This window comes from Acinetobacter psychrotolerans (assembly GCF_048552595.1).
Taxonomy (GTDB): domain Bacteria; phylum Pseudomonadota; class Gammaproteobacteria; order Pseudomonadales; family Moraxellaceae; genus Acinetobacter.
In genome coordinates this window covers 1-57,671 of record NZ_JBIMDK010000008.1, presented here as the reverse complement: position 1 = coordinate 57,671, position 57,671 = coordinate 1, and the positions used below count along the sequence as shown (strand labels likewise).

At 37.3% G+C, this 57,671-nt stretch carries 57 protein-coding genes; 25 read left to right on the top strand and 32 right to left on the bottom strand.

Translation table 11 applies throughout. The annotated features are described in order from the left end of the window. Positions 1–145: 145 nt before the first annotated feature. Positions 146–304 (bottom strand): DUF1328 domain-containing protein, encoded by a 159-nt coding sequence (locus tag ACG94X_RS09190; RefSeq protein ID WP_004825834.1) that lies wholly within the window; start codon positions 302–304, stop codon positions 146–148. A gap of 188 nt (positions 305–492) precedes the next feature. Between ACG94X_RS09190 and ACG94X_RS09185 the strand changes: the two genes are divergently transcribed. The 4 genes from ACG94X_RS09185 (at position 493) to ACG94X_RS09170 (ending at position 6,568) form a co-directional block, all read left to right on the top strand. Then, positions 493–945 carry a YcgN family cysteine cluster protein gene (locus tag ACG94X_RS09185; protein ID WP_419383426.1) on the top strand — a complete coding sequence of 151 codons (453 nt, stop codon included), beginning with the start codon at positions 493–495 and terminating at the stop codon, positions 943–945. A 430-nt stretch (positions 946–1,375) separates the two neighbouring features. Next, the gene (locus ACG94X_RS09180; protein ID WP_419383425.1) at positions 1,376–2,650 is read left to right on the top strand and encodes a replication-associated recombination protein A; all 1,275 of its coding nucleotides are present in this window, start codon (positions 1,376–1,378) and stop codon (positions 2,648–2,650) included. 148 nt (positions 2,651–2,798) lie between these two features. Further along, a complete protein-coding gene (locus ACG94X_RS09175) occupies positions 2,799–5,147 on the top strand; it encodes a glycerophosphodiester phosphodiesterase family protein (RefSeq protein WP_419383424.1) in 2,349 nt (782 codons plus the stop codon). A 542-nt stretch (positions 5,148–5,689) separates the two neighbouring features. After that, positions 5,690–6,568 carry an ATP-grasp fold amidoligase family protein gene (locus ACG94X_RS09170; protein ID WP_419383423.1) on the top strand — a complete coding sequence of 293 codons (879 nt, stop codon included), beginning with the start codon at positions 5,690–5,692 and terminating at the stop codon, positions 6,566–6,568. Positions 6,569–6,792: 224 nt separating this feature from the next. Here ACG94X_RS09170 and purC read toward each other — a convergent pair whose 3' ends face one another. Genes purC through dapA form a run of 3 tightly spaced genes read right to left on the bottom strand, consistent with a single transcriptional unit; the run spans position 6,793 to position 9,071 of the window. Then, complete coding sequence (purC, locus tag ACG94X_RS09165; RefSeq protein WP_419383422.1) at positions 6,793–7,512, bottom strand: phosphoribosylaminoimidazolesuccinocarboxamide synthase; 720 nt, start codon at positions 7,510–7,512, stop codon at positions 6,793–6,795. Positions 7,513–7,549: 37 nt separating this feature from the next. Continuing rightward, positions 7,550–8,158, bottom strand: coding sequence for a lipoprotein-34 precursor (NlpB) (locus ACG94X_RS09160; protein WP_419383421.1), 609 nt, complete (start codon positions 8,156–8,158; stop codon positions 7,550–7,552). Positions 8,159–8,174: 16 nt separating this feature from the next. Then, on the bottom strand, positions 8,175–9,071 hold the full coding sequence (gene dapA, locus ACG94X_RS09155) for a 4-hydroxy-tetrahydrodipicolinate synthase (protein WP_419383420.1): 897 nt from the start codon (positions 9,069–9,071) through the stop codon (positions 8,175–8,177). A 354-nt stretch (positions 9,072–9,425) separates the two neighbouring features. On the opposite strand from dapA, the gene pncA reads away from it, so the two are divergent. After that, the gene (gene pncA / locus ACG94X_RS09150) at positions 9,426–10,079 is read left to right on the top strand and encodes a bifunctional nicotinamidase/pyrazinamidase (RefSeq protein WP_419383419.1); all 654 of its coding nucleotides are present in this window, start codon (positions 9,426–9,428) and stop codon (positions 10,077–10,079) included. An 86-nt stretch (positions 10,080–10,165) separates the two neighbouring features. Beyond that, positions 10,166–11,119, top strand: a complete 954-nt coding sequence (locus tag ACG94X_RS09145; protein ID WP_419383418.1) for a bile acid:sodium symporter family protein — start codon at positions 10,166–10,168, stop codon at positions 11,117–11,119. Positions 11,120–11,170: 51 nt separating this feature from the next. Here the strand turns inward: ACG94X_RS09145 and ACG94X_RS09140 are convergent, their stop codons facing one another. After that, positions 11,171–11,635, bottom strand: coding sequence for a 2-thiouracil desulfurase family protein (locus tag ACG94X_RS09140; RefSeq protein ID WP_419383417.1), 465 nt, complete (start codon positions 11,633–11,635; stop codon positions 11,171–11,173). 130 nt (positions 11,636–11,765) lie between these two features. Here ACG94X_RS09140 and ACG94X_RS09135 point away from each other — a divergent pair, with 130 nt between their 5' ends. Further along, the gene (locus ACG94X_RS09135; RefSeq protein WP_419383416.1) at positions 11,766–12,035 is read left to right on the top strand and encodes a DUF4031 domain-containing protein; all 270 of its coding nucleotides are present in this window, start codon (positions 11,766–11,768) and stop codon (positions 12,033–12,035) included. Positions 12,036–12,165: 130 nt separating this feature from the next. Here the strand turns inward: ACG94X_RS09135 and glmS are convergent, their stop codons facing one another. The 8 genes from glmS to ACG94X_RS09095 form a co-directional block, all read right to left on the bottom strand. After that, positions 12,166–14,004, bottom strand: coding sequence for a glutamine--fructose-6-phosphate transaminase (isomerizing) (glmS, locus tag ACG94X_RS09130; RefSeq protein WP_419383415.1), 1,839 nt, complete (start codon positions 14,002–14,004; stop codon positions 12,166–12,168). Between the two features lie 12 nt (positions 14,005–14,016). Next, entirely contained in the window at positions 14,017–15,381 is a 1,365-nt protein-coding gene (gene glmU / locus ACG94X_RS09125; RefSeq protein ID WP_419383414.1) for a bifunctional UDP-N-acetylglucosamine diphosphorylase/glucosamine-1-phosphate N-acetyltransferase GlmU, read from the bottom strand. 20 nt (positions 15,382–15,401) lie between these two features. Next, complete coding sequence (locus tag ACG94X_RS09120; RefSeq protein WP_419383413.1) at positions 15,402–15,923, bottom strand: phosphatidylglycerophosphatase A family protein; 522 nt, start codon at positions 15,921–15,923, stop codon at positions 15,402–15,404. Then, positions 15,901–16,818, bottom strand: a complete 918-nt coding sequence (gene thiL / locus ACG94X_RS09115) for a thiamine-phosphate kinase (RefSeq protein ID WP_419383412.1) — start codon at positions 16,816–16,818, stop codon at positions 15,901–15,903. The genes ACG94X_RS09120 and thiL overlap by 23 nt, the downstream gene beginning before the upstream one ends. A gap of 17 nt (positions 16,819–16,835) precedes the next feature. Further along, the gene (nusB, locus tag ACG94X_RS09110; RefSeq protein WP_419383411.1) at positions 16,836–17,285 is read right to left on the bottom strand and encodes a transcription antitermination factor NusB; all 450 of its coding nucleotides are present in this window, start codon (positions 17,283–17,285) and stop codon (positions 16,836–16,838) included. 3 nt (positions 17,286–17,288) lie between these two features. Beyond that, on the bottom strand, positions 17,289–17,759 hold the full coding sequence (gene ribH, locus ACG94X_RS09105) for a 6,7-dimethyl-8-ribityllumazine synthase (RefSeq protein ID WP_419383410.1): 471 nt from the start codon (positions 17,757–17,759) through the stop codon (positions 17,289–17,291). 100 nt (positions 17,760–17,859) lie between these two features. Continuing rightward, positions 17,860–18,981 carry a bifunctional 3,4-dihydroxy-2-butanone-4-phosphate synthase/GTP cyclohydrolase II gene (gene ribBA, locus ACG94X_RS09100; RefSeq protein WP_419383409.1) on the bottom strand — a complete coding sequence of 374 codons (1,122 nt, stop codon included), beginning with the start codon at positions 18,979–18,981 and terminating at the stop codon, positions 17,860–17,862. Positions 18,982–19,271: 290 nt separating this feature from the next. Next, a complete protein-coding gene (locus tag ACG94X_RS09095; protein WP_419383408.1) occupies positions 19,272–20,594 on the bottom strand; it encodes a hypothetical protein in 1,323 nt (440 codons plus the stop codon). Positions 20,595–20,650: 56 nt separating this feature from the next. Here ACG94X_RS09095 and serB point away from each other — a divergent pair, with 56 nt between their 5' ends. The 3 genes from serB to ACG94X_RS09080 all read left to right on the top strand — a co-directional run bounded on the left by serB (position 20,651) and on the right by ACG94X_RS09080 (position 23,316). After that, positions 20,651–21,871 carry a phosphoserine phosphatase SerB gene (gene serB, locus ACG94X_RS09090; protein WP_419383407.1) on the top strand — a complete coding sequence of 407 codons (1,221 nt, stop codon included), beginning with the start codon at positions 20,651–20,653 and terminating at the stop codon, positions 21,869–21,871. A gap of 453 nt (positions 21,872–22,324) precedes the next feature. Further along, positions 22,325–22,639, top strand: coding sequence for a ciprofloxacin tolerance protein AciT (aciT, locus tag ACG94X_RS09085; protein WP_419383406.1), 315 nt, complete (start codon positions 22,325–22,327; stop codon positions 22,637–22,639). A 197-nt stretch (positions 22,640–22,836) separates the two neighbouring features. After that, complete coding sequence (locus ACG94X_RS09080) at positions 22,837–23,316, top strand: SCP-2 sterol transfer family protein (protein ID WP_419383405.1); 480 nt, start codon at positions 22,837–22,839, stop codon at positions 23,314–23,316. A 96-nt stretch (positions 23,317–23,412) separates the two neighbouring features. On the opposite strand, the gene dtd is transcribed toward ACG94X_RS09080, so the two are convergent. Next, positions 23,413–23,853: a D-aminoacyl-tRNA deacylase gene (gene dtd / locus ACG94X_RS09075; RefSeq protein ID WP_419383404.1), complete on the bottom strand. Its 441-nt coding sequence runs from the start codon at positions 23,851–23,853 to the stop codon at positions 23,413–23,415. Positions 23,854–24,238: 385 nt separating this feature from the next. On the opposite strand from dtd, the gene ACG94X_RS09070 reads away from it, so the two are divergent. Then, positions 24,239–24,430: a ribbon-helix-helix protein gene (locus tag ACG94X_RS09070; RefSeq protein WP_419383403.1), complete on the top strand. Its 192-nt coding sequence runs from the start codon at positions 24,239–24,241 to the stop codon at positions 24,428–24,430. 163 nt (positions 24,431–24,593) lie between these two features. Here ACG94X_RS09070 and ACG94X_RS09065 read toward each other — a convergent pair whose 3' ends face one another. Next, the gene (locus ACG94X_RS09065; RefSeq protein ID WP_419383402.1) at positions 24,594–24,950 is read right to left on the bottom strand and encodes a roadblock/LC7 domain-containing protein; all 357 of its coding nucleotides are present in this window, start codon (positions 24,948–24,950) and stop codon (positions 24,594–24,596) included. Between the two features lie 304 nt (positions 24,951–25,254). Between ACG94X_RS09065 and pncB the strand changes: the two genes are divergently transcribed. From pncB to asd, 3 genes are all read left to right on the top strand, one after another. Then, a complete protein-coding gene (gene pncB, locus ACG94X_RS09060; protein ID WP_419383401.1) occupies positions 25,255–26,463 on the top strand; it encodes a nicotinate phosphoribosyltransferase in 1,209 nt (402 codons plus the stop codon). Between the two features lie 110 nt (positions 26,464–26,573). Next, the gene (locus ACG94X_RS09055; protein ID WP_419383400.1) at positions 26,574–27,422 is read left to right on the top strand and encodes a sulfurtransferase; all 849 of its coding nucleotides are present in this window, start codon (positions 26,574–26,576) and stop codon (positions 27,420–27,422) included. Next, entirely contained in the window at positions 27,419–28,270 is an 852-nt protein-coding gene (gene asd / locus ACG94X_RS09050; RefSeq protein WP_419383399.1) for an archaetidylserine decarboxylase, read from the top strand. Before ACG94X_RS09055 ends, asd begins: the two co-directional genes overlap by 4 nt. A gap of 227 nt (positions 28,271–28,497) precedes the next feature. Here asd and phoR read toward each other — a convergent pair whose 3' ends face one another. From phoR to ACG94X_RS09035, 3 genes are all read right to left on the bottom strand, one after another. Continuing rightward, complete coding sequence (gene phoR, locus ACG94X_RS09045; protein WP_419383398.1) at positions 28,498–29,856, bottom strand: phosphate regulon sensor histidine kinase PhoR; 1,359 nt, start codon at positions 29,854–29,856, stop codon at positions 28,498–28,500. Between the two features lie 27 nt (positions 29,857–29,883). After that, the gene (gene phoB / locus ACG94X_RS09040) at positions 29,884–30,594 is read right to left on the bottom strand and encodes a phosphate regulon transcriptional regulator PhoB (protein ID WP_419383397.1); all 711 of its coding nucleotides are present in this window, start codon (positions 30,592–30,594) and stop codon (positions 29,884–29,886) included. 263 nt (positions 30,595–30,857) lie between these two features. Beyond that, the gene (locus ACG94X_RS09035) at positions 30,858–31,532 is read right to left on the bottom strand and encodes a TetR/AcrR family transcriptional regulator (protein WP_419383396.1); all 675 of its coding nucleotides are present in this window, start codon (positions 31,530–31,532) and stop codon (positions 30,858–30,860) included. Positions 31,533–31,746: 214 nt separating this feature from the next. On the opposite strand from ACG94X_RS09035, the gene ACG94X_RS09030 reads away from it, so the two are divergent. After that, on the top strand, positions 31,747–32,592 hold the full coding sequence (locus tag ACG94X_RS09030) for an SDR family NAD(P)-dependent oxidoreductase (RefSeq protein WP_419383395.1): 846 nt from the start codon (positions 31,747–31,749) through the stop codon (positions 32,590–32,592). Positions 32,593–32,743: 151 nt separating this feature from the next. On the opposite strand, the gene ACG94X_RS09025 is transcribed toward ACG94X_RS09030, so the two are convergent. Both ACG94X_RS09025 and ACG94X_RS09020 read right to left on the bottom strand, forming a co-directional pair. Then, the gene (locus ACG94X_RS09025; protein WP_419383394.1) at positions 32,744–34,111 is read right to left on the bottom strand and encodes an MATE family efflux transporter; all 1,368 of its coding nucleotides are present in this window, start codon (positions 34,109–34,111) and stop codon (positions 32,744–32,746) included. Positions 34,112–34,251: 140 nt separating this feature from the next. Continuing rightward, the gene (locus ACG94X_RS09020; RefSeq protein ID WP_419383393.1) at positions 34,252–35,406 is read right to left on the bottom strand and encodes a methionine aminotransferase; all 1,155 of its coding nucleotides are present in this window, start codon (positions 35,404–35,406) and stop codon (positions 34,252–34,254) included. Positions 35,407–35,594: 188 nt separating this feature from the next. On the opposite strand from ACG94X_RS09020, the gene ACG94X_RS09015 reads away from it, so the two are divergent. Further along, positions 35,595–35,783, top strand: coding sequence for a heavy-metal-associated domain-containing protein (locus tag ACG94X_RS09015; RefSeq protein ID WP_419383392.1), 189 nt, complete (start codon positions 35,595–35,597; stop codon positions 35,781–35,783). 154 nt (positions 35,784–35,937) lie between these two features. On the opposite strand, the gene cueR is transcribed toward ACG94X_RS09015, so the two are convergent. From cueR to ACG94X_RS08995, 4 genes are all read right to left on the bottom strand, one after another. After that, positions 35,938–36,396 carry a Cu(I)-responsive transcriptional regulator gene (cueR, locus tag ACG94X_RS09010; RefSeq protein WP_419383391.1) on the bottom strand — a complete coding sequence of 153 codons (459 nt, stop codon included), beginning with the start codon at positions 36,394–36,396 and terminating at the stop codon, positions 35,938–35,940. Between the two features lie 17 nt (positions 36,397–36,413). After that, a complete protein-coding gene (locus tag ACG94X_RS09005) occupies positions 36,414–38,894 on the bottom strand; it encodes a heavy metal translocating P-type ATPase (protein ID WP_419383390.1) in 2,481 nt (826 codons plus the stop codon). A 295-nt stretch (positions 38,895–39,189) separates the two neighbouring features. After that, a complete protein-coding gene (locus ACG94X_RS09000) occupies positions 39,190–40,497 on the bottom strand; it encodes a DUF445 domain-containing protein (RefSeq protein ID WP_419383389.1) in 1,308 nt (435 codons plus the stop codon). A 19-nt stretch (positions 40,498–40,516) separates the two neighbouring features. After that, a complete protein-coding gene (locus ACG94X_RS08995) occupies positions 40,517–41,083 on the bottom strand; it encodes a CC0125/CC1285 family lipoprotein (RefSeq protein WP_419383388.1) in 567 nt (188 codons plus the stop codon). A gap of 226 nt (positions 41,084–41,309) precedes the next feature. On the opposite strand from ACG94X_RS08995, the gene ACG94X_RS08990 reads away from it, so the two are divergent. Next, positions 41,310–41,837, top strand: a complete 528-nt coding sequence (locus ACG94X_RS08990; protein ID WP_419383387.1) for a dihydrofolate reductase family protein — start codon at positions 41,310–41,312, stop codon at positions 41,835–41,837. Positions 41,838–41,921: 84 nt separating this feature from the next. On the opposite strand, the gene ACG94X_RS08985 is transcribed toward ACG94X_RS08990, so the two are convergent. After that, positions 41,922–42,461 carry a DUF924 family protein gene (locus ACG94X_RS08985; protein ID WP_419383386.1) on the bottom strand — a complete coding sequence of 180 codons (540 nt, stop codon included), beginning with the start codon at positions 42,459–42,461 and terminating at the stop codon, positions 41,922–41,924. Between the two features lie 208 nt (positions 42,462–42,669). On the opposite strand from ACG94X_RS08985, the gene gshA reads away from it, so the two are divergent. Both gshA and ACG94X_RS08975 read left to right on the top strand, forming a co-directional pair. Next, positions 42,670–44,247 (top strand): glutamate--cysteine ligase, encoded by a 1,578-nt coding sequence (gene gshA, locus ACG94X_RS08980; RefSeq protein WP_419383385.1) that lies wholly within the window; start codon positions 42,670–42,672, stop codon positions 44,245–44,247. Positions 44,248–44,275: 28 nt separating this feature from the next. Then, complete coding sequence (locus ACG94X_RS08975; RefSeq protein ID WP_419383384.1) at positions 44,276–44,770, top strand: disulfide bond formation protein B; 495 nt, start codon at positions 44,276–44,278, stop codon at positions 44,768–44,770. A 356-nt stretch (positions 44,771–45,126) separates the two neighbouring features. On the opposite strand, the gene ACG94X_RS08970 is transcribed toward ACG94X_RS08975, so the two are convergent. Further along, positions 45,127–46,458, bottom strand: a complete 1,332-nt coding sequence (locus ACG94X_RS08970) for a PGAP1-like alpha/beta domain-containing protein (RefSeq protein WP_419383383.1) — start codon at positions 46,456–46,458, stop codon at positions 45,127–45,129. Between the two features lie 242 nt (positions 46,459–46,700). Here ACG94X_RS08970 and ACG94X_RS08965 point away from each other — a divergent pair, with 242 nt between their 5' ends. Further along, entirely contained in the window at positions 46,701–47,285 is a 585-nt protein-coding gene (locus tag ACG94X_RS08965) for a YqiA/YcfP family alpha/beta fold hydrolase (RefSeq protein WP_419383382.1), read from the top strand. 16 nt (positions 47,286–47,301) lie between these two features. Continuing rightward, on the top strand, positions 47,302–49,182 hold the full coding sequence (gene parE / locus ACG94X_RS08960) for a DNA topoisomerase IV subunit B (RefSeq protein WP_419383381.1): 1,881 nt from the start codon (positions 47,302–47,304) through the stop codon (positions 49,180–49,182). 37 nt (positions 49,183–49,219) lie between these two features. Here the strand turns inward: parE and ACG94X_RS08955 are convergent, their stop codons facing one another. The 4 genes from ACG94X_RS08955 to ACG94X_RS08940 all read right to left on the bottom strand — a co-directional run bounded on the left by ACG94X_RS08955 (position 49,220) and on the right by ACG94X_RS08940 (position 52,345). After that, complete coding sequence (locus ACG94X_RS08955) at positions 49,220–49,918, bottom strand: phospholipase D family protein (protein WP_419383380.1); 699 nt, start codon at positions 49,916–49,918, stop codon at positions 49,220–49,222. A 302-nt stretch (positions 49,919–50,220) separates the two neighbouring features. Next, complete coding sequence (locus tag ACG94X_RS08950; protein ID WP_419383379.1) at positions 50,221–50,961, bottom strand: hypothetical protein; 741 nt, start codon at positions 50,959–50,961, stop codon at positions 50,221–50,223. Between the two features lie 22 nt (positions 50,962–50,983). Beyond that, a complete protein-coding gene (locus ACG94X_RS08945; RefSeq protein WP_419383378.1) occupies positions 50,984–51,502 on the bottom strand; it encodes a GNAT family N-acetyltransferase in 519 nt (172 codons plus the stop codon). Between the two features lie 111 nt (positions 51,503–51,613). Further along, positions 51,614–52,345, bottom strand: a complete 732-nt coding sequence (locus ACG94X_RS08940; protein ID WP_419383377.1) for an outer membrane protein OmpK — start codon at positions 52,343–52,345, stop codon at positions 51,614–51,616. A 554-nt stretch (positions 52,346–52,899) separates the two neighbouring features. On the opposite strand from ACG94X_RS08940, the gene ACG94X_RS08935 reads away from it, so the two are divergent. The 4 genes from ACG94X_RS08935 to ACG94X_RS08920 all read left to right on the top strand — a co-directional run bounded on the left by ACG94X_RS08935 (position 52,900) and on the right by ACG94X_RS08920 (position 55,647). Next, complete coding sequence (locus ACG94X_RS08935) at positions 52,900–53,250, top strand: HPF/RaiA family ribosome-associated protein (RefSeq protein WP_419383376.1); 351 nt, start codon at positions 52,900–52,902, stop codon at positions 53,248–53,250. 230 nt (positions 53,251–53,480) lie between these two features. Continuing rightward, on the top strand, positions 53,481–54,023 hold the full coding sequence (locus ACG94X_RS08930) for an ankyrin repeat domain-containing protein (RefSeq protein ID WP_419383375.1): 543 nt from the start codon (positions 53,481–53,483) through the stop codon (positions 54,021–54,023). Positions 54,024–54,038: 15 nt separating this feature from the next. After that, entirely contained in the window at positions 54,039–54,806 is a 768-nt protein-coding gene (locus ACG94X_RS08925) for a transporter (RefSeq protein ID WP_419383374.1), read from the top strand. 163 nt (positions 54,807–54,969) lie between these two features. Next, a complete protein-coding gene (locus tag ACG94X_RS08920; RefSeq protein WP_419383373.1) occupies positions 54,970–55,647 on the top strand; it encodes a glutathione S-transferase family protein in 678 nt (225 codons plus the stop codon). Positions 55,648–55,667: 20 nt separating this feature from the next. Here the strand turns inward: ACG94X_RS08920 and ACG94X_RS08915 are convergent, their stop codons facing one another. Both ACG94X_RS08915 and ACG94X_RS08910 read right to left on the bottom strand, forming a co-directional pair. Then, positions 55,668–56,780 carry a GGDEF domain-containing protein gene (locus ACG94X_RS08915; protein ID WP_419383372.1) on the bottom strand — a complete coding sequence of 371 codons (1,113 nt, stop codon included), beginning with the start codon at positions 56,778–56,780 and terminating at the stop codon, positions 55,668–55,670. 247 nt (positions 56,781–57,027) lie between these two features. Next, a complete protein-coding gene (locus ACG94X_RS08910; RefSeq protein ID WP_419383371.1) occupies positions 57,028–57,609 on the bottom strand; it encodes a GGDEF domain-containing protein in 582 nt (193 codons plus the stop codon). Between the last annotated feature and the right edge of the window lie 62 nt (positions 57,610–57,671).

Genomic DNA, 57,671 nt, shown 5'->3' with positions numbered 1-57,671 from the left:
CTATAACTCAAAGTTTTAAAAGCTTATAAAATAAGGTCAGTTCTAACTTTAATGATTGTTTAGATCCAAAATAAAACCATAAAAAAGAGAAGGTGATTTAACCTTCTCTTTGATAAATGAACACAATTAAAATTGATTAGAAAGTTTAAACCTTTCCTCTAGAAATAAATCCGACGATTGCTAAGATGACGGCTACAACAAGTAAAATTACTGCAAAGTCCTTAGACATGCCAGCAACACCACCGAAACCAAATAAACTCGCAACCAATGCAATCACTGCAAATATAATCGCCCAACGAAACATCGCTGTTCTCCCTATTGTGAAGTATTGTGGTTTCATTATAAGAGAGGCATTTCATCTAACATGTGAATTTCTGTAGAGAAACTGTGATTGTTCTTATGAAGCGTAACCAGATTGTGTCCAATTACCGAGTGATTAAAGACTTTTGAAACTGATATAATTATGGCTTAACAGTTGCAGAATATTTTGCTATGGATGATTCATTGCGACCTGAATTTTGGAAAAACTATGCTTTACAAGAGCTTAGTCAAGCAGAATGGGAAGCCTTATGTGATGGTTGTGGTTTGTGTTGCTTGGTTAAACTTGAGGATGATGAAACCTCAGAAGTTGCCTATACCAAAGTGTCTTGTAAATTACTTGATTGTGAAACAGCACAGTGCTCGGACTATCCAAATCGTTTGCAGCATGTACCTGATTGTATTCAATTAACGGCTGAAAAATTAGATAATATTCATTGGTTACCTTCGAGTTGTGCATATCGTCGGGTGAATGAGGGTAAGAATTTACCGGCATGGCATTATTTGCTTACCGGTTCTCGGGATAATGTCATTAAAGCCCGAAAGTCAGCAGCAGGACGTTGTATTTCTGAAGTTGAAGTCGATGAAGAACAGATTGAAGACTATATTGTCCGATGGGTTAGATAATCGTGTTGAATTATTTTACTCATTATTATTGGTGTGATTGGAAATCATATTGATTTAAAGTTCTGCCTGTAATATTAGACTTTTTGCATAAGTTAAAAAAATCAGATATTTACAATTAAAGACGTTGTAAAACGAATATTAGTCGTTCCTTTTCCCTTTAGGAGAAGGTTAGGATGAGGGGGATTTATCAAAAATCCTCTCCCTAACCCTCTCCTTTAAAAGGAGAGGGAACTCCAATGTAAATCAAAATTAATGAAAAGGTACTTTAGCAAGAGATCTATTGATTCCTGATCCGTATTTAAATTATGGGTAAATATTTCAGACTCCGTCTTTGGATATTTTAAACAACCGATTATTTTAAAATTGAATCTGCCCTATTTTTAATTTTCCATAGTAGACTAGCACTAGAAATCAACGATTAAAAAGAAGCATGTCAGACACTCAAATTCCACTTCCAGAACGCCTTCGTCCACGTGATTTGTCTGAAATTATTGGGCAAGATCATTTGTTGGGGCAAAATGCACCTTTACGTCAAATGATTGATCAAGGGCATTTACCTTCAATCATTTTTTGGGGGCCACCGGGCGTTGGAAAAACCACGATTGCTTTGCTTCTTGCACAAGCGGTAGATCGTACTTTCGTGAGTTTGTCTGCTTTAAATACTGGGGTTAAAGAGCTGCGTGAGATCATTGCTGAAAGTGGTGATTTACTTGTACCTGTGGTTTTTATTGACGAAATTCATCGTTTTAATAAGTCTCAACAAGATGCATTATTAAATGCAGTCGAAAAAGGTAAAATTACTTTAATTGGTGCGACCACTGAAAATCCATCTTTTGAAGTTAATAGCGCTTTATTGTCACGTTGCCAAGTGTATACCTTGCATGCTTTGAGCAATGAAGCGATTGAAGATTTAATTCGCCGTGCTATCCGGCAAGATCAATTTTTAATAGACCGTCATATTCAGATTGAAGAATTTGATGCATTAGTACAATTTTCCGCTGGTGATGCACGTAAAGCTCTAAATTTAATAGATTTAATAGCAAGTACTTTCGAACCTGATGTTGAAAATATTGTTACCAATGCAATTGTGGTCAAGGTTGCGCAGCAAAATATTGCTCGTTATGACAAAGCAGGTGAACAACACTACGATTTGGTTTCAGCTTTTATTAAATCCATCCGAGGAAGTGACCCCGATGCGACTTTGTATTGGATGGCACGCATGCTGAAAGGCGGGGAAGATCCTGTTTTTATCGCACGTCGTATGTTGATCGCAGCGTCGGAAGATATAGGCAACTCAAATCCAAATGCCTTGTTACTTGCAGGTGAATGTTTCCGTTCAGTGCAAGCTGTGGGAATGCCTGAATGTCGGATTATTCTTGGACAATGCGCTGTCTATTTAGCCACCAGTGCGAAAAGTAATAGTACTTATTTAGCGATCAATAAAGCATTAGAACTTGCGGACAAAACTTCAAATTTACCTGTGCCACTTCATTTAAGAAATGCACCAACTAAATTAATGAAAGAACAAGGTTATGGTGTGGATTATCTCTATCCACATAATTATCCTGAACATTTTGTACTTCAAGAATATTTACCACCAGAGCTGAAAAATACTAAACTCTATGAGTCTGCTCGTAATAAACGTGAAGTCGAAGGAGAGCGTTTACAACAACGTCGTTGGCAACAGGATCAGCAACAACAATAATTAAATTTAAGCAGATTTGTTTTAAAGTCAGTCTAAATTGAACATTCTAAGTTATCGAATAGTTTAGGGTATGTGTGAAATTTAGACGAGACTTTTAATATTTGAACACTATATTTTTGAATTACTCAGTGAATCATCAAGAAAAACTATGAAAATATCTGCTTTATCATTTGCTATTTTAATGTGTTTACCGACCATTGCTACTGCCGAAATATCGACAAAAATAACAACTTTAGAAGACACTCGAAAAAACTCAGCACAGTTAAAACTGCTTTATCAGCAAAATTTTAATCAGCAAAAAACCATTCCTCAAGGTTGGCGTATTCCTGGCAATAATGCAGGCAATGTCTATGTGGAAAATGGGGTATTAAACATTGATGGGCGTGCGAATTCTTTGCACACTACCTCAATTTTATTACCCAAAGATTTAGAAAAGCAGCATAACTATCGTATTGATATCGATTTTAGTTTAGATCAGCCTGTCAATGATTCACGTTGGGGCAGCGTCATTTATGATGTGACGGAATCTCAAGGGGTTATTCCAAGTAGCTATTATCAATTTACGATGCGTGCAGACACCACAGCTAAAAATGGTACGGAATTTGGTCGTCGTAAAACCAATGGTCAATGGGATGTAATTGAAAGCAAAGCATTTGGTGAAAAGATAAAACCAAATCAATGGTATAAAGCCAGTATTGTTGTGTCTGAGCAGCGAGTACAACATTATCTAAATGATCAGCTCATGCAAGATGTTGAACTTGATCAACTTTCGGCTAAAGGTGGCATAGGATTATCTGCCGCAGGTGTGATTTTAAAAGTTAAAAATATTCAAGTTTCAGCGCAAGTGGCGAGTTTGCCAAATTTGCAAAATAAGGTCACTCAAGTACACGAAATTCAAAGCAATGTGGGTTTAGCACCCACCATTATCCAAAAAATAGAAAATGCTCAGTCTTCACTCAATTCTGCCAATCAGCTTTATTATCAATTAGATGCTCAATTAAATTTACTTGACCAAAATGGACAAAGCATTACGACTTTGCAGCAATATTTAGCCAATCCGCAGCGTAATACTATTCCTGTATTAGAGGTAAAAACCCCAAAATCGCTTGAAGCATTGAAATCATTGGCTAAGAGACAAGATATTACTGATATTACGTTATTGTCTAAAAGTGATGATTTACTCAAAACAGCGCATCAACTTATCCCTACAGTTCGAACAGCTTTAGATCTAAGTGACGAAAAATTAAAAGATAATAATAAAAGCCTTTCAGACATTATGCGTCGTACCAATCAAGCGTATGCAAGAATTTTGGTACTTCCTTCAAGCTTTGCCAATAAATCAAGTGTGAGCTTTATTCAACGTCATTTGATGACAGTGTGGATGCAGAGTGATACAACACAGCCACAAGAAGCTGCTACAATTTTAACCTCTGGTGTAAATGGTGTGATTGCAACGCAAAGTACACTTTTTAGCAGTGTGCTGAAGCAATTTCCAAAAAATACCCTATTGCGTAAACCTTTTATTATTGCACATCGTGGCGTACCAAGTTTAGAAGATGAAAATACATTAGAGAGTGCTAAACATGCGGTTGCCTTGGGTGCTGATATTGTTGAAAATGATATATATCTGACGAGAGATCAACAACTTGTAGTCATGCATGATGCAACTGTTGACAGAACAACACGTTCAGTAGGGAAAATTGAGGAGATGAGCCTTGCTCAAGTTCAGCAACTCAAATCCAAAAATAAAGCCTATAAAATTCCAATGCTCACAGATTATTTTACAGTATTTAAGAATAATCCAAATTTTGTTTTGATGATTGAGATGAAAAGTGCCAATTCGCAATTGGTCACCAAAATGCAGGAAGAAATTAAAAGATATCAAGTTGAAAATCAGGTCGTGACCACATCATTTAATACCGACCAAGTGACCCGAGCTCAGCAGCAATTGACTGAAATTCCAAGAGGATTATTGGTTGGTGCGATGCCCAATAGTCGTAATAGTTTGGCGAATGCGAAAAAAATTAATACGGATGCACAGCGATATAACGCTACATACAATCCCGCATATAGAGCTGATTTAATTGATATTTTAGAAATAACTAAACATCGTGGAATTAGTTTTTGGCCTTGGGCATTGAATGATGATGTTTTTAAAAAATTATATCTTGCAGGAACATACGGTATAACTACTAATTCTGTGCAACTTTATTCAAAATATATTGTCGATATCCAAGTACCTCAAAAAATTCAAGTTACATTGGATCAACCTGTAGACATTGAGGCACAGCTTACTCAGCAAGATGGGTTTAAGCTTAATAATGTGGTGAGCCAATTTATTGTGTTATCAGGTTCTCCAAAGCATGAATTTAAAAATGGGCAATTGAGTTTTTCTGAAAAAGGGACAGCTTATGTTCTAGCTGGTTATAAATATCAGATAGATACACAGAACTTTTATCAAGTATTCTCATCACCAATAAAAGTTGTCGTGAAATAAAATGATTGATGAGGATGTCTGCGAAATGGCACATCCATACTTTTAAAAATGAAGATAAAAAGAGAGTAAGAGTGAAAGGATATTTAAAATACGGCTTCATCTAAGCTATTTTTATGGTTGTAAAATATATAATGAGAAAGTTACCACATTAATTAATTATAAATTCATATTTAAAATAATTTTTATCATAATGTGATATTTATCTATTTTATCTGATGAGTGCTAGAGCAGTTCATTAGAGTTAAAATGTTATTTAAAGAAGAATATAGTTTAATTATTTTTAATATTTGATTAAGTTGGGAGTGTAATTATTATGCTTAATGATATATAGAATTTTATTACTATATGATAATTGTTAAGTATTTAAAGTGTAAAACTAAATTAATTTAATGGTAAATATTGCATTGGCAATTTGTATAAAATTATTTATATTGTTGTATTTTTAACCATGTGTAAATTATATTTAAACTGTAAAAAAATTAATGTATGATATCGCCGATATTATAATTACCACCGTCTTAATATAATCTGAATTTTTAATTATGCTTGAATCGCTTATATATAATGCAAAAGTTTTTAGAACAAAATTTGTTTCGGATAAAAATTATTTAACCAAGAGATTTATTAATAAACTTGGATATATACCTAACTTTGATCAACCGAAAAGTTTTAATGAGAAAGTTACTGCTCGGATGATTTTTGAAAGAAATTCATTGCATACTGCTTTAGCAGACAAACTTGCGGTCCGTGAATTGATTTCTGAAAAAATTGGTCATCAGCATTTAGTGCCAAATATTGGCATATATAAAAAATTCAATGAGATAAATTTTAATAAGCTGCCAGAAAAATTTGTTTTAAAATGCAATCATGATAGCGGTAGCACCATGATTTGTAAGAATAAGCAGCTTTTTGATCTCAAAAAGGCAGAACTTAAAATCAATAGCCATTTAAGAGAGAATAATTATTTTAAAAAAAGAGAGTGGCATTATAAAAATATTTCCCCGCTCATTTTAGTTGAGCAATATGTAGAATTATTTTTTGACAGCACTAATAATTTTACCATTACGACAAGCCGAGTGCATTGTTTTGAAGGTCAACCGACCTATTTAGAAGTCGATGTTCAGGATGATAAAAGTATAGACTATTCTAATATTTATGATACATCTTGGGTGTTACAACCATTTACGGTAGATCTTAAAAAGAATACACCTGCAATTTTAGCGACACCAAAGAAATTGCAAGAAATGATTAAGCTGTCAGAAAAACTTTGTTTTAAGCAAGGTTATAGTCGGATCGATTTTTTATTTACGCAAGATGATGTTTATTTTAGTGAAATTACGCTCACACCAAATGCAGGGCGCATGGTAATTACACCGAGCGAGTGGGACGACAAATTAGGGTCATTATGGCTTACTTATTAACTATTTTGGACTTTATATTATTTAAGGCATAGATACTTTTGATCAGAGTTTTAAAGATATATATCCCCTTTAGATTGATAGGAAGGTCATTCTCTATTGGAACTCTTTTTAAAAAAAGTAGATGCTAATTTGAAGGATATCGTGCCAAAAACTTAACGCATTGAAAATTTTAAAATAAAAAACCGAGCTAAAAAGCTCGGTTTTTTAAGAACAGGATCTATAAATTAGATGCCTGAAAGATCTACGCCAATACGTGATGCAACTTCTTCATAAGCTTCAACAACACCGCCTAAACCTTGACGGAAACGGTCTTTGTCGAGTTTTTTCTTGGTGTTTTTATCCCATAAACGGCAACCGTCTGGAGAGAATTCATCACCTAAAACAATACGGTCATGGAACACACCAAATTCAAGTTTAAAGTCAACCAGTAACATATCGCCTTGGTCGAATAAATCTTTAAGAATGACGTTCACTTTTTGAGTGAGTTCTTTCATGTCAGCCAATTGTTCAGCTGTTGCCCAACCTAAGGCGATTGCTTGAGATTCGTTCACCATAGGATCGCCTAAAGCGTCATCTTTGAAGAACAATTCAAAAGTAGCAGGGGTAAGCTCTAGGCCTTCTTCCACGCCTAAACGACGGCATAATGAACCTGCAGCGTAGTTACGCATTACACATTCAACAGGAATCATTTGTAATTTTTTCACTAAAACTTCAGTTGGAGAAAGAAGTTTTTCAAAGTGAGTTTCGATACCAGCCGCAGCCAATTTTTCCATGATAAAGGCGTTAAAAAGGTTATTCACCTTACCTTTACGATCTAGTTGCTCTATTTTTTCACCGTTAAATGCAGAAGCATCATCACGGAAAACTAGAATTAGATGGTCGGCGCTATCTGTTTCATAAACGGATTTTGCTTTACCAGTATAGAGCAAGGTTTGTTTTAACATGGGGGAACCTTTTGCAAGTAAAAATTGCCTAGAACGACTAGGCTGGCCAGTTTTGGTAAATCTGGGATAACAATTCTGCAGCTTTTTCTTTGTCTGCAAAAGTGTTGTCAGCATTGAACAGCGCAAGTGTATTGCTTGTTCCTACTGATGTTAGTCTTAAAATATAGGTTTGATTTTCGATCTTCACAGTCGTTTCATACGCTTTTTTGCTTTGACTACTCGTCTTGTAGTTTAAGCTGCTGAGTGTGGCACCTGTGTATTGCCAAATTGTAGCAGAATTTCCATCAATTTTGATTAATGGATTACCATTTCCATCGGTTAAAAGTTGTGGACGCCCAACACTTTCATTCAATGTAGTCGCTTGATCTGAAGAAACCGTAATTTTAGCTTGTTCAGGGCGAGGCATCTCAAAACGATTGCCACGCTTATTATCAAAATTCGGTGCATTTTGTATTGCAAGCTGTTCGACAATAGGTGCTGGATACAACGGCGTTGCAGGTCTAACGGTCGCACCTTCAGGATATTTAAGTGGTTCTACTGTGGTCGTATTTTTATAGTCTAAAGAACCATTACTGATTCCAAGGGTACTACAACCTGCCAAACTTAAAGCTGAAAGGGCAAGAGTTAAACCTAAACGTAATTGCATAATACTAAGCTCTTATTTAAATGATACCCGCTGCTTTGAGTTCTTCGCGCAGTGGAGTACGGTATTGTTCTGCAAGTGGCGTTAACGGTAAACGAATACCTGTACCAATTAATTGCATTTCATGAAGCGCCCATTTGACTGGAATTGGGTTCGATTCACAAAATAGAATATTGTTTAATTTTGCAACTTGGTCATCTTTGTCTTTTGCAGTTGCAACATCTTTTACCAATGCAGCAGCACAAAGTTCGCTCATGATTTTGGGTGCGATATTGGCAGTCACAGAAATATTACCATGTGCGCCTAATTGGATCAGTTCACTTGCTGTTGCATCATCACCCGAGTAAACCACCATCGATTTGCCATTTAAGCCATCAATTAGTTGTTTACCACGAGGGATATCTCCAGTCGCATCTTTGATACCAACAATATTTGGGATATCAGCCAAACGAATGGCAGTTGTATTATCCATATCTACACCTGTACGGCCAGGTACATTGTAGAGAATAATAGGTAAATCAACAGCTTCAGCAATCGCTTTATAGTGTTGATATAAACCTTCTTGGGTCGGTTTGTTATAATAAGGTGTCACTAAAAGTGCGGCATCTGCACCGAGTTCTTTAGCTTCTTTGGTGAGCTCAATCGCTTCGTGAGTAGAGTTTGCACCCGTTCCAGCAATAATTGGAATACGTTTGTTGGCTACACGAATAATTTCTTTAATCACTTGGGTGTGCTCTGCCATGCTGAGCGTAGAAGCTTCGCCTGTTGTACCCACAGCAACAATACTATTTGTGCCTTGTTCTATATGCCACTCAACGAGCTTCTCTAGACCCTTCCAATCTACGCTGCCATCTTCGAACATAGGGGTGACGATTGCGACAATTGAGCCTTGAATGATCTGTGCTTGCTGAGTCATTTTGAAAAAATATCCTATTTTTCCATCTACATTTTACCTTGTGCAAAATGATTTGTAGACGGTTGCAGTATTTTGATTTGAGCGAGGAACAATCATTTTAAAGATTGCATAATGCTTATGCAAATTATGACTGATTCAGCGATTGAGAACAATACGATTTGTTCAAAGCTGAAGAAAACTTTATAAAAAGAAACAAATACATTTTCATCTTTTACAATATTCTCGGTTGAATTAGGTTTACTATTTGTAAAAATGGATGAATAACGATATTTATTGTATTTTGAGTCATATATGATTTTTATATCTATGGCTAAAATATTCACAAATAACTAGTTTTTTTAAGAGAATAGGGAAATGGTATTATCTGAAAGTAGTGTTTTAATTGTAGTTGATGTGCAAAATGGATTTACAACAGGTGGCAATTTAGCCGTTACGAATGCTGAGCAGATTATCCCCAGTATCAATCGACTAGCACAGAATTTTGATAATATTGTCCTGACCCAAGACTGGCATCCTGAAAACCATATTTCTTTCGCCGAGAATCATACCAATAAAAAAGCTTATGACACGATTCAACTTGATTATGGTTCGCAAGTTTTATGGCCTACGCATTGTGTACAGGGTACGCAAGACGCTGAATTTCATCCAGATTTAAATATTCCAAAAGCACAACTGATTATTCGCAAAGGTTTCCATTCTCATATTGATAGTTATTCTGCATTTATGGAAGCTGACCATAAAACATCAACAGGATTAGCAGGTTACTTGAAAGAACGTAATATTGACTCTGTATATATTGTGGGGATTGCGACAGATTTTTGTGTGGCTTGGACTGCAATGGATGCCGCAAAATTAGGTTTTAAAACGTTTGTTATTTCAGATGCGACCAAAGCCATTGATTTGCAAGGTTCACTACAACATGCGTGGCAGGAAATGCTGGCTGTTGGTGTCAAACGAGTGGTTATGAAGAGTATTTTGCATGCAACTTCTGATGAAAAGTCATCATAAAATGTGAAAAAGACACTCATACGATAAACGTTTTACTAAGATAAGCCTGATGTATGACAATAGAAATATGTGTTTAGGTGGGAATGATGTCTGGAATTTTACGTTTTAGTCAATTTGTGCAAAAAACCTTTGCGTTGTGGGTCGTAGTTTTTGCTTTTATTGCACTGTGTTTTCCAACCGCTTTTGTCTGGATGAAAGCCTATATTCCATGGGTTTTGGGTATTATTATGCTTGGAATGGGCATGACCATGACCGTGGATGATTTTAAAGGTGTTTTACAAAGCCCAAAAGCTGTATTTATTGGTGTAGTTGCTCAGTTTTTAATTATGCCCAGTTTAGCCTATGTGTTGTGTCAGGTTTTTCAATTACCTGCTGAAATTGCTGTAGGTGTGTTACTTGTAGGCTGTTGCCCAGGTGGTACGGCTTCTAATGTTATTGCTTATATGGCAAAAGCCAATACAGCCTTGTCAGTTGCGTGTACCTCCGTTTCGACCTTTCTAGCCCCTATTCTTACTCCTGCAATTTTCTACATCTTGGCAAGCCAATGGATTCCGATTGATGCAGGTTCTATGTTCATCGATATTTTAAAAGTGGTGATTTTTCCGATCATTCTAGGTGTTTTGCTTAGAAGCCTATTTAAGCAAAAAACTGAACAATATATTCAGGTTATGCCGTTGATTTCCGTGATTGCGATAGTGGTGATTGTGGCTGCCATTATTGCTGCCAGTAAGGCATCAATTTTACAGTCAGGTTTACTGATTCTAGGTGTGGTGATTCTGCATAATGGTTTAGGCTTTTTATTGGGTTACTGGGCAAGTCGTCTGTTTAATTTATCTTATCCTGACTGTAAAGCTGTAGCGATTGAAGTTGGCATGCAAAATTCAGGTTTAGGTGTGACCTTGGCTGCAATCCATTTTGCTGCATCCCCTGTGACCGCTGTTCCGAGTGCGATTTTTAGCTTATGGCATAATATTTCAGGACCTGCTTTGGCGACCTATTGGGCAGCGAAGGCGGAGAGAAAGTCTGAAAATTCAGCGTGATTTTCCTCAAAATCAGTTTTATTAAGATCATTACCATCAATAATGACAGACTTAATCCATAAGCTTCTGTAAAAATTCATGTTCAGTTATGACTTGAAAACCATGCTGTTCGAGTAATGTTGCAGTTACTCCTTTGCCTTGTATTTTATGTCCTGTGAAGGTTCCATCATAAATCATCTGTGAACCACAAGATGGGCTATTAGCTTTCAAAATGATATGTGTGACCTGATGTTGTTGCGCGAGTTTTAGGGTTTTTTCTGCCCCTAAAATAAATGCCTGCGTGACATCATCGCCCTGTATGTTTATCACTTGTGCTGTACCTTTTAATACGGCAGTACCATCGCCATTTATGATTTCAGCAGGATGTCGTGGCGTGGATAATCCACCCGAAACTTCAGGGCAAATCACGATAGCCTGTTGGGTATCGACTAAATATTTAAGTTTGTGTTGCAGACAATTTTTAGCATCATAACGGACATTTTCACCGACTAAACAGGCACTGATTAGGTATTTCATCGTTGGCTTCGCTATAGTTTTAGACAGCTAAAAGGTTTACCTACAGAATACATTGTCGAGATAAAATTCAGGAATATTATTTAAGTATGTTGTCACTCAAATGTGATGAAAGAATAGGGTATAGGGATTTATGGCAATTTATGTAGATCGAGCAAGAGTGTTATTTAAAGATAGAGTGTGGTGCCACATGATGGCAGACAGTCTTGATGAGTTACATCATTTTGCACAGCTGATGAAAATTGATGCCCGTTTATTTCATCGCACAGCGTCTTATCCGCATTATGACATTACAATGGAAATGCGTGAACGCGTCATTGCCTGTGGTGCTGTTGATGCCGATCGTAGAACGATTATCCTATGTGGAAAAAAACTAAAACAGCAATTAAAACAATCCATGTGATTTTTTGGGATGGGTAAACAAAAATAGCCAACTCTGCGGTCGGCTATTTTTTGATTAGGTTTGATTATATGATTTCACTAGGTATATCTTTATTACTCTCATACATTATTCAATTCACATAAACTATTGATTATTCAACAGTTACAGATTTTGCTAAATTACGTGGCTGATCGACATCTGTACCACGAAGTACCGCAACATGGTAAGACAGCAATTGTACTGGCACACTGTAAACAATCGGTGCAAGCCATGAATTTACAGTCGGTACATTTACCACGTGTTGACGATCTTTGTTTTTAATGCCGCTATTTTCATCAGCAAAAACAAACAGTTCTCCGCCACGAGCCTGAACTTCTTCCATGTTAGATTTTAGTTTATCGAGCATGTCATCATGTGGTGCAAGAATCACCACAGGCATGTCATTGTCTACCAGTGCCAATGGACCATGCTTTAATTCACCAGCAGCATAACCTTCCGCATGGATGTATGAAATTTCTTTTAATTTCAAAGCACCTTCTAATGCGATTGGGAATTCTGTACCACGACCTAAGAATAAACAGTGTTGTTTTTCTTTAAACAAAGTCGATAAGCGTAGGATTTCCGTATCATTCTGCAAGGTATCGAGAATGACTTTCGGGGTATGCCAAAGTGCAGTAATAATTTCATTACCCTGATCTGCATTTAGGCTTTGTTTCACCTGCCCAATTTTCAGAATTAACAGCATTAAAGCTGCCAACTGAGTAGTAAAGGCTTTGGTAGATGCTACACCAATTTCAGGACCTGCAAGTGTCAATAAATGGTGATCGGTTTCACGTACCATTGATGATGTTGCTACATTACAGATGGTCATGGTGGTAATGTTCAGACCTTTCGCTTTGGCACGTTTTTGTGTATCACGCAGTGCAGCTAAGGTGTCTGCTGTTTCACCAGACTGTGATATGCAGACATAAAGGGTATTATTCACAATGACTGGCGAGCGATAACGGAATTCACTCGCAATTTCTACCTGACAAGGAACGTCAATCAGTTGCTCAAACCAGTATTTTGCGATCATTCCTGCATGGTAACTTGTACCGCATGCAAGAATTTGAACTTGTTGAATATTGTTGAAATCAACTTCAGCATTTTTTAGGAAATCATCACGCAGAGCATTACCATTCAATGCTTGTGAAATGGTCTGTTGAATTGCCTCAGGCTGCTCATAGATTTCTTTGAGCATATAGTGCTTATATTCGCCTTTAGATACATTGCTAACCGTTGCATCTAGCTCTTTGATTGGACGTTCAACGAGTTGACCATTTACAAATACCTCAATACTGTCACGTTTTAGACGTGCAATATCACCTTCTTCAAGGTACATAAAACGGTTGGTTACAGGTAATAAAGCCAATTGGTCAGAGCTGATGAAGTTTTCACCAATACCTACACCAATCACCAATGGAGAACCTTCACGTACTGCAATTAATTCATCTGGATGATCTGTATGTACGATTCCAAGTGCATAAGCACCTTTTAACTGAGGAACAACTTGTTCAACTGCTTTCAGTAATTCAGGTGTATATTTCAGCGCTTCATGTACCAAATGCGCAACCACTTCTGTATCGGTCTGAGATGTAAATACATAGCCCAAAGCTTCAAGATCGTCTTTTAATTCTTGATAATTTTCGATGATACCGTTATGGACAACTGCAACCGTTCCAGAAATATGTGGATGAGCATTATTTTCAGTTGGTTTACCATGCGTTGCCCAACGCGTGTGGGCAATACCCAATGAACCTAAAATATTGGATTCATTGACAGCTTGCTCGAGATTAGCGACTTTACCAACTCGACGTTCACGTAAAATCTGACCTTGATCAACCAATGCTACGCCCGCAGAATCATAACCACGATACTCAAGACGCTTTAAACCTTCGATTAAAATATTTGTAATGCTACGTTCAGCAACGCCACCAACAATTCCGCACATCTTTATATCCTCTTATTTCGTGACCTTTTGGGGACGTTGATAATTTTCTTTAGTAATTTGTTTTGCACGTTCAAATGCCAGTGCATTTTCAGGTACATCATGCGTGATAACAGAGCCTGCACCTGTTGTTGCACCATTGCCAATACGGACAGGAGCAACTAGTGAATTATTGGTACCGACAAAGGCATGGTCACCAATAATGGTTTTGTGCTTATTGGCACCATCATAGTTACAGGTAATCGTTCCTGCACCAATATTTGAACCTGCACCAATTTCAGCATCACCTAAATAAGCAAAATGATTGGCTTTCGATGCATGACCAATAGCAGTATTTTTCACTTCTACAAAGTTGCCAATGTGGACTTCATCTGCCAGTTTTGCACCTGGACGTAGCCGTGCGAAAGGACCAATCTGTACATCTGCCCCAACAACTGCATTGTCAAAAATGCTATAAGGCTGAACTTTAGTACCTGAAGCAATAGTGGTATTTTTGATGATACAACCTGCACCAATTTCAATATTGTCACCGAAAGTACAGTTACCTTCGATAATGACATTAATGTCGATTTGCACATCAGTACCAACGGTTAATGCACCACGTAAGTCAAAACGTGATGGATCAATCAGGTGTACGCCTTGCTGCATTAATTTTTTTGCTTGATGAGACTGAAATTCACGTTCTAAAGCTGCAAGTTGAATACGATCATTTACGCCTTCAACTTCAAATGCTAGTTCAGGCTGAATGGATGCGATTTCCATCCCATCCGCCAGTGCCATAGCAACAATATCCGTCAGGTAATATTCACCTTGAGCATTGTCATTACTGAGTTTAGGTAACCACTCATGTAATTTGGCATTGCTAACGCAGTAAATACCCGTGTTGATTTCTTTAATCTGATGTTGTTCTTTAGAAGCATCTTTATGTTCTACAATGGCTTGGATTTTATCGTCTTTACGAACGATACGACCATAGCCTGTAGAATCTTCAAGGGTTAATGTCACTAAACCAATGCCAGTGTTAGTAGAAGCATCGAGAAGACGTTGCAAGGTACTTTGCTGTACACAAGGTACATCACCAGATAAAATTAAGGAAATACCATCTATAGGTAATACAGGTAAGGTCACTTTAACAGCATGACCTGTACCCAGTTGTTCAGTTTGTTCAACCCATTCTATATTTTCATGGCTAAATGCTTTTTTGACTAAATTGCCGCCATGCCCAAAAATGGTAATAATATTTTCCGCTTGTAATTGTTTTGCTGTTTCAATCACATGACCAAGTAAAGGACGTCCAGCTAAAGGTTGAAGAACCTTTGGTAAACTGGAACGCATACGTGTTCCTTTACCTGCAGCAAGAATGATCACAGTCGTTGACATAACACACCCTACAGTTTGGCTTAAGCCATATTAAAATATAAATAAATCAGTATACAAATTGCTGCCCAAACGCCTGCAATGATGTCATCAAACATGATGCCAAAACCGCCATCGATTTTTTGATCAATGACACGAATGGGCCACGGTTTCCAAATATCAAATAAACGAAAGAGGACAAATCCAGCCAATAGCCAAATCCAGTTCATTTGTCCAAAATAAATTAACGGTAAAAATGTGATGGATTGTCCTGCAAACTCATCCCAAACAATGCGTCCATCATCATGTACATGAATAATGTCAGCAGTTTTTCCACAAATCCAAATTCCAACCAATGACATGATGAATATGGCAAAAAGAGAGCCATAAAAGCCAATTGCAAGCCAAATGGGAACAAATAATAGTGCAAATGCAGAACCAAAAGTACCTGGTGCTTTAGGTGCAAGACCTGAGCCGAAGCCAACACCGCAGAACACAATAAAGCGTTCAGACCATGTCATATTTTTAAAGACAATAGGAGGTTTATGCAAAGTGTTGATACCCATTTAGCTGAAGAGGATGATCTAAGCCATCTTTTTCAAAAGTCAGTTCGCATTGCTGCGTAATTTTCCCAATGATTGTCGTTTTTACATTGGGTTGTAATTGTAAAAAATCTTGGTAGTTTTGCATGGATATTGTAAAGCACAACTCATAATCATCACCACCTGCCAAGGCGTATTCCCACTGTTTTTGGTCAGATAATACTTTGAGTGCATTATCGATAGGGAGGCGTGAAAGATCTATTTTTGCACCTACATTGGACGCTTTTAAAATATGCCCTAAATCTTGGGCTAAGCCATCTGAAACATCAATCATACTTGAGGCTAAGCCTTTCAGTATTGTACCGAGTTCGCAGCGCGGTGTTGGATAATCTAAACGTTGTTGTAATGGATGTCCTAAATGCTGTAATCCATAAGCAGCATCACCAATAGTACCACTTACCACAACAAGATCATTGACCTGAGCGCCTGAACGGAGAACAGATTTTCCTGTTTCAATCCAGCCGAGTGCTGTGACACTGAGTGTTAAATGTGGGCTTTGCGTGGTGTCACCACCAATTAAACGGACTCCAAATTGATCGCAACAATCATACAAACCCTGACTAAAGCCTTTTAGCCAGTCATGATCGATTTGGGGTAAGCTCAATGCGAGAAGAATACTGTGCGGTTTTGCACCCATTGCGGCAATATCAGATAAATTGACGGCAACAGATTTCCAGCCAATGGCATGCGCAGTAGTATCGAGGGGGAAATGTCGTCCAGCGACTAAGGTGTCGGCACAAATCACCAATTGATGATGGGGTGGAGGGGTGAGCAGGGCTGAGTCATCTCCAACACCTAAATCGACATCTGCTTGATGCGGACGATTGAAATAGGTATCAATGATAGAAAACTCAGCCATATTAAAAGCAACTCAGCTTATTTAGCTTGTTGTTTTTCTGCATCACGCAGGGTAGTGGATAGACGATCTAATACACCGTTGATGTATTTATGACTGTCTGTACCACCGAAGTGTTTCGCGAGCTCAATTGCTTCATCAAGTACAACACGATATGGAACTTCAAGATGATCTTTTAGTTCATAAGCGCCTAGACGTAATGTTGCAAGTTCAACACCATCCAGTGCCTTAAGCTCACGATCAAGTACTGGAACGAGTAAAGCATCCAATGCTTCATGATTTGCAATCACTTGAGTGAGCAGTTCATGGTAATAGCCGAGATCCACTTTATGCATGGCATTTTCAGCACGAGTACGTGCTTCGATTTCATGCACCGGGTTGTGGCTCATTTGCCATTCATAAATCCCTTGTACTGCAAAACGACGTGCTTTACGTTTTGCTGCATAAGTAGCTTGGAGTGTTTGCGACATGCTTTAAATTGCCTTTAACAGGTTAACCATTTCAATTGCAGTAAGGGCAGCTTCGCCGCCTTTATTACCTGCTTTTGTACCAGAGCGTTCAATCGCCTGTTCAATACTATCCGTAGTCAATACACCGTTGATTACAGGTAAGCCAGTATCTAAACCAACTACACCTAAACCTTTGGCACATTCACCTGCAACGAAGTCGAAATGTGGTGTACTACCACGAATCACTGCGCCAAGTGCAATAACTGCATCGAAATTGCCTGAGTTTGCTAGTTTTTTAGCAACCACAGGAAGTTCCCATGCGCCTGGTGCATGAACGACAGTGATATTATCGTCGCTAACACCATGGCGATGCAATGTATCAATTGCACCTTCTAATAAATGTTCAACAACAAAGCTGTTAAAACGACCAACTAAAATCGCGTAACGGCCTTCGCTCGCGAGATGTAATAAACCTTCTATTCGGCGAATCGCCATAGCAACCTCGTTGATTTAACAGATAAGTGGTTTTATAAACTTCTTTTATAACGCGGTAAAACATCATTGAACTACGAAATAAAAGAAGTCTGATTAAAAATTATTGACCTGTTTTTTGGTCAGCAGTGATGTATTCCACCACTTCTAAATTAAAGCCTGATAATGCATTAAAACGTAATGGTGAGCTGAGCAATTTCATTTTCTCAACACCTAAATCACGTAGAATCTGAGCGCCAACACCAATCGTTTGATATTGTTGTGAAAGTGCAGAATTTGATTTCGTTGGTTTTGGCTGAGTCAGTGCATCTAAGGCAGGACCTAGGTCAGATAAATGACGCTGTCCAATCCATACCAGTACACCACGGTCACTGGCAGCAATGGTTTTCAATGCTTTATCCAAATTCCACGCAGGTTCGCCATCTTTCTTATTTAGCTTAAGCAAGTCACGTACAGGGTTGAATCCGTGCACACGCACAGTCGTAACACCCTGTTTAGGCTCACCTTTAACTAAAGCGATATGAATGTCTGGGTTGCCAACTTCACGATAACGATATAAGTCAAAAGTACCGTATTCAGTATCAATAGTTTGTTGATCTAAACGCTCGACAGTCTGTTCATTGGTCATACGATAATGAATCAGGTCAGCAATGGTACCCATTTTCAGACCATGCTTTTCTGCAAAGACTTCAAGATCTGGGCGGCGTGCCATGGTGCCATCTTCATTGATGATCTCGCAGATCACTGATGCAGGTTCTAAGCCTGCAAGGCGTGATAAATCGCAGCCTGCCTCTGTATGACCTGCGCGGTGTAATACGCCACCTGGCTGTGCCATTAGTGGGAAAATGTGCCCAGGCTGAACAATATCGCTAGGTTTAGCATGTGCTGCCACCGCAGTTTGAATGGTGTGTGCACGTTCAGCAGGTGAGATTCCTGTAGAAATGCCATTTGCAGCTTCAATCGATAGCGTGAAGTTGGTGCCATGTTGGGCGCCATTGGCATCGACCATTAACGGTAAATTCAGTTGTTTACAACGATCACGACTTAATGTCAGACATACTAGACCACGAGCATGTGTGATCATAAAGTTGATGTCTTCAGCGCGTACATGTGTCGCAGCAATGACTAAATCGCCTTCATTTTCACGATCTTCATCATCCATCAGGATAACCATCTTTCCTGCACGGATATCTGCTACAAGCTCTTCAACAGTATTGAGCGGCATCAAGCTTCACCTTTTTGTTCTGTCGTGTGACATTTTCGTTTAACTCATTCGGAACATAGTCTAACGTGTTTTTACGTATTTTGCCTATGCTTATCATCTTCCTTTGATGAACATAGTTATACACAAGCTTGTAGGGGTATGAAAAGAGAAGAAAAATTGATTTACGCTTATTTTGTATAAAGATTAAACATTCATTTGTAAAAAATTAAGATGAGCTTATGAAGAATGTTACAAAAAAGAAAAACGCCCTTTTCTATGTGAAAAGAGCGCTTTACTTTTTAAATTTTATTTTAGATTTCTGGAATAGCTTCAGGCGCTACTGTATTACGTTTACCTTTTAAAATTTCGGTACGAATATTTTGTGCAAGTTCAGCACATTCTTGATTCATACCATTGATCATAAATGAATGTCGTGTCAGAACATTGGTCGGATTTGGTAATGCAACCAATTGATAACAATCACCAATATATTTCAATTGATCATTGCTTAAATATAATGCCATTTCTTTGGCAATTAAATGATTAGCTAAGCGCTCTGCGGCTTGTAAAGCATCCAATTGCATCGCTTCTACAGAAGTTGTAATTGCACAACGTGTTTGTAAAACAAAGCGTTTATCTTCACGGTATCGTTTATAGAGCACTTCTGACAATAATTGGAATACAGAACCGATCATTAAAATGCACTGTGCAGCATCTGGTTTATCGGCATCAATACTGATTAATGCGCCATTTTGATTAAATACTTGCTGAACGGTGAAATCTTTAGAACTAAGTTTGAAATGTTGCGCGCACAGTTCGATACTTTTATTTAAGAAAATTTGGCATAAATTAAAATAAGGTACGGATACCGATTGATTGACGGTGTTCATCAATTGCTTCGGATCATAATATTGAATATTCAGTGCCAAAATATCTTGATCACTTTCAAGTGATTTAATCAGCGGTTTAAGTTCAGCTTTAGGCTTCACTTGTGCCTGCTGAGCTTGAGCCATGGCAATATGACGATTGGCTTTTTCTGCTTCTAGCGCTTCTGTGAGCTGCTGAATTTCATGTTTCAAACGTGCTTCGTTATTCAGTCGTGTTAAATATTCACTGCGAGTTGGACGAGCAATTGCACGATAAGCTAACCACAAAAATAAATGAATGAATAATGACACTAAAATGGCGAGCCATTGTGTACGTAAAATTTCCCCAATACTCGGTTTGATTAAGGTAATTTCAATCGTGCCGACTTTCTTTTCATTTTGTAATGCATCACGAACAAAAACTTCACCCTGACGGGTTTTCGCCATGCCGCTTGTTGCAAGCACTTGTTTTTGTGCATCCAAAATACGTATGGACGCTACGCTTGGATTGGTCGCATAACGATTTGCAAGCAATGCCAAAGAAACCGTATTGGCAGGCTCAAGTTCAGCAAGGCTATCTGTGACCAGTTGGGTGGTCATGAGTTGACCTTGGCTGGCACGGTTTTCATTCAGCTGATGGGTTGTTGCAACTACCAATAAAAAGGTATGAAATGCAAAACTTACAATGAGTAGGCTAGCAAATAGCCCTTGTCTTGGCGCATTCAACTTAAAATTCCAAAGAAAATTATAGGGATTATTAACAGCCATACAGCAATATCGATTATGATTCTCACAATAGTTGTAGCTCTGACTCGAGTCAATTCATGCGAGAAATCATTCTTATATCATTTTTAGGTCCTGACCAGCCCAATCAGTTTACTCGATTAATGCAAGTGTTGTCCGTACATTCTTTGCAAATATTAGATGTTGGACAGGCTGTTATTCATAATCAGTTGACATTAGGTATTGTTATTTCGTCAAACGACCAAACAGCAACAGCTTTGGCCATGAAAGACATGCTTATTTTAGCACACGATATTGGTTTAACGGTTCGTTTTAAACCCATTTCAGAGTCAGAATACGATCAATGGGTGAGTGAAGGTGGACGTACACGTTATATCGTGACGGCATTGGCACCTGAATTGACACCTGCACATTTACAAGCAGTGACCAATATTGTTTCTAGCCAAGGCTTTAATATCGAAACTGTGACTCGTTTATCGGGTCGTCCTGAGCGTGATGGACAGCTAGATGATCCTAAACGTTCATGTGTGCAATTTGGTCTGAGCGGTCAAATGCTTGATGCACAAGCCATGCGTGCGGCGTGTTTAAGATTGTCTGCAGAATTGAGTATTGATGTTGCTGTGCAAGAAGATAATGCTTTTCGCCGTAACCGTCGTTTAGTTTGCTTCGATATGGACTCAACTTTGATTGAGCAAGAAGTCATTGACGAATTGGCAATAGAAGCAGGGGTAGGCGATCAAGTTGCAGAAATAACTGAACGTGCCATGCTGGGTGAGTTAGATTTCCAACAGAGTTTCCGTGCACGTGTAGCTTTATTGAAAGGTTTAGATGCATCTGTACTGCCAAAAATCGCTGAGCGTTTAACGGTTACAGAAGGTGCTGAACGTTTGATTTCAACCTTGAAGTCGCTAGGTTATCGCACGGCAATTTTGTCAGGTGGCTTCCAATATTTTGCAGAATATTTACAAGCAAAATTAGGTATTGATGAAGTGCATGCCAATATTCTGGATGTTGAGAATGGCTTTGTGACAGGTGAAGTGAAAGGGCATATTGTTGATGGAGCACGCAAGGCTTTATTATTGACTGATCTTGCTGAAAAAATGGGTATCTCTTTAGAGCAAGCCATTGCTGTTGGTGATGGTGCAAACGATTTACCGATGCTTTCTATTGCAGGTCTAGGCGTTGCTTTTAGAGCAAAACCATTGGTTCGCCAAAATGCCAATCAAGCGATTTCCAGTGTTGGTTTAGATGGTGTACTGTATTTATTGGGTGTGCATGATAAAGATTTAAATCGCGCATAAAGGCTTAATTAGCCTAAATAATTATTGCAAATTGATGACAAAAATAGCGACTTAAAGTCGCTATTTTTATGTGTAAATTAAATACATTTGTTCTTTTTCATACAAATAAAAGTACCCACTTGATGGATTCATTTCCGAACTCGAAAAAAGTTTTTTAGCGTTAAAATTACTGTGTATTTTTTTGTAATGACACTGCAAGATTGATCAGGACTAGATTCTATTAAAAAGCGGTTTCTGAAAAAATGTAATGACAAAGGAATGTTGCGACAAAGTGTGTCGTTTAACCTAAAAACAGCGCTTTTCTTCTTATCAAAACCAGACATAATGCAAAACATGAGCTTTTATAAGATGACTAAACAAGAATTATAAAGCTTAAAATGTGTTGTGAAACACCATATTTAAACGGTACTAATTTAAACGGTATTAAGAGACATCATTTTGACGGAGGTTTTTATGGTATCAGCGACATTTGCAACATTCATTGGATTTGGTTTGATTGCTGCTGCGTTGGCTACTGTTTTCTTTTCCCCTTACCGTCATTGGTTAGGTTTCATGTTTGCAGGCATGATCTTCTGGGGGGCTTTAGAATCTATTCGATATAGTGTGCAAAACTATTTTGAAATTTCGATGGCATATAGCTACTTAACAGCGATTATGATCGCAATGTCAGCATTAATTGCGTTGTTACTTCGTGAAGACAACCGTGCTCAAAAGGCACTTGCAAATAGACAATACATTGAGCATACACCCGTGTATGAAGATGAGTAATACATATTATTTTTTAGAATAAGGCGACTGACTTTAATTACACGAAAAAACTGAATTTAGACATTCAAAGGTATATCAAAATGATATACCTTTTTTTTAGCTGAATAGTTTGTTCTGAAAGCCATGTCTAACAAATGACAAGTTATGCTAGGATGAGCAAATTCGAACCTAATTTAAAAACAACAGGCTTAAATGTCATGAAACTTTCTTCAATTCCAGTTGTGAAGTTACCAATCGTAGATGCGAGCACCGATCCTTTGGATCTGCTTGTATTGGGTTTAGCACTTCGTATGAAGCAACTGGCACGTACTAGTCCAAAATTTATTGAGTTGACGCATAATCGTCAGTTCAGTATTCAGATTGGTACAGATTTGGGCGTAGCGCGTCAAATTAATGTAAACAATGGTCAAATTGATACAGTGTCTGGCGCTGAGAATAAAGCTGATTTTATTCTACAGTTTGCAGATAGTGAGCAAGGCGTAAAAACTTTGGTAAAAGGCGATCCAACTGCCTTTATGACTGGCATGCAAAATGGCACGATCAAAATGGAAGGTGATTTCAGCCTATTGGTGTGGTTTAACCAAGTCGCGAAATTGATTCCACCTAAAGTACCAAAACCAATTAAAGACAAAATTAAAATGGCTCGTCAGTTTTTAAAAGAAAAAACGGGTCGTTAATGTACTGTTTCAGTATCTCTGCACAATCATTCTCGTCTTGAAAAATAAAAAAGCCCATTTAGGGCTTTTTTATTGATTTAAAAATTTTAAATTTTATTATTCAATTTCTAAATTAAAAGTTACAGGTCCATCATTGACCAAATGTACTTTCATATCCGCAGCGAAAATACCAGTTTGTACATTTTCAAATTGTGATTGTGCGTATTCAACTAATTGCTCATAAAGTACTTTAGCATCCGTAGGTGGCATGGCAGATCCGAAATCGGGGCGTAATCCTTTTTGAGTTTGCGCCATCAAGGTGAATTGTGAAACTAAAAGTATGCCACCATTGGCTTGGCTGATATTCCAGCCCATTTTGCCTTGTTCGTCATCAAATAAACGGTATTTTAGGATTTTATCGATCAATTTTTTACCATTTTCAAGATTATCATCTTTGCCGATACCTAAAAAAACCAGAATCCCTTTTTGAATTTCGCCTGTTGTTTCAGCATCTACAACAACTTTGGCTTCGAGGACGCGTTGTAATAAGGCACGCATATTATTCTCAGTTCAACATAAAAAATTGATGTGATTGTAGCAAATGAAAGTTTTGAATGATGAGGATGCTTCAATTATTCTGAATGGACAATAAACAAAGTCATTTACGAAGTAATGGTGTATAAGAACAATGATTGGCTTTTTACATGTAGGAAAAGTGTAATTTTATGAGTAATGGACGTAGATTGAACGCAGCAGATTTGAAAAAAAATAAAATACCTATACAATTTATGGGATTGATGGAAATAATGATATTTGGCTTATATCTCACTATTTTTAAAAAGAAATGTATGATTTATTAAAGATGCAATTTAAATTACTTGAGAACATTAAATGATAATCATATTATCATTTAATTTACATTGATGGGTTAAAGGGGAATGTTATGGAAAATAAGACAGCAAGATTGACTATTTTGATAGACCCTGTAAAAAAACAAGCTTTTGAAGAATTATGTAGTCGGCAGGACTTAAAACCTTCTCAGGTTGTTCGTCAGTTGATCCGAGAATATCTCAATACGCATGGTGTAGATTACGCAACCAAGGTTCAAATGAATATTCCTGAGCAACAGAAATAGAAGATTCTCATCTTTTTAATATTTTTTCCTGAGCATAGTGAATGATAAATAAAAGAAAGTTATGAAAAGCCTCTCTTGCATAAATTTATTTCAAGACAAGATTGTATTCAAATAAAAAAAACCTGAATAATTCAGGTTTTTTTTATTTCTGATTTAGATAGAATTAAGCAAAATCTAAACTTTTTTCAAAAATTTTCAACTCATGGCGAGCCATTGCAAGATTCGACTTTTGACGATCTAATAACAAATATAAGAAAAGTTCTTCATTACGATCTAATGGACGTAATACATGATATTGCTTGCCTAGAGTAATCAAGACATCTTCAATGTTATCTTTTAAATTCAAAGCCTTTGCAACTTTACGTTTTGCACGAATAACTTCTGTGTTACCTGCTGCTGCAAGTTCTAAATCTACCCCAGAACCGGCTGTAGCCAATGCAAGACCGCTTGAGCTATCGACTAATGCTGCCGCAATAAATCCATCAATATCCATTAGTTCATCTAAGCTAAACTTAGCCATGATTTTTCCTTTTAATTTAATTAAAATGTTGGTTAGATATTTCTTAAGTATTTATAAAATATCCAGTTTTGTTAATTTTATGTTAATTAAAAAATAATTATATTGCAATTAATGTTAACTAAAAAATACTTAATATGAATATTATGATAATAATATGTTAATGTTTATGCAGCGTACGAACTTATAATGTAGAATTTTGTTCAAAACTAAGACTTTAGTTTGAAAATCAAACAAAACTTTTTTTTGATATGCAAGAATGAATGAACTTTTTATAGTGAATGAAGATCTGCTAAATGAGTATGCTATGCAACCATTAATAAAATCGTTACTCGATACTGACTTGTATAAATTTACGATGCTGCAAGTGGTATTACATAAATTTCCTCAAACGCATGGCGTGTACCATTTCCGCTGTCGTAATTTGGATGCTACGGTTTATCCACTGGCAGATATTCTTGATGATTTAAATCATCAACTTGACCAACTATGTACCTTAAAATTCAAAGAAGATGAGTTAGTCTATTTACGCAGTATGCGTTTTATAAAAAGTGATTTTGTCGATTACTTAGAACTATTCCAACTGAAACGCCGTTTTATTAAAGCCAGTATTGATCATGAAGGTCGTTTAGATATTTGGATTGAAGGTCCAATGGTTCAAGCGATGATGTTCGAAATTTTTGTTTTGGCGATTGTAAATGAACTTTATTTCAGTCGTATTCGTACAGATGAAGTTTTACTCGAAGGTGAACGTCGTCTACAAGCCAAAGTTAAATTATTAGAACAATATCAAAAAGATCAAAAGCCGAATGATCCACCTTTATTGGTCTCAGATTTTGGTACTCGCCGTCGTTATAGCTTAGATTGGCAACGTCATGTGATTCAAACGCTTCATGCGGCTGCACCCAACGTATTCCGTGGTACCAGTAATGTATTACTTGCTAAAGAATTAAATATTTATCCGATTGGAACGATGGCACATGAGTTTCTTCAAGCATTCCAAGCGCTTGATGTTCGATTGAGAGATTTTCAAAAGTCGGCACTCGAAACTTGGGTACAAGAATATCGTGGTGACTTAGGTATTGCACTGACCGATGTCGTGGGTATGGATGCATTCTTACGTGATTTTGATTTGTATTTTGCCAAGTTATTTGATGGCTTACGTCATGACAGTGGTGACCCATTTGAATGGGGTGATAAAGCTTATGAGCATTATAAAAAACTCAAAATTGATACTAAAACCAAGATGTTAACTTTTAGTGATGGCTTAGATTTGGAACGTGCTTGGAGTCTTTATCAGTACTTTAAAGATCGTTTCCAAGTGAGTTTTGGGATTGGTACAAATTTGACCAATGACATGGGGCAAACCCCCCTCAATATCGTCTTAAAGCTTGTAGAATGTAATGGTCAATCTGTGGCAAAAATTTCCGATAGTCCTGGAAAAACCATGACAGATAATGACACTTTCTTAGCGTACTTACGTCAGGTGTTTGAAATAGCTGAAGTTGTAGAATAATTGAAAATCAATAGCTGATTTTTTGCTAAAAGAATGTAAAAAATCAGCATATTGACAAAAAACACTATGATAAGATCTTTTTTGTTCAGGGCCTCAAATTAGAAAAGCGTATGACTGCAACGACTTTTAACTTCGGATTACTTATAGAAGCAGAACAACTTGTGCCATTTTTAGGGCATGAGAAACTCCGAATTGTCGATCTCAGTCGCAATTCTGTTTATGAACAATTGCATATTCCGCATGCACTGCATGTCAAACCGCGCTTATTGGTGCGTCAAGAAGAACAAGCCTCTGGTTTACTCCCCGATGATGCAGCTTTACAGACTTTTATTGAGTATTTGAATATTTCGCCGGAACACCATGTGGTTGTTTATGATGATGAAGGCGGTGCTTGGGCAGGACGTTTAATTTGGAACTTACATTGTTTGGGTTTTTATAACACCAGTTTGCTCAATGGCGGCATTCACGCATGGCTTGCGGCAGGTTATCCAACCTCTGCGGACAATGAAAAATTGACCAAAGTAGAGTCACTATTTAATCCCAATTTAAACAATATCAACCAATATCGAATTCAATATTCTGAATTATTAGAAAAAGTACAACAGCAAAACATTCAGCTGTGGGATTGCCGAACGGAAGAAGAATATACAGGGCAACGTTTAGCTGCTAGACGCGGCGGTCACATTCCAAATGCAATTCATTTTGAATGGAGTACTGCTATTAATCGTCAAAATCATTTAAAATTGCATCCTTTAGAACGCACGCAACAACGTTTAGAACAATTAGGTTTTCAGTTAGATCAACCCGTGGTGGTGTATTGCCAATCACATCATCGGTCAGGTCTAGCGTATATTTTGGGTCGATTACTCGATTGGAATGTTCAAGCCTATGATGGTGCGTGGAGCGAGTGGGGCAATCGCCTCGACAGTCCAATTATTACTGGAGAATCACCTGCGTGAGTCTTACATCGAAGTTAAAAAAACAAATTTTTATTCAAACTCAAAAAATTGTTCCACAGCAACAACTTAGCCGTGTCGTTGGTAAAGTTGCAGCAAGTGAAAATCCCATTGTAAAAAATATCGCAATTCAAGCATTTAAAGCACAGTATGGCATCGACCTATCTATTGCTGAACAAACAGATGCATTGAAATATAAATCATTTAATGAATTTTTTACTCGTGCATTAAAAAATGGTGTGCGCGAAATTGATGCCGATTCAACAAGTATTGTGTCTCCTGCCGATGGTGCAATTTCGCAAATTGGAAAAATTGAAAATGGTGATGTTTTTCAAGCCAAAGGACAATGTTTTTCTGTCGATCAGCTTATTGGCGATCCACAATTGGCTAAACCATTCCAAAATGGTCAATTTGCCACGGTTTATTTGTCACCTCGTGATTACCATCGTGTGCATGTACCTTTTGCAGGGACTTTGACAGAAACCTTGTATATTCCAGGTGAATTATTCTCTGTGAATCAAACTACTGCGGAAAACATTCCAGGTTTGTTTGCACGTAATGAGCGTATGGTCTGTCTATTTGATACGGATTTAGGACGTATGGCTGTGGTTTTAGTCGGCGCAATGATTGTTGCAGGGATTGAAACTGTAGCGACTGGCAAGGTCAAACCATCGGGTCGTTTGGAATTGAACTATCATGATTTAAAATTGGCAAAAGGTGATGAGCTAGGGCGTTTCTACTTAGGTTCAACCGCAATTGTACTGTTTGAACAGGATAAAATGAGCTGGGATGCCGCATTCACTGCGAATTCTGCTGTAGTGATGGGTGAAGCTTTAGGGCATACACTTTAAATCATATTTTTGCTCAAAAATTTAGATTGGAACCTTCCTCTAAAAAGGGGGAAGCAATTCTGCACATTGATTTTTGCATCAATAATTTATAAAACATATTTTTATTGAATCGTGTTGAAATAAGACTATTTTCAAGCTTGTACATCTGTCAAAGCATAATACAGTCTATACAATGGAGAATTTGAGCTTATATTTCAGTACATATTTTATTGGCTCAAAATAGCATATTAACCTGCAAAATCAAGTCGATCTTTAGGAAATACAACTCTAAAGGTTGAGCCGTGGCTTTCCTTGGAATCAATTTCTAAATAGCCATTATGCTGCATTAAAACGTGCTTAACGATAGCTAATCCTAAACCTGTTCCACCAGTTTGACGGCTACGAGCGCTATCTACACGGTAAAATCGTTCTGTCAGTCGTGGAAGGTGTTTTGGATCTATGCCTATGCCTGTGTCTTGTACGGTAAAATAACCGTGTTCACCATCATCGTGCCAACCAATCGTAACTGTGCCACCTTTCGGTGTGTATTTGATTGCATTGGTAATTAAATTACTAAAAGCACTGGCAAGTTCAACATCTGAGCCAATTAAATCGCAGTGACTGTCAATGTCTAAGTTTAAGGTATGTCCATAATCGACATTGTAAGCTTGAGCATCATCAAATAATTGATGCATCAAATTTGGCATATCAATAATTTGATTTTTCGCGATTTGTTTATTGCCTTCTAGACGTGAAAGCAATAATAAATCGTTTACCAATGCATTCATGCGTCGTGTTTGCGATTGCATTTGTTCAAAAGCACGTTTCCAACGAGGATTTAAGTCTTCTTGGTCAGTAAACGTTTCGATATAGCCACTCAATACGGTAAGTGGTGTACGTAATTCATGTGAAATATTATCGACAAAGTCTTTACGCATTTGTTCGAGGTTATGTACTCGCGTGACATCGTAAGCAACTAAGAGACGGCTTTCACTGCCAAATCGAGTCAATTTGATTTGTACATAATGTTCTTCGTAAACCGAAGACTTAATCTTGATGCCATCTGGAGAGTGATCAATATTATTAAAATATTCGAAAAAGCTCGGTTGACGAATAATGGTTAAAATATTGCGTCCACGATCTAGAGGTTGAATACCTAAAAGTTTTTCAGCAGCAGGATTCCACCATTCTATTTGATGTAATTCATCTGTCAAAACAACAGCTTCAGCTAAGGCAACCAAAGAGGATTGCGCGCGGTCAATTAATCCAACCATTTCAGCTTGTACCACTCGTTCTTGTCGTTGTGCGCGATATACATTAAAAAGTAACGCTCCCCAGATTCCTTCAAGATTGGGTGGCGAATCATAAGGACGATTCGAAATCCATTCATTGACCAGATACAAAGAGCGCAATTGAAAAATAAAAAAAATCGCAAATGCAATGGATATACAAATCCAAAAATACCCGATCCCTAAACCTACAAAACCTCCAACAATCAATAAAAACGCCAGTAAGCGTAAATCTTGCTTTGCGAAAGTCCATAAACTGCTATAACGAAATTTTTTATGTTCGAGTGCAAGATCTGGGACGGGGTAGGGTTCATACATAAAAAATAATTTAACCTTAATAATGCTTTAGCCTAAAGCAACATCTGTACGAGTAGAGAATCTATATCCTGTACCACGAACGGTTTGAACATAACGGTCAGCGCCATAGGGTTCAAGGACTTTACGTAAACGACGGATATGTACGTCAATAGTACGGTCTTCGATATATACGTTACCACCCCAAACTTGGTCAAGCAGTTGGGCGCGTGTATATGCACGTTCTGGATGGGTCATAAAGAATGCCAATAAACGGTATTCAGTGGGTCCCATTTCCAAAATTTTGTTATCAAAGCTTACACGTTGGCTCACAGGATCTAAAATCAAGCCATTGGCATCAATAGTTTTTTCGCCACTCAACGCATTTGCACGACGCAATACTGCTTTGATGCGAGAAACCAATTCACGGGTGGAAAATGGTTTGGTCATGTAGTCATCTGCACCAGCATCAAGACCTTGAACTTTATGATCCTCTTCACCGCGTGCAGTCAGCATGATGACTGGAATTTCGGATAAGTTTTCATCACGTTTCAAGCGACGGCATAAATCTACACCGCTTACGCCACCTGGCATCATCCAGTCTAATAAGATCAAAGACGGTCTTTGATCGACAATCATTTGATGGGCTTGTTTTGCATCTTCAGCTTGTAAGCATTGAAAACCAGCCATATCCAATGAGGTATGAATCATTTCTCGAATCGGAAGTTCGTCATCGACGATTAATATATAGTCATCTTTCACAACGCAATATCCTATGTATGAACGGTGTACCGTTTTTTATTTATGACAGGCTTATTACAAAGATTAATTATGACAGTATCATTGCAAAAGGGAGATATAGTTAAATTTTTGCAAAAAAATGTGACAAATAATAGTCTATTTCATGAATAATCAATGATATTTAGATGATTAATCCCATGATTATAAATCTAATAATTGGTTGCGACTCACTTCAAATTTATATTTTTGACAGTTTGATGACAAAATTTTGCGCTCAAAAATTGCTATTTTTGTGAGAATGAATCAATCAAAGAGATAAATACAGTTTCACAAGCTGAAACGATTTCTTCAAGTGATTGTTTGAATCCCCCCATTACCCAACGTACAGCAATTTGTGTGACATAGCCATTCAGCCCTGTTGCGACCAATGAAATTTCTTGTTCAGAACGATCAATTTGCGGCAACATTAACATCACAAATGAGTGAATGAGGCGGTCAAATCGTCCCATTGTTTCATGAATCGTGGCATGGTTATGTAGTTCTTGAACCAGCATGGCATCGACATAGATAATTCGTGCCACACGTGGGTCATTTTTAAGCATTGTGAATATAGCGGTAAGCCCTGAATGGATCATATTTTTAGGCTCTGGTGCAGCTTGCATCACACCATTCATTACCGTTTGTTGTAGTTGCTCAATTAACTGCAAAAAAATAGTTTGGAAAAGGTCTTCACTTTTTTTGAATGATTCATAGAAATAGCGTTCGGTCAGCTTAGCCTCATTACAAATATCTTTTACAGTGACAGAAAAGAAACCGTGATTTCCATAGGCTTCTATACCTGCTTCAATCAGCTTTTCTTTACGTGCAAGCTTTCTTTCAGAGAGTGACATACCTTTGAATTGGCGCTCTTTAGCTGCTTTTTTAATTGTTTTTGTTTCTGTTAAAAGTTGCTCAGTCATGGAAGAAAAATACTCGAGTCATGGTCAATTGTCACAATGTTGCGCTTATTTTAGCAATAAAAGTCATTGAAACCTATTTTAGATTTTCTGTATAAAAACCCATCGAAGAAATTATAATATAATATTTGACAATATTGATTGTCAAAATTATATTGAGTGAGTGTGCTGCGCAACATGAAAAGTTGCTGTGCGGATTTAAAAACAAGGATAAACAATGAAAAATTTTAAAAACAAAGTCGCTGCAATTACTGGTGCAGGCTCTGGTATGGGACAACAACTTGCTATTTTATTGGCAAAAGCAGGTTGCCATTTGTCCATTAGTGATGTGAATGAAAAAGGTTTAGCTGACACAGTTGAATTGGTCAAATCATATAACGTCCGTGTAACAAGTAAAAAAGTCAATGTTGCTAAAGTTGAAGAAATGCGAGCTTGGGCAGAAGAAACTGTACAAAATCATGGTTCTGTAAACATGATTTTTAACAATGCAGGTGTTGCATTGGGTTCTACTGTAGAAGGCGCTACCTATGAAGAACTTGAATGGATCATGAACATCAATTTCTGGGGCGTGGTTTACGGAACGAAAGAATTCCTACCTTATATCAAGAAAACGGGTGATGGGCATATTATCAATATTTCAAGCCTATTTGGTTTGACTGCACAACCTACTCAATCTGCTTATAATGCGACTAAATTTGCAGTACGTGGATTCACTGAATCTTTACGCCAAGAATTAGATTTGGAAAACTGTGGTGTATCAGCACTTTGTGTACACCCAGGTGGTATTCGTACCAATATCGCAAATGATGCACGTATGAGTGACAGCATCCGTACGATTGGTATGAATCCAGAGAAGTCTGCAAAAGCCTTTAATAAACTTTTACGTAAGCCTGCGGTTGAAGCTGCACAAGAAATGTTAGATGCAGTATTGAAAGATCAACGTCGTTTATTGATTGGTAATGATGCGAAAGTCCTCGATTTAGTACAGCGTATTTTACCGACGGGTTATCAAAAAATTACAGCTTATGCGACTAAATTTAGTAAAAAATTAGAACCAAAATAATGTGTAGCCTTACCACATAAGGCTTGAAACTGAAAACCCATAAGTTGGAGACAATTTATGGGTTTTTTACATTTACTTTGTTATTTTGATTGCGATCAACATGAATCCGGAGACCTGACCAGAATCGAAAATGGCGGCATTCAATCGATATTTATATGAGTACTCGAATGGCTTTTTTCTTCCATACAAATTGGTAATACAAACCTTGCATTAAACATAGACTGAAAAAAGTCAGTGCGAGGGCATACCAAATGCCTTTGAGTCCAAACCATTGACTAAATAAATAAGCGCAAGGTATTTCTATAAAAACGATTGCAACAATATTAAAAATCATAGGAATAGTTACGGTTCCACTCGCTCGCATAATTGATGCAAAAATTGCACTTGCCCCAAAAAATAAGATTGACCACAAAACAATAAAGAGTAACTGTTGCCCTAACTCAATAACAGTTGGGTCGGTAATAAACAATGCCATCAAATATTTAGAACATAAATAAGCCAATAAAACCAAACCACCAGTAATCAGAATATTACTCAGTAAAGCGACTTTGGTGACTTTAGCAAGTAATTCAGATTTACCTGCACCAATTGCTTGTGCTGCAAAAATTGAGCCTGCAATGGCAATTGATAATGCCGGAAATTGAATATAATTCAGAACTTGATTGACTGCACCATACGCTGCGGTAGCATGTGATCCATATTGATTCACCAGTCCAATCACCACCAAACCTGCAACGGAGTTGGTGACCATTTGAACCCCTGTTGGAATGCCTAATTTTAAAATAAGACGGCTAATTTCAGGGTGGTATCGAATATGTGCGATCAATGCTGCATCTGGTCTCAATATATGATTTTTTTTATTTAAATAAATATAGAGGAATATTAAAACTGAGGCAAAGCCTACTGCATTCGCAATCGCAGGTGCAACAATCCCCATTTTAGGAAAACCTAAATAGCCGCCAATTAAAATAGGGGTGATGATTACACCCATTAAAATGGTGAGACCAGATGCAATGAGTGGTGTGGTACTGTCACCGACACCACGCAGAATAGACGTGTAAGTAATATAAATAAATAGAAATGGGCTACCGAGTAACATCCATCTGACATAAGGCACAGACAGATGCATCACCTTTTGGTCAATGCCAAGTAACAATAAAATCTGTTCGGAGAGAAGTGCACCAGCCAATCCAATGATCGTTCCACCAATGAGGGTCATGAATAGCAATGCACCGACAACAGTACGTACTTTTTCAATATCTCTTGCGCCCCATGCCTGTCCAACTAAAACGGTTGCCCCAGAAGATAGACCTATCACAAAAGCCAACAGTAAAAATAAGATGGGAAAAAATACCGAAATTGCAGCAATAGCATCTACACCGAGCATTTGCCCCACAAAAATTGTATTTACTGTACCTGAAAGATTTTGCAAGATATTGGTGATGATCAGCGGCCCTAGAAAGATTAAAAATGCTTTCCAAAACTGTGGGTGATCAATCATATTCTGACGTGTTGGCATTTATATTTCTATTGTCCAAATTTTACGTTTATTTCTTTTATGACAGTAACATATATCTAAAAAAAAGCCTGAGTATTTCCGTAACTCAGGCTTTATAAATTCTTCTCATTTGAGAATAAACTCATTTTAAATGTACATGATTAAACTTGATTTAAAATTTCACAGGCTTGTATCAATGTTTCATCTTTCTTCGCAAAACAAAAACGAATTAAGCGTAGATTTTCAGGTGCTTGTTTATAAAAAACAGAAACAGGAATTGCCACGATTTTGTATTCTTCGGCTAAGATTTTACACATTTCAACATCATTCAAATCTGGGCGAATAGCGCTGTAATCGATATTTTGGAAGAATGTGCCTTTAGATGGGATCAAACTGAATTTTGAATGCTCGATCCCTGAAATAAATAGGTCGCGCTTTTGCTGATAAAAGCTTGATAACCCTGCAATATGTTCAGGGTGTTGTGACATATAATTAGCAAGAGCCATTTGTACTGGAGTCACCCCACAGAAATTGGCGAATTGATAAATCTGACGAAATACTTTCATCAGTTCAGGTGATGCGACGCAATACCCTGTTTTCCAACCTGTGACATGAAATGTTTTACCAAAAGAACCCACAACAAAACTACGATCTCTGAGTTGTGGAAATGACAATGCCGAATAGTGTTTCGCACCGTCAAAAATTAAATGTTCATAAACTTCATCGGACAACACAATAATATTTTTATCTTGAATCAGTTCTATCAAATTTAACCAGTCTTGTTTTGCCCAAATCGCACCCGTCGGATTGTGTGGCGTATTCACAATCACCATTCTAGTTTTATCGGTAATCGCAGATTTGACTTGATTCCAATCGACCGAAAATTCAGGCGCATTTAGCGCAATATGAATGGCTTTACCGCCAACCAATTGAACGCTTGGGGCGTAACTGTCATAGCTTGGATCAAAAATAATAACTTCATCACCTGCATGGATGAAGGCTTGTATCGCACTAAAAATCCCGATCGTTGCACCTGCTGTAATGGTGATTTCAGTGAGTGGATCGAGTTGTAATTCATCACGCTGTAAATATTGTTGTGCAACTTGTTCTCTAAGCGCAAGTAATCCATCCCCTGCGGCATATTGGTTAAAACCATCGAATGTCGCTTGGCTAAGGGCTTGAAGTAAATCTGGTGGGGCAGGAAAGTCTGGAAAACCTTGTGATAAATTCAGTGCGTTTAGGCGTTGTGCCATTGCGGTCATGATGCTGAAAATAGTGACGCCTTGTGCAGGAAGTTTAGAATGAATTTCGATCATGACCAGTTTGATTTAATAGAGTGTATTGCGAACAGTTTAGCAGGTTGGTTTTGGGAGCTAAATAGGGTGAAGTGATATGTCTATGAAAGCCTTATGCAATTTTTTCTTCATTAAATTTGAATAAAGCTTGACCTTACAATTATGGCAAGGTCTATATTAACTACATCTTCTAATTTTGGAGAACGATAATGGAATTTCATGTTGAAAATATGACCTGTGGTGGCTGTGCTCGTGGTGTGACTAGAGCAATTCAATCTGTAGATGCAGATGCTCAAGTACTTACCGATCCACCAAAGCGTAGTGTAAAAGTTGAAACGACAGCAACACAGCAGCAAGTGATTAAGGCTCTAACGGAAGCAGGTTTTCCACCTCGTTAAGACCATCCTAATAAAAAAGCGACTCTTTTGAGTCGCTTTTTTATTAACAATAATGAGATCAATGATTTAGGTTCTAGAAAATTAACTTTTGAATATTTGCGTAATACAGCCGATTAGAAAGTAAAAGGAAGGTAAAATTTACCTTCCTTTTATCCTATTTTTTTCTGGTTAGAGGCGCAATAGAGAGCAGGTCATTATGATGATGAATATCCTTGGTTTCATGCTGAGGTTGTTGTAATCCCTCTAGAATAGGACAATCAGGTCTATCATCACCCGCACAGCAATCTATTAAATTTTGGAGAGTATTTGCCATTTGTTGTAAGTCATGGATACGTTCCTCCAATTTTTCAATATGCCCCTGAGCCAAGCGTTTTACATCTGCACTTTGTCGGCTTTGATTATTCCATAAATCAAGTAAGTCGGTTATTTCTGCGATAGAAAAGCCAAGTTCACGACTACGCTTGATGAACTTTAAGCGTTCAACATCATTTGCAGAATAGGAACGATAGCCTGCATCGTTACGACCCGCAGCAGGAATTAAACCAATTTGTTCATAGTAACGAATCATTTTGGTAGTAATACCTGAAGCTTGAGAGACTTTACCAATATTCATAATACCCTCCGTGAACCCTATTGACCTAAGGGTGGTTGGAATCGACGTAAACGTAAAGCATTCGCTAGAACAAATACGCTAGATAGTGCCATTGCACCTGCCGCAAAGATTGGTGACATCAATATTCCATAGGCTGGGTACAATATACCCGCAGCAACTGGAATCAACATGACGTTGTAGGCGAACGCCCAGAATAAGTTCTGATGAATATTACCAATAGTCGCTTTGGATAATGCAATGGCATTGGCAACACCTTGCAAATTACCAGACATTAATACTACATCCGCAGACTCAATTGCCACATCGGTACCTGTTCCAATCGCCAATCCTACATCGGCTTCAGCCAAAGCAGGTGCATCATTAATGCCATCACCAACAAAGGCGATATTGCCATATTTTGCTTTAAGCGCTTTAACGGCTTTGACTTTACCTTCTGGCAGAACTTCAGCAATGACTTCATCTATGCCCAGTTGTTTGGCAATCGCCTGAGCAGTACGAGCATTATCACCCGTGACCATTGCAATTTTAAGACCCAATTGATGTAGCGCTTTAATTGCTGCTGGCGTTGTTGTTTTGATTGGATCGGCAACTGCAATAATACCTGCCAATTGACTATCAATCGCGACATAAAGCGGAGATTTACCTTCATCACCTAAACGCTGGGCAGTCGTGATGAATGGTGCAACATCAATACCCAATTCAGTCATATAGCGGTCTGCACCGATATTAATTTTTTTATTAGCATCGATGGTTGCAGAAACGCCCATACCTGTCACTGAATCAAAGGTATCGACTTTAGGTAGCAAAAGTTTTTCATGTTTTGCAGCATCGACAATAGCTTTTGCAATTGGATGTTCAGAACGGGATTCAACAGCTGCAACCATCGCCAATACATCATCACGTTCAAATAATGCTGTTACTTCGAAGTCCGTTAATACAGGATGACCTTCGGTTAATGTTCCTGTTTTATCTACGGCAACGATTGTGGCATCTTTTAATAGTTGTAAAGCTTCACCTTTACGGAATAGTACCCCTAATTCTGCACCACGACCTGTTCCAACCATAATAGAGGTTGGTGTTGCCAATCCCATTGCACAAGGGCAGGCAATAATCAGAACCGCTACTGCGTTGACCAAGGCAAAGGTTAAAGCAGGGGATGGGCCGAAAATCAGCCAGACAAGGAAAGTCAGTACAGCAGCGACCATTACCGCTGGAACAAACCATAAGGTGATTTTATCGACTACGGCCTGAATAGGCATTTTAGAACCTTGCGCCTGCTCAACCAGACGAATAATTTGAGCAAGCATGGTTTCACCACCCACCGCAACTGCGGTAAAGGTCAATGCGCCATTTTGGTTAATCGTACCGCCAACGACATCACTGCCAATCTCTTTCTCAACAGGGATAGGCTCACCTGTAATCATAGATTCATCAACAAAACTTTTACCTTCAATGACTTGACCATCCACAGGTATTCTTTCACCTGGTTTTACAATGACCGTATCACCTGCAACGACTTGGTCGATGGGAATATCCACGGTTTGATGATTACGTAAAACATGGGCTGTTTTGGCTTGTAAGCTAACTAAACGCTGAATTGCTTCAGACGTTCTTCCTTTGGCTTTGGCTTCTAAGAAACGACCCAATAAAATTAACGCGACAATCACCGCAGCCGCTTCGTAATACACATTCACAGTCCCTGATGGGAGAATTTTGGGAATGAACGTAGCGACAATAGAAAACAGATAGGCTGCGGATGTACCAACAGCAACCAGTGAATTCATGTCTGGGGCTAAACGGAATAATGCAGGAAAGCCTTTCAGATAGAATCTGCGACCTGGAATGATCAGCACTAAAGTGGTCAAAATAAATTGTAAATACCAGCTATTCTGCATTCCAATGGTTTGATCAATAAGTTGATGGGCACCAGGGATAAGATGAGAACCCATTTCTAGAATAAAAACAGGCAATGCCAGAACTGTAGCAAGCGTTAGATCACGTTTTAATTCTGCACGTTCCTGATCTTTCTTTTCAAGTTGTTCGGTTTGATCAGAAATAGATGCCTGAATTTTCTCGGCATCGTAACCCGCTTTATCAATAGCTGTAATTAAAGCATCGACACTCGCTGTACCCGTTATTGTTGCTCGTTCGGTGGCAAGATTGACATTGGCTTCTTTAACGCCAGAAATGGCTTTAAGCACTTTTTCTACACGACCTACGCATGAAGCACAGGTCATGCCTTTAATGGATAATTCAATATGTTCAGCGGGAACATCGTAGCCAGACTGTTCAATTGCTTTAACCAGTGCCTGATGCTTTACAGGCTTATCCAGTGTAATATCAGCACGTTCAGTCGCTAGGTTGACCGAAGCTGATTGTACGCCATCAACTTTTTTGAGTGCTGCTTCAACACGACCAACACAACTGGCACATGTCATTCCTTCTATTTTTAATGTAACTTTCATCTGATTAGAAATCATATTTGTTGCTGTTCCCATAAGAAATACCTATAGCACTTATACTCGTTGCTTAAAGCATAAACCTTACTATTATGGGAAGGTCAAGGGCGAAATAGTAATCAGCTATATTTTTGTTAATAGAGATTTTATCGAAGTCCTGTATGTAATTATTTCAATGAGTTAGGCTGACTTTATATTCACTATTTGTTGTGAAATAAAAGAGCCTAGCTTATTCAAGTCAGGCGCTTTATGTGTGTTTCAAGTGTCACACGTATTATCTGAATAATGCTCCACAATATTGATGAACAGTTGTAAGTAATAACAATCTTTATGCTCAAATCACAAAATCAATGACCGCTCGAATCACACCTAAAGTTAGGCCAATACAAGCACCCACCACGACACCATTGACACGGATCATATGTAAATCGCCACCAACTTCATTTTCAATTTTGGCAATCATTTCCGTAGAATCCCACTCATGAATTCGCTCACTAATAAAACGAATCACTTTTTCGCTATATTGGTCGCTTAAATTAATCGCGATACCACTAATACGGTCATTGAATAAGTCACGAACAGATTGATTTTTAATTAAATTTTCACCAACTTGCTGAATCGCAACACGAATGCTTGATGCAATGCCCGAGTCGGCTTTCATTAAATCAAGTTTGATGGCATCACATAAAATAACAACTGCATTGCTCACAAAATTCAATAACGATTCACTGTCTAACAGCGCATTCTTGGTTTCATTTAAACGAATACTTGCAGTGCTATTATTATCCGATAATTCAATCATCAACTGATGTGCAACTTCTTCAATTTTTTGACGAATAGGATGGTCTGGGTCAGCAAGCATCGACTCAACTTTTTCAAGCAAGGAATCTATCGTACGTTGTTCTACATCAATCCCAATCCAACTAGCACCTTTGGCAAGACGTGAAACACCCAGTTCTTTAAACATAGTTTGGGTCAATTCACGGGTTTTTTCAGGATGAGTGATCATCCATTCATGTGCAATATCTAAACCACGTTGTAACACATCTTGGTGGAAATCATTTTCCAATACAGCACGTAACATCTCACTGGCAAGATTATTCATGCGTGTGTCGCGCACCCATTGCACACTGTTATTTTGTAGAAAGCGTGCAATTTGCTCTTGCCCGACAAATTCAAATATTTTCGGTACTGTTTGTTGAATTACCTCAACCACTTGACCATTATTTTTGGGATTTGCAAGCCATTGTCCAATGGCTAAACTAGGGTCAATATTGTTTAAGCTACGCTCAACAACTTGTGGAGAAAGAAAATTTTCCTGCACAAACTTACCCATAGATTCTGCAATACGGGCTTTGTTACGGGGAATAATTTCGGTGTGGTTTTTTAAAAATTTCGGAATTGGAATTTTCCCAAAAGGATTTCTAAATAATACCGTTATTGCATACCAATCTGCTAAACCGCCAACAACACCTGCTTCTGCGCCTAACATGAGTATGTGAATAAACCATGCATATTCAGGTAAAAGTTTTGCTGTAATGATTAAAATAATCCATGCAACAACCGCCATGATCAGTGCGATTGTTGCAAAACGTTTACTTCGATCTAAACTTGGAACGAGGTGTTGTTCAGTTTCATTCATGCAAATTCCAGAAAATTTATTATTTTGATGATGTTACCGCATTTTCCTGTGGTTGCAGTACTTGTCCTGTAGGACTAAGTCCATATTTTTGCCCTAAAGATTGTAAAATCAGACGAGCGTCGAAAGCATCGGGCGGTGATGATTTTTTATCTTTATAGCATTCAATGGTATATGACACTTGTACAGGATCGAGTGTGACCACTTGCGGCATATTATAAAATGGGTCATTCCAATACATTGGATAGCGTCTGTAATCATATCTAAATGGTGGATATGTTGGTGTTGGGTAGACCACTGCTTTTCTTGGCGGTTGTTGGCTTTTGTTACTTGGATCATCTTGTACTTTAAAGTAAGTGAAACCATTTAATACCGTGGTTTGTGCAGCCTTAAGCAAGGTGATTTCTTCAGCCGTTGCAAAACTTATATTGCTATTGCCTTGGTAACTAATACGGTAGCTATGATCATTGAGTGGAACTGTGCTGTATTGTCCTAGTTGTTCGAACGTACGTGGTTTACTGGGTAGCGTCGCACAACCTGTGATTGTGAGGACTGCGACCATGGACAGACCAATCAGTATTTTGTTCATGTATCGCGCTCCTTGTTCATTGGGGAAGAATGGTGTCATTGAGTGCATCTAGTATGACAAATTATATTGTTCTAACTTGATGGACTGATGATGAATTTCAAGAAGAATTTTGTTAATTGGTTGTGGCAGAATTTAAGTTGTATCGATGTTTAAATAAAAATTTAATAAGAAGTAGAAGTTGCTGATTTGATAAAGTCATACAGTCACTACGTTTATAGAGAATGGAATGAGTATTCAAATTAAAGGTTATATTGCAACAAGTGCAGATGGTTACATTGCTACTCAGGATGGTTCTGTAGACTTTTTAACACCATTTCAAAGCATTGATTGTGGTTATGATGATTTTATCAAAGATATTGATATTGTCATTATGGGGCGTAAAACGTATGAAGTCATTTGTTCTTTTGATGGGGAATGGCCATATCCAAATCAAAAAGGATTCATTGTGACATCTCAGCCACATTTAGCATTATATCATCCATCTCTTTCGGTCTGGGGTCTTGGCGTTCATGCACTGGTCAATCATTTAAAACAGAATTTTAAGGGCAATGTGTGGATTGTGGGCGGAACTCAATTACAAAATACATTTATTGAGCAGAATCTTATCAATAGTTTAGAGGTTTTTATCATGCCTGTTTTACTCGGCAATGGCATACCATTATTTCCAAGCTACAATTCGCATGGATATAGATTAAAGTCCATCAATGCAGAAATGATTGAGAATACGATTATTAAGCACACTTATATTTTTTAAATATTTATTCAACATCATTCATATTTTTAACATGAACGATCAAATAGCTTATGCAAACTCTTTATGATGCATAAGCTATAAAAATCAAAAATGACTATTGGGCTGTTTTAGAAATTCAATTTCTTCAGCCGTCGATTCACGTCCTAAAATTGAATTACGATGCGGGTAGCGTCCAAAACGATCAATAATGGTTTTGTGCTTGTTCTCAAAATCTAAATTGATTGGATTCCCTAATTCTTCAAACAGTTGCAATGCTTGCGTATGAATGATTTTAGATTCACTGTGCATAAAGGGCATGTATAAGAATGAGCGTTGCTCTGGGGTTAACTCTCGATCTAAGCGAAGTCGGATTGCTTCCTGAGATAAAGCCAATGCAAGTGAGTCTTGTGCAAAAGATTGGGCATGATCTCTATATAAATTACGAGAAAATTGATCTAAAACAATAATTTCAGCCAGTCGCCCTGCAGCCGTTGCACGCCAAGTCCAGAGTTCACAATGTTTAGCTTGATCGAATGTATGTGCGAATTTCTCATGTAAAATTTGATCAAAAGCATCACTCTTTGCGAACCAAAAAGGTTGTGTGTCTGTGCTAAACCAAAAATCGATAACTTGTTGATAATTCATAATAGATACAGCTTTTTAATGATCACATTGATATAGAATCACAAATTTTAGATGTCTTGTAGGTGAACTTTGTGATAAAAACTTTGCCGAAGTAAAATGAATATTCAGTACAAACGAAGATCAGAGATGATGTTATATCGATAATTCACGTTATACTGCGCTTAAATAATTTTATTTTAAGACGTTCTTTAAGATAAGTGAGCAAAAGATGAGTCAAACTGAAGCCAACACTCAAGCCATCCTACCGACTTGGGCAGATGCTGAATTATTCAAAGGCATGTTGCGTGGTATTGAGCGTGAAAGTTTGCGTATGCAAAGTAATGGTTTCTTATCTCAAGCAGATCACCCGCATTCGTTAGGTTCTGCATTGACTCATCCACACATCACCACAGATTATTCTGAAGCGTTGATGGAATTTATTACCCCACCGAAACCAAGCATTCCAGAAGCATTAAGCTGTTTGACTGATATTCATGCTGTGGTGTATCGTCATTTAGAAAATGATGAAAAATTGTGGCCACTGTCTATGCCGTGTATGTTGGACGATAAAGAAGAAAATATTCGTTTAGCACACTATGGCACATCGAATATTGGTCAATTCAAAACCTTATATCGTCATGGTTTGGGTATTCGCTATGGTCGCCGTATGCAGACTATTTCTGGTGTGCATTATAATGTGTCATTTCCAGATGCTTTATTTGAGCAATTACAACAGCATGAAACGAATGAAGCGCTCAAAAGTTTAAGCCTGCAAGATTATCGTAGTCATCGCTATTTGGGCTTGGTACGTAATTTTATTCGTCTTACTCCTTTGGTGATGTACCTCGTTGGCTCCAGCCCTTCAGTGTGTAAATGTTTCATGACTGGGCGTGAGCATCAATTATTACCATTGATCAAAGGTACGTTGTATTTACCATATGCGACTGCTTTGAGAATGGGGCGTTTTGGTTATCAAAATTCTGCACAAAAACAATTAGGTATACATTATAACAATTTAGAAGGTTATGTCGCAGAACTGCAAAAAGCAGTGAATACACCATATGCACAATTTAGCCGTTTGGGTTTAAATGATGGGAATGGTGAAGCGATTCAGATTAATGATCATGTGCTACAAATTGAAAATGAATACTACAGTTTAGTTCGTCCTAAACAAGTTCCACAGGCTGGAGAAACACCTTCTCAAGCTTTAGCGAAGCGTGGTATTGGCTATGTGGAATTACGCGCAGTAGATGTGAACCCGTACAGTGCGATTGGGATTAATGAAGACACTGCAGGCTTCTTAGAAGTTTTAGCATTGTATTGCTTACTTCAAGATAGCCCAGATTTACTCGATGTAGAACAAGATTTGATTGAACAAAACCAAGCTGAAGTGGTGAATCGCGGTCGTGCGCCGAATGCAAAAATTTTAGAAGCAGGACAAGAATTGCCATTAATAGCGTGGATTCAGCAACATGTCACTGCCATGCAACCTTTAGCCGATACTTTGAATCAAAGTTATGCAACCGATTTATACAGTCAAGCGATGCTTGTAATGCAAAGCCGTATAGATGATGTGGATGAAACACTGTCTGCTCATGTCATTGCCGATACCATGGAGCAAGGCGGAACATGGAGTTTTGGTAGCCATATGGCCAAAGAACACATTAAGCTTTACGAACAACATACTTTAAGTGCTGAAACTTTAGCGTATTTTGAAGAGCTTGCGCAGACTTCACTGCAAAATCAACAGCAACTTGAGCAAGAAAAAGATATCAGTTTTGATGAATATCTTGCTAAGTTTAGATAATCAAAGATAAAAATTAAGAGGAAATGCCATGCAATGGCGTAGTTATCGCTTCGTGAGTGGTTTTTTGTTTTTAGCAAGTGTGCTTGGAATGGCATTTGCTCTGTATTTAGAACATTTTCAGGGGCTAGAACCGTGCCCGCTATGTGTATTTCAACGGATTGGTTTAATTGGCTTAGGTGTAATTTCACTGCTCGCCTTTTTGCATAATCCTAAAAAGAATGTGGTTAAAAGAGGCTATGCCTTTTTAGGATTACTTGCCGTTGGTTGGTCAGCAGGTGTTGCTGCTCGTCATGTTTGGCTACAAAATTTGCCTAAAGACCAAGTACCAAGCTGCGGGCCTGGTTTAGACTATTGGGTCGATACTCTGCCTTTAAAAGCAGTATTCGAAAATGTCTTAAAAGGCTCTGGCGAATGTGCAATGGTCGATTGGACATTCTTAGGACATTCTTTACCTGTGTGGTCATTCCTTTTCTTTGCAGGGCTTGCTTTGGTGAGTATGTGGCAACTGTTCCGAAAGTATTAAAATATTCAAAACGAGAGCCAGTGAAAACTGGCTTTTTTTGATTAATAACTGATGTTACGCATTTAAAAATATTAATCCATTTTTTAACGGAGTCTTACGTCAATAGTTTTGATTTAGGGATTAGCCTTCGGCTCGGGGTACTTTTGTTTCGACAAAAGTACCCAAATGCATTGTCATCCGTAGAACTCGTCCACGTCCTTCAAATTATTTAATGTGTCGCAGAAACCTTCGCAATTAGAATGAGTCTTGCTTCAAACAATTGCGGCTGACTTTGTCGCGTATCTACATTCTTCGAGATACAAAGTGTGATTTAGATATTACTGCGTAACATCAGTTTATAATTTGAAAATATATGACTAGGTTTCCACAATGCCTTGCATACTTTCTAGTTTAATCAAATATTTACGAATTTGCTCTTCAGCTAATTCATCATGTCGTGGATAAAACCATTTGGCAATTTGTTCTGAAACCAAAGGATGATATTGAATATCAAAATGGTTGAGTCCATAAAATACGGCTTTATGTGACTCAGGCAATTTAAGCTGAAAACGTGGGTTTGGATGCTCACCCAAAGCACTTTTCACACTGACCAAATAGTCGCCAATGACTTTTAAAGTACGATTTTTACGATTTTCCAACTCTAAAGTACCTGCAATCAGGAATGTATTGATATGCGAAGGTAATGGTGCGGGTTTGCGGTTATCGTCCATCAAACCAATACGTGCATTATTATGTTCCCAATCATCATCACGAACACTGCCATAACGTAAATCTAAAATACCGTTACTGCGAATATTCACAATATGACTAATAATTTTGACGATAGGAAAATGTCCAATTCTTTCTTGAATGGCAAAACCAAAACGCTCCAATACTGCGCCATGGTGCGGTGAACCAATACAGACTAAGTTTTCAACCATATGAAACCATGAATGTATATTTTGTTTGCCATAAAACAAAGCACTGCGGGAAACTAAGCCACCCATACTATGACCAATCAAATCGATACTGGTAATACGTGGATTACGTTTGACTAAATCTTCTAAAAGGTTGGCGAGTGAGCGCCCATTGGCAGAAATTCTTCGTCCAGTATTGTAGTTAAAATACAGCATGGTGTTGTTATCACGCTGAGCAAGTAGTTTTTCACCAATCCCGCCATTGTTTTGATTTGTCCAATCTAAATGATTCATACACAAACCATGTGAAAAAATCACAATGCGTCCTGCCAAATCGCCTTGTTGGACTGCGCCGTAATGGTCATATATCATTGGAGACAGGGCTAAAGGGTTATGAATCGCAAGTAAATAATCACCCAATACACCATTTAAAGCGCTGACTAAAAAAGTCATATGAGACGTTAATGGTTTCTCATGTAAGTTTGGAAAACGCTCAATGGTTTTTCTTAAAATAGGCGCAAGTAGGTGACTGCCATAATTTTGTAAAGCGTTATATCCCAGTTGATAAAACTTATCGACTAGGGGGCGTGATTGAAAACGTTTGGCTTTTTTCTTACTTAGACCAAAAATGCTTAGTAACATTTCACGCTGAATCGACTGGATGAAGTCTTGTACAACGCCACTTAAAGGAGTGCTCACAAGTTGAGCTAAACCTTCTAATACATCCGCCTGACTTGGTGGCGAACGATCCCATTTACAGTATGTTTCATGTAGAGGGGTTAAACTCGGCATTTGTTATTTTCCTCATCCTGATTGATCATGTACCAAAGCTTTATTTTTGTACAAGATCGTTGTATAAATTCCTAATCAAACGGTTTATGTTGTTCATCCTGAACAGTTTGAAGATACCCTTGACCACATTTAAGTTTTAGTTTTTTTGTCCGACAAAACTTTATTATATGCAAATTAAAACCTAAATGTGACAAAAGTCACATAAATATAGATCATTATTGTTTATAAAAGCAATCCATCTCATGAATATTATCTATCTACATGGTTTTAAAAGTAGCCCTTTATCGGTCAAAGGGCAATTAATAGCTGACTATTGTCATTGTCATTCATCGCATAATATTCATTTTTTAGATTTAAATATACAACCAGATCAAGTTTTGGCTACAGTATCTGAACTGATTGAGCAACTGGATGATGTTGCTTTAATTGGGAGTAGCTTAGGCGGCTTTTATGCGACACAATTAGTCGCAAAACATGGTGTGCCTGCTGTTCTGATTAATCCTGCTATGCGACCATGGCGATTGTTCCGCGATCTGTTCGGTATAGAGCAGATCCCCTTTAAAGTCACAGAGCAATGGACTTTGGATAATGCACAACTTGATTATTTAGAACGCATTGCCGTGCCGTTTGTGCAAGATGCAAGCAAAATCATGGTATTGCTGCAACAAGGCGATGAAGTTTTAGATTATCGTGAAGCTGAACGGTATTATAGTGCTGTTTCACCTACATCGCTGATCATGACTGAAATGAATGGCAGCCATGCAATGGAAAACTTTGCAGATAAATTGCCGATGATTTTCGAATTTTTATCCTATTCTGTAAAATAAAAGGAAAAGTATTAACGTGTCTCAATATACGGCTCAATCACTTGAAGTTTTATCGGGTTTAGATCCTGTTCGTCGTCGTCCAGGCATGTATACCGATACCACGCGTCCAAACCATTTGGCACAAGAAGTTATTGATAATGCGGTCGATGAGGCACTTGCAGGGCATGCCAACAAAATTACTGTTACTGTCTATAAAGATGGCTCATTGTCGGTAGAAGATAATGGTCGTGGTATGCCTGTGGATATTCACCCCGAATATGGACAAAGCGGTATTGAAATCATTCTGACTAAATTGCATGCAGGTGGTAAATTCAGTACTGATAACTACCAATTTTCAGGTGGATTGCATGGGGTCGGTATCTCGGTTGTCAATGCATTATCTGATCGTGTTGAAGTTGAAGTTCAACGTCATGGCAATCTATATAAAATGGCGTTTGAACACGGTGAACCTGTTGCGCCTTTAGAGGTTTTAGAAGGTAAAGCACCAAAACGTGCGACTGGAACAACAGTTCATTTTTGGCCAGAAGCAAAATATTTTGACTCTCCGAAATTTGCATTAAAAGCGTTAAAACATAATTTAAAAGCCAAAGCGGTATTAGCTGCAGGTTTGCAAATTATTTATGTCGACCAAATTAATGATGAAAAAATAGAATGGCAGTTTGAAAATGGTCTGGTTGACTATTTGATGGATGAGTTGGAAGAGCGTGAAATTATTCCAGATCCTGCTTTTGTCGCAACAGGTGATGCAGAACGTGCCAGTGCTGAATTTGCCATTTGTTGGAATGCGGAAGGTGGTGAACAAATTCAGGAAAGCTATGTCAACCTGATTCCAACTGCGCAGGGGGGTACGCATGTGAATGGTTTACGTTCGGGCGTGACCGATGCGCTACGTGAATTTTGTGAACTGCGTAATTTGTTGCCACGTAATATGAAGCTGTCTGCGGAAGATGTTTGGGATGGGGTTAATTACATCCTTTCTCTTAAATTTCAAGAACCACAATTTTCAGGGCAAACCAAAGAACGTCTTTCAAGCCGTGAAGCAGCGGGCATCATGCTGAATATTGCCAAAGATGCTTTTGCATTATGGTTGAATCAAAACTCTGAAGTTGCAATGCAATTGGCTGAGCTAGCCATTGCCAAAGCAGGTCGTCGTTTAAAAGCAGCGAAAAAAGTTGAACGTAAAAAAATTGTGGCTGGCCCGACTTTACCAGGCAAGCTTTCGGATTGTGTAGGTCATACACTTGAAGAATCTGAATTATTTATTGTAGAAGGTGACTCTGCGGGCGGTTCGGCTAAACAGGCGCGTGATAAAAATTTCCAAGCAATCATGCCGATTCGTGGGAAAATTTTGAATACGTGGGAAGTATCTTCCGATGAGGTTTTAGCGTCGCAGGAAGTTCATAATATTGCGATTGCGATTGGCGTAGACCCTGGCAGTGATGACCTTTCCGAGCTGCGTTATGGCAAAGTTTGTATTCTTGCCGATGCCGATTCGGATGGTCTACACATTGCAACGCTATTGTGTGCTCTGTTTGTAAAGCATTTTCCAACCTTGGTGGAAGCAGGGCATTTATTTGTTGCGATGCCACCTTTATATCGTATAGATGATTTGAAAGAAGTGCATTATGCACTTGATGATAATGAGTTAGAAGCGATCTTAAAGAAAGTTAAAACCAAGAATCCACAAATTACTCGATTCAAAGGACTAGGGGAGATGAATGCAAGCCAGTTGCGTGAAACAACCTTAGACCCAAACACACGTCGTCTCGTGCAATTGGACTTGGATGATGCGCACTTTACAGCAGGTTTACTGGATAAATTACTTGCTAAGAAACGTGCAGGTGACCGTAAAGAATGGCTAGAAAAGAAAGGTAATCTGGCTGATTTGAGCGTTTAAGCTAAAAAAATCCCCGAATATTCGGGGATTTTTTTATTTAAAATTCCATGTTTTCTATCCATAGAAAATAGCTACCGTATTGGCTCGACTTAAACTCACCACCTATCGCTTTACCTTGTTCTGTTAATACGTGTTTTCCAACATCATTTAAAGAGAGGAAGCCTTTGGTCACAAAGTTATCTAATAAATCAGCGGTTTTAAGCTTATGTTTTGCAGCAAACTTTGACGTTGTTAGTTTATTTGAGGTTTCTGCTATTTTTTCAGACTCATCAGAAGCCTGAATTGTTTTAACTTCATCTAATGAAATTCTGACCTCATCACTTATACGAATAATGCGTTGAGCTTCCTCATAAGCATCTTTATATACATCAGTATCATCATCTTTCTTAACCAAAATCCCCATTTCGTTATTATTGACTTGGCTAAATTCATATAGATTTAGACTGGAAATAATACAACTATCTTCATTTAAATAGCATTTCGCATGTAAGTTTTTGCAAAAACTGACCCGAATATATTCTAATTTTTGCATCCATTTTATTTCATCGGGATGTAAATCACTCTTCCCATAAATGATCCGAATATCAATTTTTAAACGATTTTTATCTTCTAATAATTCTTTGATTCGATCATTTAAACGTAAATACGGACTGATTAGAATCAAGCGTTCCTTGGCATTTTTTATGAGCTCTTCTAAGAAAAAGTTGGTCGCACTTGTATTCAAAAATTTTGCCATATTCCCCTCTACATTATTATTAAATAAGCAATATATTAAAACACGAAAATAAAAAAGTGTAGTCTATTGAATAATAGATTCAGTCAGTTATTTAGAAAAAATCATAAAGTGCTACTACTCAGGGCAAAAGCTTTAATGCATTTAAATTGTTATCAATCGCAGTTTTTAGCTGACGTCTTTTCAGAGGATTGTATCGCTGAATATGACGGTGAAAAGAGCTATAACAGATATTGTACCTAATTGATGATAAAGCCAAATTTGAATGGATGAGAAAAATCGTTCTTTTTTATATTTTGAATCAATTAACTTTCCACTTTCATATAAGTTCCACCAGCATATACATTATGGCCAAAACCACAGCCAGAATCACTTTTACTTTGAGTCACTTCAATATAATTACCTTTGTCGTTACTGCTTTTGAATTGCAAAGATATTTTGCAATCTTCATATTGGTACATGACCTGTTTCTTATTTAATGGCATAGTCGTATCAAACTCTCCCATATTTGGTCCATAAATGAGACTGGTAATTCCCATATAAACGCCTGAATATGCAATCAAATATTGTCTATTTTTCTTACTGATACTAATGTAATCCCATTCACCAAAACCAGCATAACTAACATATTCACCTGATAAATCAGTTGCTTGTTTCGGTTCATGAAGTTGTTTTAAATTAAATTGACTGATTTTAGATTGTTTATCAATTTGAAACCAAGCTCTTGCCCATAAAGGTTTATTTAATTTGGCATAGCTTAAACCGACATTATTATTGGCAACTTCAATATCTTTTTCCGAAATTTTTGCACCACTTTCTTCGGCATTACTGAGGCAAAATGCAGACCATGATGCTTGATTTTTAAACTGTTCAAGTGCTTTTTGATATTGCTTTTGATCATAAAATTTCTGACCAAGCTCACGATATTGTTTTATTGTTGCACAACTTTGTTTTAATTCACTTTTGTATAAATTTTCTGCATGGCTTTTCGCTGTAATTGATAGCATTGTATAAATCAGTAGTATTTTTAGGGGAGTTATTTTCATTACTTTTATCCTATATTCTTATTTATTCAGGCTGAATTTCATCAAAGGTTAATTGCATTAATACCAAGTCACGCCATTGCCCAAATTTTTGTCCGACTTGAGGCATATAGCCTGTTTGTTTAAAACCAAGTTGCGTATGTAAATGAATCGAGCCAAAATTTTCATGGTCAATTGCAGCAATCATCACATGAATCTTGTGTCGTTTGGCATGTTCAATCAATTTGAGCATTAAGGTTTTACCTAAACCTTGGCGAGCAAACAGTGGATCAATATAAACTGAATGTTCAACAGTTTGGCTATAACCATTAATTTGTCTAAAGCTCGAATAATCTGCATAACCTGCAATACTTTTAGTCGCAATTTCTTCTGCAACAAAAAGTGGAAACTGCTTTTGTTCTAATTCTAAAAACCAGTGCTGATAATCGTTAAAAGTCTTCAATTGACTATTCCATGTGGCTAAACCAGTCGCAATTTCATGGTTATAAACTCGCATGATATGTTTTAAATCTGAGGTTTGAGCAGGCCGAATCTGAAAAATCATGGATATAGTCGATGTGAAATTTGATTTTTTATTTTAAAAAGAAATACATTTTTGGGCAATAAAAAAGCAAGACATCAGCCTTGCTTTTATATTGATTCATTTCAATATCAATTAGAAATGATACTTAACTAAAGCACTTACATCATTTTGGTTTAGATCTTTAATTCCGTATTTGTTGTTCCATACAGAATATTCAACACCAAGATAAAGTTTAGTTTTTGGAGAAATGTGTTTACCAGCATTCCATTTCCACTGTGTTGTCCAGTTTAATTCGCTCGCATGATCATCTTCAGTTGTTGACCAGTCCATGAAACCATCTACAAGGAAGTCTTCTGATGCAAGTTTAAATGGCACACCGTAAGTGAATGTTACTTGATAGTCATCATTCAGATTTTTATCGTTGTCAGCTTTATAAAAGTTTAACTGCGCATATTGGAAATAAGGAATCGCTAAATCGAAACCAAAACCATATAAGTAGTTATTGAAACCTTCACCGCCTTCCCAAGTGGTTGCAATCAATACATCTTTAATTGGACCAATTTCAAGTTTTTTACCTGAAACAGCGCCAAGGCTTAAACGAGGAGAGACTTCGAAATAAGTTTCGTTGCCATCTAAATCATTATTCGTACGGTCTGCAAATGCAAAAAAATCACCATACTGAAGTTTTGCTGCATATTCAGCAGTAATGGTGTTTTGCTGGTTGCTATCGTTACCATTTGCAGGTAAGGCATAGTTTTCACCATAAAGACCAGTTAAGCTGAAATCCTGCCAAACAGGTGTAGCTTGAGCCAAAGTTGCAGTTGTTGCGATTGTGCAGATAGCAGCAATTTGTGTAAGTTTCATGAAAAAATCTCCCCCCAAGAAAGCGCTTCAAGGATACAGATTCTTTAATAAAAATAAAGTAAAAATGGGATGAAACGTAAATAAATATGTAAATATCAAATGCAATTGTGTTTTTGAATCGTAAAAAATCGTCACAAGAAAAGTATAAAAACCACATTATTTAAAAAAAGCATGAGGATTTATTTTTGTCTGTCTTGAAATTGCATTGTTTGAAATGAGTTTGTTTTATAAGAGCTATTTTTATGTAATTGAATATAAAAATATAAAAAAATCATTCAATTATAAAACAAAGTAACAAGTTGTCATTTTTCATATTCTTTTCATAAAAAATTCAAAAATCCACTTGCATATTTTTCGATATGGCCTGATATTGAAGATATAAGAACACGAATCTGCAGATAAATAAGTGTTCATCCATTCAATAGAGGAGTGACAAATTCCAATTTATTGAAGATGAAAAGCTATGACACAGCAAACTTAAGGCATGCTCAAAATTCAAAAAATTGTGATAATTTTGAGTAAGAAAGGTTCAAATAGGTAGAGGATAATATTTTATGAACATTGAAATCCGTACAGATAAGAATATTCAAAATAGTGAACGTTTAATTACATACGTGAGAGATGAATTAAATCAAGAATTTCAACGCCATAGTGAGCGTATTACCCATTTTTCGGTTCATATAAGTGATGAAAATGGCGACAAAGGCGGAGGTGATGACATTCGCTGTATGGTTGAAGCAAAAGCTGCAGGACTAAAACCAGTTGTCGTTACACATAAAGCAAAAAATATAGATTTAGCACTACATGGAGCAATTGATCGCGTTAAGCGAAGCTTAGAACATGTGCTTGAAAAAAATGAGAATCCACGTGGTGGTCAACTTGAAATTATCGATGAAGAAGTTTAAAAAAAGCCCTACGGGGCTTTTTTATTGTATGAGTTAATATTTGATTTTAATTGAAAAATTTTAATAATTTAGAACAAAATATAATAGATCTTATCTAATTAGGTTTTCAGTTTGTCATAAACTAACAATAAATGCCATTTCGACCAAAAATTGAGAAGTAGTTAATTTTTTAAAGGTAATTTAAAAAATATTCGGCATAATAGTCCTATGAATATAATAGGGAGATCAATATGTTATCAGCGCAACAACAAGTCTTTATACAGGCTTTAGAAGATTTAGACCTCGTTCAGGTAAAACGCTTACTTGCAGAAGGCTTTGATCCAAATTTTATGGAACCTGAAAAAGGACCAGCTGTTTCAATTTGGTCTGATGGGCTGTTTAAGTGGTGGGAAAAAATTTGTGATGCTTATGAAGCAGGACAGCCACTGAGTGCAGAAGATAAAGTGAAAGATTTACAACCACATTTAGATATTTTGGATGCCCTGATTCAAGGTAAAGCAAATTTTTATTTATGGGATGCAGAAGAATGTTATGGGCCATTGTGGGATGCTGCAAGTGCTGCTTGTACACCAGTCGTTCAGAAGCTGCTCGATCACAATGTTGACCCAAATACGAAAGATGAAGAAGGCAAAACAATTCTGTCATCCATCTGTGATTTGTTCTTTGATTGTGAATTTGATCAAATTGATTGGTCTCAGGCTTTACCTGAAGAGAAAGAGTCTTTAGAGTTGTTACGTAGTCGCGGTGCAAAAATGTCCAAAGAATTAACCTAAAGTCTGAGTCTCAATATGACAATTTTAAATAAAATCACTTTAGTCCTTGCTTCTAGTTTAAGTATAAGTGCAATGGCAGCAGAATTTTCCTTTGACCGTCCAGGTGCAGGCTTTGGTACAGGGATCACGCCTGTAGGTCAATTGGCTTGGGAACAGGGCTTGCCAAGTGCAAGTTACACCGAAAGTAAAATTGATGGTGCAAAAGCAAAGACGGTTACTTTAAATGCAGATATGTTGTTTCGTACAGGTTTAACGTCAAGTATGGAATTACAACTGGGTTGGTTAGGTCCAGCTTGGACGCAAACCAAGTTTAAAGGTCATAAAGACGAAAATTCTGGTTTAGGTGATGTCACTATTGGGATTAAAAAAGCCATTGATTTAGATGATGATAAACTATCTATGGCGGTATTGGCTCAAGCTTTGATTGCTACAGGTAATGATGAATTTACTGAAGAAGATGATATTTACAGCATCGGAACATCATTAGATTATCAGTATAACGATTTAGTCACGACTGGAATCACCATGAACTATGCTGTGCAAGACGGTGATTGGTCTATTACAGCTATTCCTACGGTCGGTTATAAAATTGCGGGTAAACTTTCAGGATTTTCAGAATTTATTTATTCTAAAACTGAAGGTCAAGATTATGAATATGGTTTAGGTTCTGGTTTGATCTATGCTTTAAATGATCGTACTCAGCTTGATGGTAGTATTGGTGTAGATTTAAGTGGTGATAACCGTGGTTATACAACTGGTTTAGGTATCGCATTCTTATTTTAATACATCAAAATATATCACTCTAGAATAGATAGAAAGAGTAGTTCGCTACTCTTTTTTTTTGCTTAAATATTATGTTAGAAAGTAAAATCATGATATTAGATAGAGTATCTACATTCTGTAGCAGATAAATTCTGTCCTTTCTAAAATAAAAAGGTATTCCGAAATGTTAGAGCTATTTATTGGCAATAAAAATTATTCGACTTGGTCAATGCGTCCGTGGTTGGTATTGCAACATTTTAATATTTCTTTCACAGAACACTTAATTCCGTTTGACCATTTCGCTATGGACAGTCAGTTTAAACAATCTATTTTAAAAATAAATCCGACTGGTAAAGTCCCTGCTTTAGTGGATGATGGATTTTTGGTTTGGGATTCCTTAGCCATTTGTGAATATCTTGCAGACAAATTTCCAGAAAAACAGTTGTGGCCTAAAGATTTAAAACAACGTGCCCGTGCCCGATCAATGTCGGCAGAAATGCATAGCAGCTTTATGAATTTACGTAATACTTGCGATATGAATATTGAAGCAGATTTAAAAGAAGTCGGAGCACGACTTTGGCAAGAAAATACTCAACTCAAAAATGATGTAAAACGTATTGAGCAATTGTGGGCTGAACGGCCATCTCAAAATAGTTTTTTATCTAGTGATGAATTTTGTATTGCAGATGCTTTTTATGCACCCGTGGTGATGCGATTTATTACGTATGGCATTCCTATTTCTGAATCCAGTCAGCGTTATATGCAAAAAATATTAACAGTGTCTGCTATTCAGCAATGGATAGATGAAGCTAAAGCAGAGTTTGAGTTTGTCGCATGCGAAGAGCAATATCGGACACAATAATAATAGAAAGTAAGTGAACTTTATGCAGTGATTTGATCGTTATAAAGCTGTACTTGATTGCGACCATGCTGTTTAGCAAAATATAAGGCTTGGTCTGCAAGATGTATGATTTTACTAATATCAGTATCATGTGTTGATGATGCGACACCAAAGCTTGCAGTAAGTCGAATATCTAAATATTTTTGTGAATCATCAAGCATTTGATTTTCAATGGCAAAACGACATCTTTCCGCAATTTCATAAGCAATATCTAAAGATGTTTCAGGCATCGCAATAATAAACTCCTCTCCACCATAACGTGCAACAATATCTGAATGACGGACATGGGAAGACAATAAAGTCGCAACTTTTTGCAGTGCTTGATCACCAAAAAGATGACCATGAGCATCATTAATCTCTTTAAAATGATCAATATCCATTAAAATAATGGTGTAGTTAATTTGCATTTGTTGAATGAGATTAAGTTTTTCATTGAAAAAACGACGATTATATAAGCTGGTCAAAGGATCTGTTTGGCTTAAATTTTTGATCAGCGCTTCTCTATGACGCCACTGTGACAGCAAAATTTCACACAATATTAAACATGCGATAAGAATAGGAATAATAAAGTACATCATACTCAGAACCCAAAATTGATTGAGATGTGGGTCTTGATTTAATAATGAACGACTAAAAATAGGTGCGTAAGGGATTAGGTTTTCATTGGTGAGATACATCAATACCATGGAAATAAAAAAAGCATTAAATATATGAAAATAAACAAATTTTCTATTAAACAAAATCAATCCTACACCAGAAATACATACAATTGCAAAAATGGTCGCAGGGCTATATATGCCGACTAAAAACCCATCGACAATAAACATGAGAATAAAAAATGTAATCATAAAATGTGGCAAAATGGTATTTGCCCAATGCTTGTTTTGGAAGTGATAACAAAAAATAATTAACCCACTCACGAAAAATGTTGAGGCTGTATTCACATAAATTTGTGAAGTAACGAGCGGTAAATTAACCCATTGCCAAATACTAGGCGTGAAAATAATAAATAACTTCCAAATAATCCATAATAAATGGACACCAAAAGTCAGCACCAAGACTAAAATACATTTATGAACATTGCTCCAATTCATAATAATATCTGAGGCGAACTGATGTTTAAGTCTCTTCCAGAAGTAATTTATTCCTGCATCACCATCTATCATTCATGTTTATTCCACGATATTTAAATTACATCAAGCCATAATGATTTAATGTTAATTATTGAGTTTTAATTAAATTATTGCAGTTGAATCAGAATATAATCATATATGATTTATAAAAAATAAAAATCACGCTATTGAAATACGATATGAAGCTCTATCATACGGCTATAAGTGTTTATGATGAAATACCTGAGCCAGTATAAAAATGATTATTGCCGGTTCGAGCCATATATAAAGCTTGATCTGCTTGCTGTAGAACAGCGTTGCTCATGGTATCTGTTTCGGAAACAGCTACGCCACAACTGACTTTGAGTGAAATTGTTTTGTTATTAATTTTCAACGATTGAGCATTAATTAACGATGATAAGCGTTTTGAAATATGCAAAGCTTGCTCTAAAGTCACATCGTTTAAAATTAGGATAAATTCAGATTCACTATAACGCCCAATAAGATCTGTTTCTCGAATATTCAGACTGAGTTCATTGGCGATTGACACTAAAGCTTTGTTTGCAGTTTTTAAACGATGGTTTGTTTTTATTTCATTAAAGTTATCTACGCTCAATAAAATAATGCCAAAAGGTGATTCGGATTGAGGGTATAACTCCTTTAAATAATTGTTAATTGCCAAATGATTATATAAACCTGTTTGTAAGTCTATTTCTGAATTATTACTCAACTGATTTTTATGTATTAATTTATCAATAAAAGTATTTTTCAATACCTGGCAGAGTAAAACTTGAAGTGCGACATAAACCACCTAATTAATTTAAAGGGTTTATGGAGTATATAAAATTGTCATACCATCATCTTAACTTTGAA

Excerpts from the sequence above, each read along its gene's own strand:
- ACG94X_RS09190 (WP_004825834.1), bottom strand. The coding sequence starts at position 304 with ATGTTTCGTTGGGCGATTATATTTGCAGTGATTGCATTGGTTGCGAGT.
- glmS (WP_419383415.1), bottom strand. The coding sequence starts at position 14,004 with ATGTGCGGAATTGTTGGTGGCGTTGCTGAACGTAGCATTACAAATATT.
- ACG94X_RS09070 (WP_419383403.1), top strand. The coding sequence starts at position 24,239 with ATGGAAAATAAGACAGCAAGATTGACTATTTTGATAGACCCTGTAAAA.
- ACG94X_RS09120 (WP_419383413.1), bottom strand. The coding sequence starts at position 15,923 with ATGGGTATCAACACTTTGCATAAACCTCCTATTGTCTTTAAAAATATG.
- dapA (WP_419383420.1), bottom strand. The coding sequence starts at position 9,071 with ATGACTCAGCAAGCACAGATCATTCAAGGCTCAATTGTCGCAATCGTC.
- ACG94X_RS08945 (WP_419383378.1), bottom strand. The coding sequence starts at position 51,502 with ATGATTTTTCAGATTCGGCCTGCTCAAACCTCAGATTTAAAACATATC.
- ACG94X_RS08975 (WP_419383384.1), top strand. The coding sequence starts at position 44,276 with ATGCAATGGCGTAGTTATCGCTTCGTGAGTGGTTTTTTGTTTTTAGCA.
- ACG94X_RS08920 (WP_419383373.1), top strand. The coding sequence starts at position 54,970 with ATGTTAGAGCTATTTATTGGCAATAAAAATTATTCGACTTGGTCAATG.
- ACG94X_RS09005 (WP_419383390.1), bottom strand. The coding sequence starts at position 38,894 with ATGGGAACAGCAACAAATATGATTTCTAATCAGATGAAAGTTACATTA.
- cueR (WP_419383391.1), bottom strand. The coding sequence starts at position 36,396 with ATGAATATTGGTAAAGTCTCTCAAGCTTCAGGTATTACTACCAAAATG.
- ACG94X_RS08925 (WP_419383374.1), top strand. The coding sequence starts at position 54,039 with ATGACAATTTTAAATAAAATCACTTTAGTCCTTGCTTCTAGTTTAAGT.
- ribBA (WP_419383409.1), bottom strand. The coding sequence starts at position 18,981 with ATGCCGCTCAATACTGTTGAAGAGCTTGTAGCAGATATCCGTGCAGGA.
- ribH (WP_419383410.1), bottom strand. The coding sequence starts at position 17,759 with ATGGCGATTCGCCGAATAGAAGGTTTATTACATCTCGCGAGCGAAGGC.
- ACG94X_RS09025 (WP_419383394.1), bottom strand. The coding sequence starts at position 34,111 with ATGCCAACACGTCAGAATATGATTGATCACCCACAGTTTTGGAAAGCA.
- glmU (WP_419383414.1), bottom strand. The coding sequence starts at position 15,381 with ATGTCAACGACTGTGATCATTCTTGCTGCAGGTAAAGGAACACGTATG.
- ACG94X_RS08930 (WP_419383375.1), top strand. The coding sequence starts at position 53,481 with ATGTTATCAGCGCAACAACAAGTCTTTATACAGGCTTTAGAAGATTTA.
- ACG94X_RS08970 (WP_419383383.1), bottom strand. The coding sequence starts at position 46,458 with ATGCCGAGTTTAACCCCTCTACATGAAACATACTGTAAATGGGATCGT.
- ACG94X_RS09015 (WP_419383392.1), top strand. The coding sequence starts at position 35,595 with ATGGAATTTCATGTTGAAAATATGACCTGTGGTGGCTGTGCTCGTGGT.
- ACG94X_RS08965 (WP_419383382.1), top strand. The coding sequence starts at position 46,701 with ATGAATATTATCTATCTACATGGTTTTAAAAGTAGCCCTTTATCGGTC.
- ACG94X_RS09160 (WP_419383421.1), bottom strand. The coding sequence starts at position 8,158 with ATGCAATTACGTTTAGGTTTAACTCTTGCCCTTTCAGCTTTAAGTTTG.
- purC (WP_419383422.1), bottom strand. The coding sequence starts at position 7,512 with ATGTTAAAACAAACCTTGCTCTATACTGGTAAAGCAAAATCCGTTTAT.
- ACG94X_RS08935 (WP_419383376.1), top strand. The coding sequence starts at position 52,900 with ATGAACATTGAAATCCGTACAGATAAGAATATTCAAAATAGTGAACGT.
- gshA (WP_419383385.1), top strand. The coding sequence starts at position 42,670 with ATGAGTCAAACTGAAGCCAACACTCAAGCCATCCTACCGACTTGGGCA.
- thiL (WP_419383412.1), bottom strand. The coding sequence starts at position 16,818 with ATGGCTGAGTTTTCTATCATTGATACCTATTTCAATCGTCCGCATCAA.
- ACG94X_RS08990 (WP_419383387.1), top strand. The coding sequence starts at position 41,310 with ATGAGTATTCAAATTAAAGGTTATATTGCAACAAGTGCAGATGGTTAC.
- ACG94X_RS08940 (WP_419383377.1), bottom strand. The coding sequence starts at position 52,345 with ATGAAACTTACACAAATTGCTGCTATCTGCACAATCGCAACAACTGCA.
- pncB (WP_419383401.1), top strand. The coding sequence starts at position 25,255 with ATGCAACCATTAATAAAATCGTTACTCGATACTGACTTGTATAAATTT.
- ACG94X_RS08915 (WP_419383372.1), bottom strand. The coding sequence starts at position 56,780 with ATGAATTGGAGCAATGTTCATAAATGTATTTTAGTCTTGGTGCTGACT.
- ACG94X_RS09065 (WP_419383402.1), bottom strand. The coding sequence starts at position 24,950 with ATGGCTAAGTTTAGCTTAGATGAACTAATGGATATTGATGGATTTATT.
- nusB (WP_419383411.1), bottom strand. The coding sequence starts at position 17,285 with ATGTCGCAAACACTCCAAGCTACTTATGCAGCAAAACGTAAAGCACGT.
- ACG94X_RS08950 (WP_419383379.1), bottom strand. The coding sequence starts at position 50,961 with ATGAAAATAACTCCCCTAAAAATACTACTGATTTATACAATGCTATCA.
- ACG94X_RS09145 (WP_419383418.1), top strand. The coding sequence starts at position 10,166 with ATGTCTGGAATTTTACGTTTTAGTCAATTTGTGCAAAAAACCTTTGCG.
- ACG94X_RS09135 (WP_419383416.1), top strand. The coding sequence starts at position 11,766 with ATGGCAATTTATGTAGATCGAGCAAGAGTGTTATTTAAAGATAGAGTG.
- ACG94X_RS09055 (WP_419383400.1), top strand. The coding sequence starts at position 26,574 with ATGACTGCAACGACTTTTAACTTCGGATTACTTATAGAAGCAGAACAA.
- pncA (WP_419383419.1), top strand. The coding sequence starts at position 9,426 with ATGGTATTATCTGAAAGTAGTGTTTTAATTGTAGTTGATGTGCAAAAT.
- aciT (WP_419383406.1), top strand. The coding sequence starts at position 22,325 with ATGGTATCAGCGACATTTGCAACATTCATTGGATTTGGTTTGATTGCT.
- ACG94X_RS09185 (WP_419383426.1), top strand. The coding sequence starts at position 493 with ATGGATGATTCATTGCGACCTGAATTTTGGAAAAACTATGCTTTACAA.
- ACG94X_RS09175 (WP_419383424.1), top strand. The coding sequence starts at position 2,799 with ATGAAAATATCTGCTTTATCATTTGCTATTTTAATGTGTTTACCGACC.
- ACG94X_RS09080 (WP_419383405.1), top strand. The coding sequence starts at position 22,837 with ATGAAACTTTCTTCAATTCCAGTTGTGAAGTTACCAATCGTAGATGCG.
- ACG94X_RS09020 (WP_419383393.1), bottom strand. The coding sequence starts at position 35,406 with ATGATCGAAATTCATTCTAAACTTCCTGCACAAGGCGTCACTATTTTC.
- phoR (WP_419383398.1), bottom strand. The coding sequence starts at position 29,856 with ATGTATGAACCCTACCCCGTCCCAGATCTTGCACTCGAACATAAAAAA.
- ACG94X_RS09140 (WP_419383417.1), bottom strand. The coding sequence starts at position 11,635 with ATGAAATACCTAATCAGTGCCTGTTTAGTCGGTGAAAATGTCCGTTAT.
- ACG94X_RS08955 (WP_419383380.1), bottom strand. The coding sequence starts at position 49,918 with ATGGCAAAATTTTTGAATACAAGTGCGACCAACTTTTTCTTAGAAGAG.
- dtd (WP_419383404.1), bottom strand. The coding sequence starts at position 23,853 with ATGCGTGCCTTATTACAACGCGTCCTCGAAGCCAAAGTTGTTGTAGAT.
- serB (WP_419383407.1), top strand. The coding sequence starts at position 20,651 with ATGCGAGAAATCATTCTTATATCATTTTTAGGTCCTGACCAGCCCAAT.
- ACG94X_RS09095 (WP_419383408.1), bottom strand. The coding sequence starts at position 20,594 with ATGGCTGTTAATAATCCCTATAATTTTCTTTGGAATTTTAAGTTGAAT.
- ACG94X_RS09170 (WP_419383423.1), top strand. The coding sequence starts at position 5,690 with ATGCTTGAATCGCTTATATATAATGCAAAAGTTTTTAGAACAAAATTT.
- ACG94X_RS08985 (WP_419383386.1), bottom strand. The coding sequence starts at position 42,461 with ATGAATTATCAACAAGTTATCGATTTTTGGTTTAGCACAGACACACAA.
- ACG94X_RS09035 (WP_419383396.1), bottom strand. The coding sequence starts at position 31,532 with ATGACTGAGCAACTTTTAACAGAAACAAAAACAATTAAAAAAGCAGCT.
- ACG94X_RS09030 (WP_419383395.1), top strand. The coding sequence starts at position 31,747 with ATGAAAAATTTTAAAAACAAAGTCGCTGCAATTACTGGTGCAGGCTCT.
- ACG94X_RS08995 (WP_419383388.1), bottom strand. The coding sequence starts at position 41,083 with ATGAACAAAATACTGATTGGTCTGTCCATGGTCGCAGTCCTCACAATC.
- ACG94X_RS09000 (WP_419383389.1), bottom strand. The coding sequence starts at position 40,497 with ATGAATGAAACTGAACAACACCTCGTTCCAAGTTTAGATCGAAGTAAA.
- ACG94X_RS09180 (WP_419383425.1), top strand. The coding sequence starts at position 1,376 with ATGTCAGACACTCAAATTCCACTTCCAGAACGCCTTCGTCCACGTGAT.